Below are 57,671 nucleotides of genomic sequence, written 5' to 3' on the forward strand. Positions count from 1 at the left end.
CGCAGCTATGACTTAAGGTGGTTATAGCGACGGGGCTCACCTCTTACCATTCCGAACAGAGAAGTTAAGCCCGTTTGCGCCGATGGTACTGCATCTCGTGGGAGAGTAGGTCGTCGCCTTTTTTAGAGAGTCCCCAACAGAAATGTTGGGGACTTTTTTTGTTTATATAGGTCAAGGTTCCCTGGCTTAACTTCTTAGAAATAGCTTAATTTTACTCCGTTAGACATTCAAATATTGGGCAATTTTTGTATTTTCAATTGCTCTGACCAAATAGCTTAAAATGGAGACAAATAAAGATATTGAATTAGCTTGGAATTTTGTGAACACTACCAATCAAAGCGTTTTCCTAACGGGTAAGGCTGGTACTGGAAAGACTACATTTTTACATAATTTAAAGCATAACTCATTAAAGCGTATTGTTGTGGTCGCACCAACTGGTGTTGCTGCAATTAATGCCAAAGGCGTGACGATCCATTCTTTTTTTCAACTTCCGTTTGGGCCTATCTTGCCCGATTCTGATTTCCATAATTCCTCTGGTTTCAATAGAAAATTCAGTAAAACCAAAATTGATATTATTAAGTCCATGGATCTACTGATTATCGACGAGATAAGTATGGTTCGCGCTGATGTATTGGACGGTATTGATAAAACCTTAAAACGCTTTAGAGATAGAAATAAAGTCTTTGGAGGGGTTCAGGTTTTGATGATTGGAGATTTGCAGCAACTATCGCCAGTAATTAGAGAAAACGAATGGCAACTCTTAAAAACATATTACCAAACCGGCTATTTCTTTAGTAGTCATGCGTATCAAAATTGCCATGCCATAACCATTGAGCTTAGGCATATCTACAGACAGGAAAATCCTAAGTTTATTGAAATTCTAAATGAAATCAGAAACAACACCTTGTCACAAGCTTCAGCGGATGAGTTGAACAAACGCTATATTAAGGACTTTAAACCTGATCCTAAGGAAGGTTATATCGCACTGACCACTCATAACAATAGAGCAGAAATGGTCAATGCCACGGAATTGGAAGCTTTAACCACAAAAGAATATACGTATAAGGCGAAAGTGTCTGGGAAATTTCCGGATTATGCCTTCCCAAATAAAGAAGAACTCCAATTAAAAGTCGGTGCACAAGTAATGTTTATTAAGAATGACAGCTCACCTGAAAAACGCTATTTTAATGGTAAGATTGGTAAGGTCATTTTTTTGGATAAAGATGAAGTGGTTGTCAAATGCCCTGATGATGATTATAATATCAATACAACTCGGGAAGAATGGGAAAACATCAATTACTCAGTAAATGCTGAAACCAAAGCGATAACGGAAGATAAAATCGGGTCTTTTACTCAGATTCCGTTGCGCTTGGCTTGGGCCATTACTATACATAAAAGCCAAGGTCTGACCTTCGAAAAAGCCATTGTGGATGCGCAAGGTGCTTTTGCACATGGACAAACCTATGTGGCATTAAGCAGATGTAAATCTTTGGAAGGTCTTGTGTTAAAAAGTAAAATTGATTCAAGCCAAATTATTAATGACCATCAGGTCAGCTCATTTACCAAATCAACATCTGAGAATCAACCTGACGAGGAAGCTTTAGAATTGGCTAAAAATGCATTTCAACTTGAATCCATTCATGAGATATTTAATTTTTATGAATTCTTATATCCTATTAATCGGTTGTTAGATATATTTTATAAAAATAGGGGCAGTATCCAAGGAAATGTGGAATCACCATTAACCATGATGAAGGATGGAATTACCAATTTCTTAAAGCTGAGTAATAGTTTCAATAACCAATTGAAACAAATTTTGGATGATGAGAGTTTACCTGAAACCAATAGTTCGATTCAAGAGCGATTTAAAAAGGCAATTGACTATTTCAAAACCGAAACTGAAAAATGTATTGTAGATGCCTTAAAAGCCTTCAATTATTCTACAGATAATAAGGCAATTGAAAATGATTTAATTAAAAGTCTAGATGTCATTGAAGAACTTTTGGCCGCTAAACTCTCCTATTTCAATGGATTGGCCGAAGGATTTTCTACTCAGAAATTTCTGGAATTAAGAGCCAAATCGGTATTCCTAACCAAAGATAAACCTAAAAAGTCAAGAGCTTCAGTTATTGATGGGACGGTCAATATCGAATTATTTGAGCTGTTACGTGAATTGCGGAATGAAATTGCGAATGAAAATGACTTGATCCACTATCAGGTTTTTACTCAAAAAGCTCTTTATGAGATCTGTGAAGTGCTACCGGTAACTAAAAAACAGCTTTTGGAAATAGTTGATATGGGAAAAGTGCGGGTTGAGAAATATGGGGATCAAATTTTGGAGGTCATCAAAGCTTACTGTGACGAAAATGATATTGAAACCGATGATACCCCTCCTGTTAAAGTTAAGCCCGCAACAAGGGAAAAGGTCGGCGTGGGCGAATCGGCTGAAATATCATTCGCATTATTTCAAGCAGGAAAATCGATTTTTGAAATTGCCAAAGAACGGGAATTGACTACAGGCACCATCTTTGGTCATTTATCTAAATTTTTGGATTCAGGAGAAGTGAAATTGACCGATTTAATTTCAGAAGAACATTTTAAAGAGTTGACAGAACTCATCCCAAAGCATAAATTCGAGAATCTATCTGATTTGAAACGTCAGCTTAATGATAAATACAGTTATAATGATATTCGTTTAGTGCTAAATTTTATTTCTGAATAAAAACAAAAGTTTCGAAAATATTCGAAACTCTTGTTAGTTTATTATATGTCCATAAGAAGTATAGCAAAGCATTTTCTTGTTTTAAAAGTTTATTTGTGATAATATATTCTGGGCTACTTTATTGCCGGCAATCCTTGCTTTGTCACAAGATGCTTGATAATGAATACCTCCAAAAACTCGGCTATCTGCCATTTCCTTAGACATCTCTGCAAAGGAATTATAAGATCTTGCAGGCAAATCCAAATACTCGTAGGTGTTAAGTGTGAATTGAAAATTATCTCCAAATACGCTGGTGAGCGCCCCTGCAAACGCTGCACTTACATAAGCGTGCGCTGCGGGGAATTCGGGATGGCCAGGTGTATTAAATAAAGCGTTCCAAGAAGTGTGCCCCATCACATCACGAATATAGGTAATGGGTCGTACAACTTTGTAGGCATACTTATCCGTAAAACACATCTCACCTGCGTCATATTGAGTTATTCCACATTTAACATAAGCAATAGCAGCCTGATCCAGTTTAGGGTTTGCGGTACTTAATACCTGCGACAAAATCGCAATAAAATGGCCTCCCCCAGGATACCCGGGAACATCTCTATGATAAAGAGCCATGGCTTTTTGATCAGGTGTAAGTACTTGCGATATGTCGTATACCTCTTTTACCATATTATAAAAAGCCGATTCAGGTTCAGAAGAATATGGAGATGGTGGATCCAAAGCTACCCCGATGCTTACACCTGGCGTAAGCAACCTATGCTGGGAAGCGTAAGGATTTGCAGGCTTTGGAAAATTTGGGGGAGTGCTAACCCAAGTTCCGACCTCGCCAGTTGGGACGTATGGAGGGTTGGTATTAGCAAATCCATCTGTAGCTGCCCACTCATATACTTTTAATGCTATTTCTTTTCCGAAACCAATAGAACGTTCTAAAATATCGGCATCAACTTCTTGTGAATAGATTGAATTCATGGAATTTTCCAGACTATCAATTCTTGATTTATTAGCATCGGAAGTAAGCGAGAATAATTTTCTGTTCATTTCAGCTAAAGTGGCATTCGCTACTGCTGGCCAATAATATATTTTGTCTGGTTCTAGCTTAGGCATTGTAGGAAAATCGGTCAATTGACCCTGCATTGATACATGCGAGGGCATGGCTTGAACTAAAGATTCATATAAGGCTATTCCACAATAAGCCTGTGCTCTTCCAGAAGCTTGTGAGCCTGTACCTTCTGCCAATGGTATTCGCAACATGTTAAGTTGAATGTCAAGCCATTTAATGACCATATCGGATGAATGAGCATTAACATTGTTTGGAATGGCCTCTGGAATTTCAGATCCACTATCACATGAGCCAAATGTAAATAGATATACGAAGGACAGAAATAAAAAAGAGAGTTTACGAAGTATCATAGCTTTTAAGATTTAAATTGTTTATTAACAGTATGATACAAATGTATATGAAAGTCTACTTCAGCAATTATCTGTAAAGGCGTAAGATTTATCCTTGAAGTCAAATTTATTAATCAGGCCTATTTTTCAATTGTTTTCTATAATCTGAAGGTGTTTTTTTAAACTTAACTTTAAAGATGCGATTAAAATGAGTGACACTTTTAAAGCCACTTTCGAAGGCGATATCATTGATTGGTTTATTTAAATTGTGTAACATTTGGCAGGCTAACTCTAAGCGTTTTTGAATTAACCATTTCCCCGGACTTGTATTAAATAGTTTAAAGAAAGTGGTTTTGAAGGTTGTTAGACTGCGAGCAGTGAGTTTAGAAAAATCGGATAAGGAAAGATTAAACATATAATTAGATTCCATGATATCGATAAAAGCAGACTTGTCGTCATTGACTACATTATCGAGATACGATAATAACCTGGAATTTGCTTTATCGAAAAAGATACTAAATAATAGCTCACGAAGTTTCAGCTCCAAAACACTTTCTTGAGGCGGTGGATGCTTTATAAAATAGGGTAATAGGCCATTAAAATAAGCGTGAGTGATTTCATTTGTACCGATAGTAAAAAGTAACTCCTTTTTTGACTCTGCTACAATAGGTTGTGGCTTCAGTCTGTCACGGAATTCATTGATGAAACTACTGATATAGCGGTCATGAACGGCAAAAACGACTACCTGCCAATCTTCTTTATGGAACTTACCTTGCTGAAAAGCTCCCTTCCTTAAAAAAATCAATGAGCCTTTTTTAACATCTATACGTTTCTCAGGTCTAACTAATCTTCTTTCTCCTTCAACGGTATAGATTATATGATTCAAACTAGTCATTAAATTAGCCCAAGTCTCCATTTGAGGACAATTATAGTTAATCAGTAGGTTGTCGTTTACCCGTAAAGTTTTAAAATACTCGGGGTCTTCCTGAAAGGCTTCATAAACATTCAACATAACTGTGGTACTTTATTGATTTCCAAAACTATAGTAATTAAAGTTACTCATTATATTCAGTAATACGGCTATGAGACTTTTATTTCTGATGAAAATAACCAATGGAGCGGAAGTAAAAATATAATGCATGCCACTAAAAGTCTGAAAGCATTGACAACGCCCCACTAAACTTTTTATCCGAAAAAAAAGACCCAACCTAAGTTGAGTCTTTTAAAAGTATGGATGTATTTTTAATCTATTTCTTGACCATCAATTTTTTAGTCGTTGCGCCATATTGAGATTGAATTTTTATATAATAAATTCCATCAGATAGATTGCCTACATCAAATGTATTGTTTTTCAAGACGGGTGTGCTAATCTTTTGACCTGTAACGTAAAATAATTCGATAGCATATACGATGGTTCCAAATTGGGATGTGATATTAACCTGGTTATTGGCAGGGTTCGGAAATAGCCAAATGCTATGTTCTAAATCACTCGGATTGATGCTTAATGTGGAAGCATCCGCAAAGGCCCATATAGAAAAAGCATCTATATTGGTTACAGCATGGAGGAAGGTTTCTGGAGTGCCACCTTCATTAGTAAACGTTACACCATTGTCAGTACTTCTATAGGCCGCAAGTTTTGATCGTTCCAATCCGTTTAAATCAACATCCGAAATATAAAAATGTGTCTCGATATTTAAACCTGAGTTAACAGTTGGGTTAATTTCGTAATACCGTTTAACCGTAGCGTTTCCGTTAATGTCAAGAGCGCCGTAGCGTCTGTAAATCTCCGTACTTCCCATGGATGCACTTCCATTATAGGTCACCACTCCTATAAGTCCAAAATCATTGGTAATGCCGGCGGTATGGTTTCTTGTGGTTTTAATGTAAGTGCCGTCTGCTCCGGTTATTGGATTCGTATTTGATTCGCCAACAATCTCTGCGGTTGGCCCAAGGGTTACATGACTGGCCGTGGTTAGATTAAAACTTGAAGTGTCATTAAAAAAAAGTTCCCTGTTAAGGGTTACTTGACCTTTTAGCGCAACAGGGGATGTGCCATAAAGCTCTAAATAATCAATGGTATTTGGGTGGCTTAACTCAATATCGTGAGGGTTGCCATCCAAACCTTTCATTTGGAGCGTTCCGCCATTCAATACGGTAGCGCTTTCGTTTACAAAGTCGCCATCTACAACGGTAATGACACTATTTTCATTATGGAGAGCTCCTCCCGAGGAAATATATAGTCCATTTTGGCATAGTGAGATTTGGCATATTGCCAACGTTGCTAATAAGTATAAAGTTTTCATAATGCTTTGTTTTAATAGTTTAGATCATCTACCAGAAAACCGCGAATGTTCATATTAATAAAGTTAATTGATGAGGAGCTTTCGTGGATTACAGTTAAATATTGCCCGGGATTTAAAACAAATAAGGGAGCACTATCTCCCACAATGGGCATAGTTACATTGGTTTCAACAAAAATGACCATGGAAGTTGAAATTATGGGGCTACCATTTAAACTTGACGAAACTCCAATCGAGAACTGGAAATTAGCATCCTTTGAAAGTCCATTTGGGCGCGGATAAATACCTGTAACAACCAAAAGTTTGCCACTAGGGGGCGTTTTGTAGTTAACAACACTCGTCCATGAACTGAATGATAAAGATTCTCTTTCATTTTTTCCAATCCCAGAAGAATATCCATATACTGGAACTGGATTTGTAGGTAGTGATGCTGTAGGTTTTGCCGAAAAAGAATTCCATTGCGTACCGTTATGTCCTTCAAAAGAACCTTCTGAGTCATTATAACGCATGGTGCCTTTAGTTGGTGTTGTAGCATCATCGGTCAACTTGATTTTACCATTAACGTCAAGTGCCTGTTCTGGGCTGGAGTTGTTTACGCCAACTTGGGCGTTCATGGATATCATAATTATAAATCCGAAAAATGTTGTTAATAGTGTTTTCATAATATTATTTGTTTTAATTAGTTATTTTTTACAATCAATTTTTTGGTCACCACTCCTTTTTCTGATGCAATAGTAGAAGATACTGTAGAAGAGCCACTATAAAATTTACCAGCTTCATCACCATTAGCACCGCCTACGGAAAACGCCACTGACTTTAATGTTATTAGTATAGGAAGTGAAATAAAACAGGCTTGCAATAATTAGCTTAACCTTTGTTTTCATGTGTATTGGTTTTTAAGATTATTTTTTTTTTAAAATTACTTATTGTCTGTAAGTAGGGATTGCACTATTGTAACAAAGTGTGCAACAGATGTAACATGGAGATATTAGTTGCTATGTGTCAGACGATTGAGAATCTGTAAATTATATCTTAGTATGAGGAGTCTAAAGCTCAATAAATTGTAGGATAATGTGGCAATAGAAGTTATTATATTACAATCGGTAATTTTAAACGTGTATTTGATATGTTTAAAATTGTTTTTTAGACCATTAATAATTAAAGAAATTAATCAAAAAAAAAGACCCAACCTAAGTTGAGTCTTTCGTATCTAAATTTAAAAATATTATTCTTTAATAAGGTTTCTGGAAATCACAATTTTCTGAATCTCGGAAGTCCCTTCATAAATCTGAGTAATCTTCGCATCACGCATAAGAAACGAGTTTATGATTAGGGCTCCATTATTTTTTATAAAAGTATACTCATATGCTCAGTTATATAGGCAAATTAGCGAGTGATCGTTCAATTCTAAAGAGTATAAATAAAACTATAAAACCATACAGACCCCATGAATTAATTTATGGGGTCTATTTTTATTCTTCTGGATATGATAATAATCTTGCACATCGTTGATTGTGGAATACTTATTTGCCCTATGAAAAATTAGGAAACAATGCGTAATTTAAAGCAATCACACAAAATACAATACATGCTACAAATGCAATTTTTTGAATGACTAAAAATCGTTCTTTCTTTATTAGTTTTATAACCAGGATAACGCTTATTAATACTATTAACGGAACTAGCCATAAGATATAATTGGCGGACTTTATCAAACCCACAACTATCAAGACTGGCTTCTCTTCTATCGTTTGTAATATTATTAATGTTAATCCACTAAGGGTGGCTAAAATTAAAAATGAATTTACGGTCACCCAATTGCCGACGTTAGAGCTTCTCTTTCGAACTATTTTTATGAGTCCAATTACAAAGCTGACGAGGCTTATTAGAATGACCAATGAGAGTGCGATAATTAAAAACCAGTTTAACGTAAATAAATGCGTCAGTAATTTTTCAATTTTTAAGTTTTTGTAATATCCAGCCACAAAATCGATGGTGTTGTCCCCCAATTCCTCTTCGCAAGTGTTTTCGGGTTTTTGATTATTTAAAAATGCCAATCCGATATCTGCCCCACAGGGTTGCATAACAACGCCATGACCGATTTTCGGAATATTATAATAATAGTGGTTTTTAAAATTGGGTCGTATCTTTTCACTCCACGATGGAGGCGTTATCGGATCATAACTCCCAGCCAAAATAAGTGATGGGATGTCTGTTTGAATTGCTAAAATTGCGGAGCTATCTTGTACTATCCGCTGATCAGTATAATAGAAATCGCTATAGTTTTCTTCGAGTACAAACTCGGCATCTTCAGAGATAACAGTTTCTAAAAGCGTCTTGGATGTATCGCGGATCAATTTTGCATCGTAGGTATAAATAATGGGAGATACTAATGCACCTGAAGTATCTGCACTCATAGTTTTTGCAAATGCGTAATATTTTAGAATGGCACTTTGGTCTTTGTTAATCATACTCTCAATAACCAAAGGAATATAGGGATAGAGATCTCTTCTATATAACATCACAAATAATATTTCATTCGCTCGAAATTTTCCAAAATGAATGTTGTCACCCTTTGCCGTGGTCATTTCTAAAGGATGTTCATCTAAGCTTTGGAGAAAAGTTTTATAGCGTGACTTCAAATTGGGATATTTAGCGTTACAATCAGGGTCTTGGGCGCAGTCCGTCAGAATATGGTTGAGACTGTTACTGAAATTTGGAGATAACTCGGGGTGGAGTGGATAAGCGACTGGAACATTTGAATCTAAAATCGCCGAACGTATGTTGACACTTGAGTTTTCTGCAAGGCGGATAAAATTTTGAACGACTAAAGTTCCGTTTGAAATCCCTAAAAGATTATAACTTTCATAACTCAAATTTTCTGCCAATAGAAGACCGTCTTTAGCGTTGGTGTCTGTGCCAAACATATTGATATCAATATTATTTTCTTCCAGCGCATCTAAAGTTTTGTTGATTTTACGAGTCATATATTTTTCTGCCTCCTGTGAGTTGTATGGTATTTCCCCTTCCTCATAATCTGATGTAATTTTGCTCAAATCGGGTTCTGAATAGCCCAGGCCTCTATAATCATATAAGATCATGTCTCGGTCTTCAGTCAATTTATGATTTGTCCATGACCGCATTCTTTCGATGGAAGCAGCTCCCCAACCTCCAATGAATTGAAGGATTGGGTCTGGCTTATTGTTACCATTTCTTGCTTTAATAATGATGAAGGCAATTTGGTAGGTTTTATTAGTTGGATTAGAATAATTTTCCGGCACCGTGATATATCCAAATTCAATCTTGGGGCCGTTATCCAACAGGGTGCAATCCTTTAAAAAGCAATCTGATTTGGTTATTTTGCCGATGTCCTGTGCTGTTGCATAGTGTATTGAAATAATGCCAATTGTTAATAGAGTGATTAATTTTTTCATGATCTTTAATTTAAGACATTAGAAATTGTTGGTGGAAAATACCATCAATGGCCTATTTATAGATTTTTACTTTTATTGATTACTGAATATTTTTAGTGTATTACTTTTAATTCCATGTTGGTACTATAGCTCCCCACCATAAAAAATAGCAAGTAGCCAAAAAGTGCAAACAGATTAAAGTTGCAGAATACCAATAGGTTAGTTTTTTAATTTTCGCTTTGCGCACTTTAAAAAGGTAATACACCGACCATATTGATACCAAGGCAAAACCAATCAATGATATTAAAACCGTAATTGAAGGTAAGGTTACATTACCAAAAACCTCAGAAAAATTTGAATACTCTGAAAAGATTGTAATATAGGCTACCACCACAAATGCACTAGAAATAAGTGGCCATAATCGAATCCAAATATTTTCGCCTCCAGTCAACTTACCCATCCAGAGACGAATTGACCAAACTGTCCCAAAAAGAATGGCTGTTATAATTCCTAACAGCCACAAGACTAAAATAATGAGTTGACCAAAAACTATGAGTGCTGAAACAGGTTTTAAGACTTGGACACCCTCTTGATAAACTTCTCCCGCAAGTGGGTCTTGCGCCCTCACCATGGATATTTTACCTGTTTCTGGCGATACAAATTGATTTTCGTTGATCTGAATATAGGCTCTTAAGTCCTCTCCATCAAAAGCATTATTGATAATCAGTGTATCTTTTTTATAGGTCATTTTTTGTGCATTAGAAAGACGTTCCAAAAAATAAAATAGCTGGCTTCTTGGATTTATATTTATATAGTATCCTGTCACATCTGCTTCATTGTTTGCTGTTAGGTTTGGGCCTTTCGAACTTTCGTCTATAATGTCTTTCAATTGGAAAGCCCGTATGAGGTTGATGATACGTTGCATTGCTTGTCTATCACTTGAATTGGTCATGACTGCATAGCCAAGGTTATATTCCGGTAAGTAAGATAAATCGGCCAGAGCGCCCATAACGCTGCCCGCGTGTTTCCTGTAAACCACGTTTTTGTATGGTGAAGAAGAGTTAGACAATCCGTAGCCAACTTCTAATCCAGCTTGGGCGCCAATAGTTGTAGAGGGTGTTTCCATGCGTTGCAGTGAGGCTTCGCTAATAAGCTGCACACTGTCAATTTTTCCTCTATTTATAAAGAACGACACCATATTGGCCATGTCTGTTGGCTTAGTATTGATCGTACCCGAAGGTCTCATTAATACATTCCAGATATTTGCCTGTTTTCCATCTATATAAAGTTTTGCGCCATGTTGTTTGTATGCTTCCGAATCAGTAAAATAAGTCATACTCTCCATACCCATCGGGTCAAAAAAGGTCTCTCGAATATAATCTTCAAAAGTTTTACCAGTAATTTTCTCTACGATGTATGCCGCAACGCCTGGTCCTGAATTGGAATAGGCAAAGCGTGTGCCCGGTACCCAACGAGAAATGCGAGAATGGGGATGAAAATCGATGGCTTCTTTGAGGCTTAACTTCAAGCCATCTGTAGCTATTTCAACATCATGGTAGTCATCCCAACCTGTGGTGTGTTCCAGCAAGTGTTCTACCAAAATGGGGGAAGTCTCTTGCCATGCATTCTCAAACTCAACTTCTGGTACGAGGTCTCTAACTTTGTCTTTTAGGCTTAGCAAGCCTTCTTCCTGTAGCTTAAGTATAGCAAGCGAAACAAACATTTTAGAAACTGAACCGATGCGGAACATCGTCTTTTCATCTGCATCTATGTCATTCTCAATATCTGCTGTGCCCAAGGATTTTGTCCAAACTACCCCGTTTTCATTTACCAATGTCAGTCCTACAGCAGGTGTGTTTGTTTCTCTCAAAACTGCTTCTATGGCACTTTGTAATTCAGGTATTGAGGTCGGGATTATGGATTCTTTTTCTTGACTAAAAAAAGGACTTGCCTGTAAGAAAATAAAAAGAAGGAAGTAAACTCGAAATGTATAATGATTTAGTTTCATAAGATCAACTATTTATTCGGTTTATTGATGGCATACAATTTTGTAAGCTTAAAGTTTCAAACCAACTTGCATATACGGTTCTAATCAGATCGGCTTCTATTGCTCAATCCGTTGTACAGAACTATTACCCATTTAAAATTGTTGGTGGAAAACACCAACAATGGACAAATAACAAAATCACCAATTAAATCATTCCCTCACCCTAAACCCGTTCCCATTCAACACCTCAATCCTTTCAGTATTCGATTCAATGTCATCTTTCGTAAGCCAAGCGTCACGCATCTCTTTTTTAGAGAATAATTCTAACTGATCACCATTATGAGGAGAATCTTTTTGAGTGGCATTACCATAGGTTAGTAAAACTTTTGCTTTGACTTCATCGCCAAACTCAATGACCCCTATCCAAGAATCTCCGCCACCAACATACATGTTGTTGTCATCAGCGCCTCCTGGCCATGCCACATTAAATACTCCTAATGAACCATCAATGCCGTTTGCAGGTAGATTTTTGCCATTATATTTAATTCTATAGTAATCACCCCAAGGACTTTCTAAATTTCCAAATTTGGTTTCTATTTCCGTAGCCGCTTGTTCTAGTAATTGAACTGCTGCTTTAGGGTCAGCTAGACCGTCGGGAGTGGTATTTGGTGCTTCAATATTCCATTGTACGGCGTAATTGGAATCCTTCCAAACCTTAAATTTACTTGCCCAATTATAGAACAAAAGCATGCCTTTACTGTCTGCATTCGCTTCTCTGTCCCAGTTTTCCAATACTATTTTGGCTTGGTTTGCTTTTTCTGAATCTGAAGCATCAACCGCAGCAAACAAATCATCTAAAATCCTGTCTGCGAATTCCAGACGTGTAGAAAACGTGTAATCTACCAACTCGTCAAAGGTTATAGATTCATCTTCCATAAGCATTCTTGCGGAACGTTGGGGTCTGAACGACATACTTATAGGAGACATATATGCGGGATAATCTTTAGGATTTAAGACCATTGGTATGGTGCATGTCCAAGGTGGATCGTTGGCATTTTGAAGCCATCCGCTTTTTGGATTTTTAACTTTGGGCAAGTCGGTATAATCATGAACATCGGCCCATACATCGGCAGATTTTCCACCAGGAATTACTCGATCCCAATACGCCCAGTCACCTGAACTTCGCTTTGGTACCAATCCATTAAACAAATAGAAAATTTCACCTTGCTTATCGGCGTAAATGACATTAAAAAAAGGAATCTGTGCCATTTTTAAAGCATCCTCAAATTCATTGAACGTAGAGCTGTTGATCATTTGCCACCATTGCAATACCATATTAGGTCTATCCAAGCCCGCAATTCGCAAGGCTAGAACTTTATCTTCGGTTTTCTTAACGATTGGGCCATGAACCGATTTCATGACGGGAATTTCTTTGTCAATGATAGTGCCATCCTCCTGCTTCACTCTGATAGTGGTTGTTGAGGCTTCAAATTCCTTTCGCTCGCCATCCAGGAGATAGCCACCATCTTTCAGTTCTAATTCGTAAGTGTCTGCGTTGTCAATGGTATTAACGGTATGGCTCCAGCCAAGGTCTTCATTAAAACCAACAACAATTCCAGGGATTCCGACCAGTGTTGAACCGTACATATTTTTTCCATTTAAATTTAAATGGGATTCAAAAAACAAAAATTCATTAAACCATGGCAAATGAGGATTTTGAAGTAACAATGCGTTACCAGAAGCCGACCGCTTTGGTGAAATGGCCCAGGCGTTTGATCCTAAATCCGGCCATTGTTGCACACGTCCTAGATCACTCCCTGCAATAAAACGAGAGAAAATAACGTACATACTATGCATGTTTGCGTCTTTTGTAGTTAACGGTAACACGACCTTATTTTTATCATCTACGGCTTCGGGATGTGCTTCTACATAGGCATTCATTCCTTTTACAAAAGAGCTGTAGATACTTTTTGCTAAAGGGTCTTGATTTATTTCCCACTCGTCGGCCAATGCGTCAAATCCCAATGTATGGATGAGCATGTCATTATCGAATTTAGTATGTCCCCAATATTCGGCGCCTTTACCTCTGGAACTTCCATAAAGCTCTAAAATAAGGTTAGCATGATTATGCATTTGGGCCCAACCTTGAGCAAAAAATAAGTCTTCAACCGTATTTGACGTAATATGTGGAACACCCCAGGTATCCCATGCAATTTGGGTTTCTATTTTTTGTGTTTGTACGGAAGTGGTAGTTACGAAGGAAACTACCAGAGCGAAAAGAAGTTTAATTTTCATTTTTCTTTGGTTTAGACGTTAATAATAATGTAGGCTAACGATTTAGGTTTATGAGATTTGGAGGGTTTCGATTTATATTAAATGAATGTGATTAAGAGGCTTAGAAAATTCTAATCCTAATGCTTTAAGCCCATTTGAATACTTATTTTTATCGGAGCAAATTATACTTTCTTGCTTAATCAATTTTCACTCAGACAATTCAATAAACATGTACTGACCGGTCAACCTGCGTCATGTCCAACTGTTTTGATTGGTGGAAAATACCAACGATGTCAAAATCATTGTTTATAAACCACGAAAGAAAAATTCTGAAAACTTCTTCCATTCGGTTGACCATTGTCATTAAGTACAGAAGTTTTTACAGCCAACGCATATCCCCCAGCCACAAATTCTGAACCTGCACTAATAAATGCACGCTCCACAGATCCTTGCAATGTAACTATAGATGTGTGAGCAGAGGAAAAATTTACAAAATCAATAATTACGAGCGTGTATCCAATCGGCCCAGGTCTTTCCACTCTAAAATTGCCAGTCCCACTTTTAATTGTACCGTCAGCAGATATTGTACCATAAGCTACAGGTATCAAATCTGCATTTCCTGTACTTGGCCGTTTTAGTTTCTTTGTAATTTCCACTGCATCCTCTTTAATCCTTAATGTTTCAAGACCAGGTCCAGCGCCTAAGTATAACTCGTTTTTGCCACCAACCGCTCTAATACTTGCTCTTCCGAGATCTGGACCGTCAGTAAACACGCCCATTTTTAATCTGTGAGTGCTATTGCCTATGCGGAAATCGCCTTCATATGAAATTAGATTACCATCGCCACCTCTAACGTCAAGTTTTACTTCGGGAGACACAGTTCCAATGCCTACATTACCATTCCTAGCCACGGTTAATTTAGGAATAGAATTTGTTGCTAAATGAACTTTACCGGTAGTATTAAAGAGTGCAGTTCCAAGAACAATATCCTTATCGTCCCAATTAATTCCCATATATCCTTGAAATCCTTCATTATTGTGAAATCCAATCCAATTGTTTGGGCTTGTTGATTGAATTTTTATAGATTCACTGGTGCTTGAACTAATTTCTAATGGATGCATAGGTTGTATAGTACCAATTCCTACATTTCCACTATTATAAAAAATATTATTCCCAGTTCCTTTTTTCCATATTGAACTGCTACCTGAAATGTCACCTGGAATCCAGGAAGTACCATTCCATTTTAATACTTGATTGTTTATTGGTGTTCCTTCTATATCCGTCAGATCATTAAGTTGCATATTTACCGCTTTTCCACTGCTATTGGCGTAAGGAACAGATTGTAAGGCTACGGTGCCAACGTCGCTACCGTTCAGGGAAATGCTGGCATAAGGTGCAAGTTTGCCCCATTCTAAGTCTTTATAGATTCCTGCGGTAACGTCTCCTGTGCCAATCTGCAAACTAAAAACGCCACTGATATCAGAGGTGATGGTGTGATTTTCCGAGTATAAAACTGTTGCGGTTGGTAAACCAAATCTTAAGGAAATTCCTATTTGGATAGATTGATTAGCCAAAATTTCATTGCTGGCATCCCTTGCAACGCCTTGATAGTTGATATATTCCGTCTGAGCTTGACCAAAAGCAAAGCTTGATAGCAGTATGGCAGCTATTGCTAAAATATTTTGGAGTTTTTTATATGCTTTCATAAGTTTAGTTTTTAATGATTTTAATTGACTTATAGATTTTAAGTTCTGCAATAGAAAGCAACATGATATAGTTTCCGCTATCGAGTGTGCTTAAATTTATTTGAGCATTGGATGCGCCATTGGTCATATCCATTTTCATGATTTTTTGGCCCAGCATATTGAGTAAGGTTACTTTATATGGATAGGTGTGGTTCATTCTGATGTTAAGATAATTTGATACGGGATTGGGATACACCGTTATTTCCGAGCTTTTTAATGTTATGATATTAGTACCCAAGGTATGTTGCGCACTAAAAATGGCCCAAAATCCTTGATCCAGTGACGGGGTAGAACCAGTAAGTCCAATTATGGGTTCGCCAATGGTAAACTGCAAATTTGAACTATCCGTAGTCAAAGCGCCTCCCGCCGTAGCGAACGTGTGATTTTCAATGGTCTGTGCGTGGATGCCATGACCGACCATTAGGCATAGCAATAAGAGTAGTTTTTTCATCTTATTTAAATTTTAGTTTGTAATCTATCTTTTTACAATTAACTTTTTAGTCACCAATCCATGTTGAGAAATGATCTTTAAAATGTAAATCCCATCCGCTAAACTGCGGACGTCAAAAGTGTTGTCAGTATTTAAGTTTGTATCCATCTTCTGTCCCGATAGCGTAAACAATTCAATGGCGTTGATAACATTGCCAAGGTTAGAAGTGATGTTCACCGTATAATTTGCAGGATTTGGAGCGATGGTAATGCTGTTGTTCAGATCCCCAATGCTTTCGATTGCTAATGTTGACGCATCCGCAAAAGTCCACAGTGAAAAAGAATCTATATGTTCAACCAAATGAAAATAAGTTGACGGTGTGCCACCTTCATTGGTGAAAGTTGTGCCATTGTCCGTACTTCTAAAAGCCGCCAGACTGGTACGCTCCAAACCATTTAGGTCCACATCCGAAAGGTAGAAGCGTGCATTAATATCCAATGCCTCATTCACGGTGGGATTGATTTCGTAATACCGTTTCACGGTTGGATTGCCATTAATGTCAAAAATGCCATAGCGTCTATAGATTTCTGTACTTTCCATGGAGGTGGTGCCATTGGTAACATGGACACCAATAAGCCCAAAATCATTGCCTACACCTGCGGTATGGTTTCTGGTGGTTTTTATATAGGTACCATCTGCTCCGATTATAGTGTTATCGTCAAATTCTCCCACAATTTCTGCAGTTGGCCCGAGAGTAACATGACTGTCTGATGTCATTTCAAACTTTGACGTATCTAAAAAAAGGATTTCCTTGTTGAGGACCAATTGGCCATCAAGCTCCACCACAGAGGTGTCGTACAGCTGTAAATAGTCAAGGGTGTTTTCATCTTTCAATATTAGGCGATGCGGTTGGGTGTCCAAACCTTTCATTTGTAAAAAGCCACCATTTAAAGTGCTATTGCTCGCATTGACGAAGTCGCCATCGACAATAGTAATGACACTATTTTCAGTGTTGAGATAAGCTTCTGGTGCAATATAAAGTCCTTTCTGACCCAATGAAATTTGGCAGGATGCGAGTGTTATCAATAGATATATAAGTCTCATGGTTATTGATATTAATAGTTAAGATCATCTACAATGAAACCACGGACTGACATATATATAGGATATGAAGTAGAGTTAGCAACACTAAAACGTTGTTCAGGGCTCAATATAAATAAAGGAGATTGAGCACTACTCCTACTCATTGCGTTTAAATCACCTTTGGACGACAACCACATGCCTCCATCGCTATAGAAATTTGGAATACCAGTTGGATTAAGAGGTTGCACTTGGACAGAGTATATAGCATTATCTTCAGCATAACTACCTGCATGAAAATCGATAGATGTTATAATTAAATATTTGCCACTTGGAACGTCGGTAAAGACAGACAAAGGATTATCCCAACGACGAAATTCTATACTACTTCTACCACCATTAGCTGAAGATGTGTCTGAAAATCCATGAATAGGAACCGGATTAGAAGGCAACCCAGAAGACCTACTCTGCGTAAACGAATTCCACTGACTTCCATTGTACCCCTCAAAGTCACTTGATGTCGCATCATAGCGCATAGTACCTGCCGTTGGTGCAGTGTCATCATTGGTGATTTTCACTTTCCCGTTGACATCCAGTGCCTGTTCTGGTGTTGGGTTGTTGACGCCTACTTGAGCGCTCATTGAGATCATCATAAATAATCCGAAGATTGAAGAGAGTAGAGTTTTCATAATAGTATTTGTTTTTGGTTTATATGAAATTGGTGTATAACAGGTGCCGGTTAACAAACACGAGATGATAAAGGCACCACCAAGTACTCAACAACTAACATCGAGTATTCAGATTTTCGAATTAAAATAGTTAAACCCTTGTTTTTTACTTAATATTAAATCACAGCAATGGTTAACATGCCTAAAAACTTTTGTGGGGAAAAATGTGTGTCTTTCAGAAATTCAAGTTAAGATAGTGATACTAACTTGCTTGTGCTTGTATAAAACCGCCCTTTAGGAATTGAATATGAGGAGCTTATAGTGAGCTAGGAAGGGTTTTGCTGATTTCTATTCAGCAACGCTTTTGAAGCCATAACTTCTTGTAGAAAATCAAACCTATCCACCTGGAATTTTGAGGGACTTACCCCACAATATTTTTTGAAATCGTTGGAGAAATGTGGGAAATCGTAATAATTAAACAAGGCGCTCAATAATTGATAATCTGTGATCGTATCTGCCTTAATTTCGGCCAACATAAAATTGAACCGTACTATGCGCTTATACGTTGTAGGTGTGATACCCACCATGGTCTTAAATTTCTTTTCTAAATAACGCTCACTTATTCCCAGTTGTCCTATAAGAGACTTGATGGAGCAGCAGCCATAATTTTCTTTAATAAGTTGGAAAGCAGAGTCTATAACATTTTGCTGTGGTTGCGTGGATGAAAGCCGCTCAGTAAAAATATTCTCAATAAGTTGTATTCTTGATTTTGTGGATTGTTCTGCTTCAAAATTTTCTGTGAATTCATTAAGGTTGCATGAAAGAACGGAGTTCGTTGCAACAGCCTTATTTGTGATAAGGGGCATATTAGGTTTGAAAAGATGCCATAATCCCGTAGGTTGAAATGTGACCCCATAAAATTCGACATCATTGGAGTCCGAATTGATATAATAACGTTCGGTTTGTTGACCAACGGCATAGTATCTTGATAGTTTTTGTTTTTTATTATTTTGTACCACATAGAATAATCCTCTTAAGTGGAATCCCATGTGTGCATAGCCACTTGGCATGCAAAACTCACTAATACTGTTTTTATAATCCGAACGGTGACATTTTATGGTATAAAAAAATGCGATATAAGGTTGAAGAATTATGGAAGGAGAATAAGTTTCAAACATTCTAGGAGTGTTTAACTTGTTAGTATCCAGGTTTTGATTGCTATTAAGTTACGACAATTATCTTATGAAATAGACAGGATATATTAAAAACCTTCTCAAGATTGCTCGAAGAAATTATGGATTGGATTGGTCTATATATAGATGATCTCCAATTTATCGTTGAGATTTCGTCGCATTTGGAACCCTTTAATTGACATAAAAAAAAAGAGACTGTCTTTAAGACAGTCTCAAATATAAAAACACTTTTAAAATGTTTATTCCTTAATCAGATTCCTCGAAATCACAATCTTCTGAATCTCCGAAGTGCCTTCGTAAATCTGTGTGATTTTTGCATCACGCATCAATCTTTCTACGTGATATTCTTTAACGAAACCATTTCCACCGTGAATCTGTACTGCTTCCACCGTATGCTCCATCGCCACTTTAGAGGCGAATAACTTTGCCACAGCGCTCGATACATCGTAGTTATTGCCTTGGTCTTTATCCCAGGCTGCTTTCATCACCAAATGGCGGGCTGCTTCAATATCTACATACATATCTGCCAGTTTAAATGCAATAGCTTGGTGGTTGCAGATTTCTGTGCCAAATGCTTTACGTACTTTTGAATATTTCAAAGCTAATTCATAAGCACCACCGGCAATCCCCAAAGCTTGTGCTGCAATACCAATGCGTCCACCAGAAAGGGTTTTCATTGCAAAACGGAATCCTGAACCGTCATCACCAATTCTGTTTTCTTTTGGGACTTTGACGTCGTTAAATTGAAGGGTGTGCGTATCACTTCCTCTAATTCCTAATTTATCTTCTTTAGGGCCAATATCAAATCCTGGGGTTCCTTTTTCAACAATAAAGGCATTGATCCCGTGAGATCCTTTATGCTTATCCGTTTGGGCAATCACCAAATACACGTCTGCACGTCCTCCACTAGTAATCCAGTTTTTTGTGCCATTAAGCAGGTAATGGTCACCTTTATCAATAGCCGTTGTTCTTTGAGATGTCGCGTCACTTCCAGCTTCTGGCTCGCTTAAACAAAAAGCACCTACAAACTCGCCAGTAGCAAGCTTTGTCAAATACTTTTGTTTTTGCTCTTCGCTGGCAAACGCCTCCAAACCATAACAGACCAACGAGTTATTTACAGAGACTATTACGGAAGCTGAAGCATCTATCTTAGACAATTCCTCCATCACCAACACGTAAGAAATAGTATCCATGCCGCTTCCACCATATTTAGGGTCGACCATAAGGCCTAAAAAGCCAAGATCTCCCATTTTTTTAACCAATTCCTTTGGGAATTTTTGTTTGTTGTCACGTTCAATAACACCAGGAAGGAGTTCCGTATTGGCGAAATCGCGAGCAGCGTCACGTATTAATTTATGTTCTTCGGTTAGTGTAAAATCCATGTTGTAAGATAATTGTTGGTTTATTAGAAAGCGAACGCAAAGATAAGTTTTTACTGCTATTTTATCAATTTGAATAACTATTTTTACGTCTATGATTAAAAATCACTACAACGTTATAGGGGTGATGTCAGGTACATCCTTGGATGGGATTGACATAGCCCATTGTACTTTCACGCATCAAGACCGATGGAATTTTGAAATATTAGTGGCAGAGACCTACGAATATCCATCTGTTTGGGTCGAAAAATTAAAAAATCTGGTAACCTTGACCGCATCTGAATTATTGCAATTGGATGAAGATTATACAAGTTTTTTAGGCAATGCGATCCGACTATTTATTCAAAAGAATAAACTTTCCAGTTTGGATGCCGTTTGTTCTCATGGGCATACTGCATTACACCAACCACACAATGAATTGACCTATCAAATTGGTAATTTGCCGAAATTGGCTACGCAATTAAATGAAACGGTGGTGTGTGATTTTAGGGTTGCAGATGTAGCTTTGGGCGGTCAGGGTGCGCCATTGGTGCCTATTGGTGATAAGCTTTTATTTTCTCAATATGATTTTTGTTTGAATTTGGGTGGGTTTGCTAATATCTCCTCCGAGATTCATGGACAGCGGATTGCTTATGATATTTGTCCAGTTAACATTGTGCTTAATCTTTATGCCAATGTTTTGGGATTAGATTATGACGATGGTGGCAAGATTGCAGCTTCGGGTGCTATTAATGAAACATTGTTGCAACAATTGAACGCTTTAAGTTTTTATAAATCCCCTTATCCAAAGTCTTTGGGATTGGAATGGGTGAAAGAATCGATTTTTCCGATAATAGATTCGTATTCTTTAAGCGAGAAAGATGTTTTGAGAACCTTCGTTGAACATATTGCCGTACAAATCGCCAATGAAATTAATTTTAAAAGTAACGCATCAGTACTAACCACTGGCGGTGGTGCATTTAATGAGTTTTTGATGGCATGTTTATCTAGTAATACCCAGAATTACATTATTATCCCTGATAAATCAATAATAAACTACAAAGAAGCACTCATCTTTGCTTTTTTAGGCGTACTTAAACTCCGTAATGAAAACAACTGTTTGAGTAGCGTTACTGGCGCAAGAAATGATCATAGTTCCGGCAAAATTTATTATCCTTAAAAATAGTGTTAATATGATTCTAAGCGATGCTTATTTTTTATATTTGCGGTGAAAAATCAGACTGGAAAGCATTGGCTTCTTGAGCTCAAAACACAAGACAACTAAGGAGCTTTGATATTTATGATTTCAAGAACACGATTTTAAAATATACTTAAGTTTAGTTTTGTACGTTTACACACTAATTACATCAATTTTAATAAATTTTAATATGATATTACAGAGTACTATTCAAGATGGCGTGGAACTTGTTCCGGAAACAGAATCAGTTCAAAAGACATTATCAATTATTGAATTGATAGGAAGTGGGGGAACTGCTGGGATGGTCATCATTGCCATTTTGTTTGTGTTGTTGGTTTTTGCGATTTATATTTATTTCGAAAGATTATTTGCTGTAAAAGCAGCATCAAAAATAGATTCTAATTTCATGAATCAAATAAAGGATCATGTCACTAACGGAAAAATAGATTCGGCTCAAATTTTATGTGCCCAAGTAAATACGCCAGTTTCTCGCTTGATCAATAAAGGAATCAGTCGCATTGGTAAGCCGTTGGAAGATATTAGCACAGCTCTTGAAAGCGCAGGACGATTGGAAGTTTATGAATTGGAAAGAAATGTGAGTGTTCTTGCTACTATATCTGGGGTGGGACCAATGATTGGGTTTTTAGGAACTGTTATTGGGATGATTCTATCCATCTTTGAAATCGCAAATGCTGGTGGGCAAATTGACATTAAATTGCTGGCAGACGGACTTTATACCGCAATGACCACAACCGTTGGAGGTTTGATTGTTGGTATTGTTGCCTATATGGCTTATAATCACTTAGTGGTTAAAACCGATAAAGTGGTTCATCAAATGGAAGCCAATTCTTTAGAATTTTTAGATCACTTGAACGAACCGATTTAATTCAGTCTTCAGTAGGCAGTCTCAGTATTCGGTTTTGGAAGATGGGTGCTGACGTTTTAAACAGTGAAACCTGTCGGACGTGTTTCAAAATCGCAGAATAATGATAATTTTGAGTAATTCTTAACTATGAATATAAGAGGAAGAAATAAAGTAACACCAGAGTTCAATATGTCGTCGATGACGGATATTGTCTTTTTGTTATTGATATTTTTTATGTTGGCATCAACTTTGGTAACCACTAGTGCTATTGACATCCTGTTGCCTAAAGCAGATGGGAAAACGGAGAACAAGAAATCGGTTGCCGTTAGTATTACAAAAGATTTGAATTATTATATCGATGAGAAGTTGGTTGGAGAAAGTGTTTTGGAACTGGAATTAAAGAACATGCTCACAAACATGGACCAGCCCACCATCGTTCTTCGGGCAGAAAAATCAGTACCTGTAGATAATGTGGTCAAAGTAATGGATATTGCGAATAGAAATAAATTTAAAGTGATTTTGGCGGTAAAGCCTAATTAATATGAAATATCTTCAAACCAAACATGAACGCGATTCAGCAAAAATCACCACACTTATTGTGGTTATTCTGCTATTGTTGTTATTTGTGATTGGTCCTCCCTATATGGATCCTCCATTAGAATATGGGGTAGCTGTTAATTTTGGTGATTCAGATGTGGGTAGTGGCGATGTACAGCCACTAAAACCTGTTAAGTCTGAACCAAAAGAGGTAGTGAGTGAGCCTATTGTTAAGGAAACAAAAGTTGCAGAAGAGAAGACAGAACCCACTAAATCAGAGCAACCTGCTGAAAAAGTGTTGACAGAAGATAATTCCGAAGCCATTGCCATGAAAAAGCAAAAGGAAGCTGCAGACGCTAAAGCAAAAGCCGATGCTAAAGCTAAGGCAGATGTGGAACGTGCCCAAAAAGCAAAGGAGGCAGCCGAAGCCAAACAACGTCAAGAAGAAGCCGATAAGAAGGCGAAGTTAGACGCTTTGATAGGAGGAGTTAAGAAATCTGAGGGAACAACTACCGGAGGTCAAGGCGACGACGGTAAACCGGGAGATAAAGGCCAATTGGATGGTGATCCGTATGCGCCAAGCTATTTTGGGCAACCAGGCACAGGAAGTGGCGGTGGCGGAAGTGGCTATGGATTGAAAGGACGGGGAAGACCTTCCAATAGTAAAGTTGTTCCTGATTGTGATGAAGAAGGTAGGGTTGTAGTTGAAATCCATGTCAACAGAGAGGGGCGTGTGGTCAACGCCATTCCTGGTAAAAAAGGCACTACGGGTAATATATGTCTCTATGAAGCCGCACGAAAAACGGCGCTTACCTATAAATGGCCTGCCGATCCAAAAGCGCCATCTACACAAGTAGGGTTTGTGAAAATCGATTTTAGCGTTACTCAATAAATGACCTATCAAGATACTGTCAACTGGATGTTTCAGCAGTTACCAATGTATCAAAACCAAGGTAAGACTGCTTATAAAGCCGATTTGGACAATACGCTGCAATTCGCTAAGCAGCTCCAACATCCAGAAAATAAATTTAAAAGTATACATGTCGCTGGAACCAACGGAAAAGGTTCCACAAGCCACATGTTGGCATCCATTTTACAGGAAGCTGGCTACAAGGTTGGTCTTTATACATCCCCACATTTAAAAGATTTTCGAGAACGCATTAAAATCAACGGGAAGGAAATAAGTGAAGCCTTTGTAGTTGAATTTATTGAAAAGCATAAATCTTTTTTTGAAGCGCATTCGTTATCATTTTTTGAAATGACTGTAGGAATGGCATTTGATTATTTCTCCAGAGAAAAAGTAGACATTGCAATTATTGAAGTAGGTATGGGCGGGCGTTTGGATTCGACCAACATTATTACGCCAGAATTGTCAATAATCACCAATATAGGTTTAGACCATACCCAGTTTTTAGGAACCACTTTAGAAGCCATTGCTTTTGAAAAAGGAGGTATTATAAAGCCTAATGTACCTGTGGTGATCGGAGAAACCCAAGCTGAAACCAAAGAAGTCTTTAAGCAACTTGCAGATTCCCGTAATTCTGAGATTCATTTTGCAGATCAGCAAGTGGGTATAAAAGATTATGAAAGTGATCTAAAAGGCGATTATCAGAAAAAAAATAAAGCGACCGTACTTTGTGCCATAGAAATTGTCCGAAGCAAAGGGTTTGTGGTTTCAGAAAAGGCTGTCGAGAATGGTATTAGGAATGCAGTTAAGAATACAGGTTTAAATGGACGCTGGCAAATCCTTCAAGAGCATCCGAAGATTATTTGTGATACGGCCCACAACAAAGAAGGCTTACATTATGCCATGGCGCAATTATTAAGAGAGCCGTATAAAACGCTCCATATGGTCTTTGGTGTTGTCAATGATAAGGATGTGAAGTCCATATTGCCATTATTGCCTAAGAATGCCCTATATTATTTTTGCAGGCCCAATATTCCACGTGGTCTAGATGCTGAAGTCTTACGCGATGTTTTCATCACAAATGGCTTTGAGGGAAATGCTTATAACAGTGTCCAAGAGGCATTAAGTGCTGCAAAACAGGTAGCTACTGAATCTGATGTTATTTATGTCGGGGGCAGTACTTTTGTGGTCGCTGAAATAATTTAAATATTTTTCAAAAAAAGCTTTTGGGATATCAAAAACTAATCTATATTTGCAGACCCGTAACAGGGCGATTAGCTCAGCTGGTTCAGAGCACCTCGTTTACACCGAGGGGGTCGGGGGTTCGAACCCCTCATCGCCCACTAAAGTTCATACATCGTATGGACTTTTTTTATAAACAGCAGGTCCATTAACTCAGCTGGTTCAGAGTGTCACGTCGACAACGTGGAAGTCACTGGTTCGAATCCAGTATGGACCACATCAAGCAAAATCCCGATGCGAGAGCATCGGGATTTTTGTTTCCGGAAAACCCAAGTCGAAGACTTGAAGGTTTGGAGGAAACAAAAATCCAAAGTGCGCTGCCAAGCGCGCGGGATTATATTTGCAGTAGTTGTTTTGTTCTGGATCAACGCAGTTAATCCATTGAAACAAACGAAATCAAAGATTTAATGTTTGGCACATTACGTTGCTAAGTTTAAACGGGTCAAGTCAAAAACTTGTGGGATTTTAAGATTACGCATAAATCCAAAGTGCGCTGCTATGCGCGCGGGATTGTACTCGCCTGCTGCGGGCAGTTTTGCAGAAGTGGGCTTAATCTGGATCGACGCAGTTAATCCATTGAGACAAACCAAATCAAAAACTCAAAGTTTTGTACATTACGTTCCTAAGTTTAAAGTCTATGGATTTAATTCGAGAAGGAAATTGTTGGTGAAAAACACCAACAATGGCAATTTTTGATTTTACAATTACCGAATATAATTTATAAATCTTTTATATTATGTAGAATGGGCTAAGCACTTCGCATTCATATTCGGTAAAAAACCGTAATCTTGTTTCAATTGAAAAAGAACCCTTTAAAATAATTTCATAAATACCTTATTATGGCAAAACCTAAAGGTCAAAAAAACACTAAAAATAAGGCCAAACACACCAAACTGCTTAATAGAAAAATAAATAAGCAAAAAGCTGAAAAAGTACTTCGAAAGGAACGTCTTAAGGCTATTATTAAAAAATCGAAGTTGTAATGGTTTGGTACTGTTTAAAAACTTTATGACAGAAGGTGATCAGTCGTCAGTAGGCAGTAAGCAGTCGGAAGCTAGCAGCATCCAGATCAATTTACAAAAGCTCTAAAATGCGTTCCAACGCCATGCCTCGCGATCCTTTGATCAATAAAAAAGAATCTTTAATAGGATGGTCTTGAAGATGTAATTTCAAAGCATCAAAAGTTTGAAACTTTTTAATGCTGTTATGATTGACCTTCGTTTTAAAGAAATTCTCACCAATTAAATAGATTTCTCCCAGGTTGTTTGCTTCAAGATAATCCACAATGGATTGATGTTCGGTTTCTGCAGTGTTTCCCAATTCGAACATATCACCTAAAAAAACTAATTTTCTTTCTTGATGGAGTTGCTTAAAATTCTCTAAAGCGGCCATCATACTTGTTGGATTGGCATTATAGGCATCCATAATAATATTATTGCTGTCTTTTTTGAGAATTTGAGAGCGACTATTGGTTGGCGTGTATGCTTCAATGGCATTAAGGATGTCCTCAGGAGCAACTTTAAAGTAAGACCCAATAGCAATAGCTACAGCAATGTTGTTGAAATTGTAGGTGCCGGTAAGTTGGCTTTTAATTTCAGAGCCATTATAATTTAGGGTGACGTAAGGTTGCGTATTGATAATCTCCAACCTAGTATCTGTAGAGGAGTTCAATCCAAATTTATAGACCTGATCATAGTTTTGGGTCTGTTTAACTTGAATGGGATCATTTTCATTTACAAAAACTGTTTTCTTATGCGCCATGAGATAATCATATAACTCCGATTTTGCTTTGATCACGCCTTCAATACTTCCAAAACCTTCAAGATGTGCTTTGCCAAAATTGGTAATCAATCCGTAGTCTGGATGGGCAATCTCGCACAACAAGGCAATTTCTTTAGGGTGATTGGCACCCATTTCAACAATTCCTATCTCCGTAGTTTCATCCATCCGCAAAAGGGTCAAAGGGACGCCTATGTGGTTGTTCAAATTGCCCAGTGTTGCCGTAGTCTTATATTTCTTTAACAACACGGCATTGATCAATTCCTTGGTGGTAGTTTTTCCATTACTCCCAGTAAGTGCAATGATGAGAATGCCTAATGTGTCTCTGTGAAATGTCGCAAGATTCTGTAATGTTTCCAAAACGTTTTCTACCAATATATAGCGATCGTCAATGGCATAAGATTTTTCATCTACGACGCAGTATTTAGCACCAGATGCCAATGCTTGACTCGCAAATTTATTTCCGTCAAAATTGTCTCCTTTTAATGCGAAGAAAAGGTCGTTTTTTTCGATTTTTCGAGTATCGGTGCATACGCCTGTACACGTATCAAAACGCTGATAGAGTTGTTCTATTTTCATGAAATAAATGTAATAAAAAAGTCCTAACTCAAGGTTAGGACTTTTATGATTTTTAATGAATTAAAAACTAGTTTCTTGTTTTGTTGCTTCCTTTTGATTTTGAACCAACTCTTGACATTGCACATCTGAAACCGATATAGTCAGTTGCCATGTCTTGTGGGAAATAACGACGTTGTGCAGGATCAATCCAATACGCTCTGTCTTTCCATGAACCTCCTTTGTAAACTCTTACGTTGTCATTAATTAAAGACGTTCTGTTATTCGATTTGTCGATTGTCTTTACAATCGCACCTGTTGAATCCGTAGTAACTTCATGTCTTGGAGAGTTGTACATCTGTTTTGTTTCAGCTCCATTCTCACCATCACTAAAGTTATCTGTATAATAACGTGATGATCTTCTATCGCCATCTCTAAAGTTTCGGTTATCACTGGCGTCAAAGTTTGTTTTTAAGTAAGCGTCATCACCGCTGATAGGTACTTGTAATATGGTACCAGGTAGGTTTCTAGGTACAATTTGTCCATTACTTAAAGTGTCATAAACAATATCTTCAGAAGTAACAACTTTTACGGTCCCATCTTCATTTATGGCATTTTTGGTATAGACGTTACCACGGTAGTAGTTGAAATCATTAAACTCATCATCTACAATAGGTCTGTAAACATCAGCTACCCATTCGGCAACGTTGCCCGCCATATCATAAATTCCGAAATCGTTTGGCAAGTATGATTTTACTTTGTTAGTAATATCAGCACCATCATCAGACCATCCAGCAATTCCACCGTAATCACCTTTTCCTTGTTTAAAGTTAGCTAATTGGTCACCTCTAGTTTTTCTTTTTCCAGAACGTGTGTATTGACCACTCCAAGGATATTTTTTTCTACCACGAATGGCGTTGTAGTTTCTAAGTTCATTCAAACCTAGTGCTGCATATTCCCATTCTACTTCAGAAGGTAAGCGGTATTCTGGAGATATAATTCCTGATTCTCTTTTGGCATAGACATTAATAGGGTTGCCATCTGCATCAGTTTGTTGTCTTCTTTTTCCTCCTTCAAGAATCTCTGCGTTGCCACCATAGGTAGAACTTGGAGAATTGATATAAGTATCTGTGTTGAAATTGGCATCAGCATTCACATCGGTTACACGTGCATCTCTCTTTAAGAATCCAGCTTTTTCTAAATACAGTTCGTTGACTCTGTCTGTTCGCCAGTTGGCAAAATCGACGGCCTGAATCCAGCTTACACCAACCACAGGGTATTCACCATAACCTGGGTGACGTAAATAGTTCTCAGTCATCATTTCACTATAACCAAGTCGGTTTCTCCAAACTAAAGTGTCTGGTAAAGCGCTTTGATAAATCAATTTGAAATTAGGATCATCTGGCGGATATACGCGTTTGAGCCAATCTAGATATTCTAAATACATTTTGTTGGTCACCTCACTTTCATCCATATAAAAGGATTGAACGTGTTGTTGATTAGGTGTGTTGTTCCAATCGTGCATAGGGTCATCCTGCACTTTTCCCATGGTAAAGGTTCCACCTTCAACAAAAACTAAACCTGGGGAAGTTTCCTGTTCTTTAAAATTGGTGTTGTATTGAAAACCTCCATTCTTGTCGTTTATTTTCCATCCAGTAGCTCTGGATTGGTTTGACGATGAAGATCTTTTACATCCAACCATTGCTAAAGAGAGCATTAGGGCAAATGCAATCCTTATATTAATGATGTTTTTCATATCCATACTTTTTAAGTAAGCTGATTAAATTTAGTGACGCAATATAGTAATTAAAGAGAAAGTAACAAGCGTTTTTATCAAATAGATTGAAAAAAGTTGCATTTCATCCCTTTTTTCGAACACGACATCGGATTTTTGGCGATTTTATCGGTGTTTTCAGTATTTCAAGAACGCTATAAGAAAGTAATTATTGTTGTAAATTTGAATATAAATTGGAGACTTTATACTAACAAATTCCAGCAAACGTTATTCTTTCTATATAATTGGCTGTTTCAGTTGGTGAGAATAGTATTAGATTGCAGGTGTTTTTTGAAAAAGATTTATACAGACTAATGAGAATAAAGCTACTATTATTTTTTGTTTTAATATCATCTCTAGGTTTTTCGCAAGAAAAGCGTTTCGACATTATATGGAATGGCAATATTGTTCTTGAAACAGAATCTTCCGCCATAACAGTGCCCTATTTTAATAAAGACAATTTTAGTTTTGACACCAATACCGGGATCAAGTTCTTTGCAGAATGGATATCCGAGGGAAAAATCAATAAAAACTCAGTGACGCTTACCAACGTCTCTTATGCTATTATTTCTGCCGATGAATTGCGATCCATTCCTATTGAAACGATCCCGACAATTCCAAAATTGCATTTTGAAAATACAACGGCAAGAGATAAAACACATGCCTACCTCGAATTAACGCCTATTATAAAGGAGAATGGCGTTTATAAGAAAATTACTTCGTTTACAATATCTTATAATATTTCAGCCAGCAGATCTTCCAGTGCTTATCCCAATCAAACCCATATTCTAAGTAATTCTGTCCTCAGCTCAGGAAATTGGTACCGATTTTATGTGGAAAAATCCGGAGTTTTTAAATTGACCAGGAGCTTTTTAAATTCGCTAGGTGTGAATACAAACTCGGTAGATCCGCGAACGATTAAAATTTTTGGAAATGGTGGCGCCATGTTGCCATTGTCCAATTCAGAACCTTATCCACTCGACCTTACCGAAAACGCCATAAAGTTTGTTGGGGAAGAGGATGGGGAATTTAATGGCGACGACTATATTTTGTTCTATGCCGAAGGGGTTACGGGTTACAACGCAGAAAGTAATACCAATAACAATATTTTTACGGATAAGAGTTATTATTATGTCAATGTGAGTGGTGGTTTGGGGAAACGGATCCAAAATATGTCACAACCTGCAAGCGCTTCAACATATGTGGTGAATACCTTTCAGGATTATCAGTTTCATGAAGTTGATGAGATTAATATTGTACGCGTCGGAAGACGATGGTTTGGCGAGCGGTTTGATATTGAAAACGAAAAGCAGTTTGAGTTTAATTTTCCTAATCTTGTTACGTCAGAACCGGCACGGGTTAAAGTTTTTGCAGCCTCAACATCTCAAGTGTCAACGAGCATGGCGGTAAAGGTCAATGCTAATGTGGTGGCAAATTTTGCGTTTTCTCCAATTAGTTCACCAATCCTGGCAGATGGAAAGTTTTTTAATAATAATGTTATGCTAACTACGCCAAGCGTTGTGGTCAATCTCAATTATAACAATTCAGGAAACCCAACGTCTCATGGGTATTTAGATTATATATCTATTGAGGCTACACGCGGCCTGATTTTTGAAGGTGAGCAGTTTATATTTAAGAACAATCAGGTGGCAAATACACCTGGAATTGTAGAGTATAGCTTGTCTAATGCTGCTTCTGTTTCAGAAATTTGGGATATCAGTAATAAATATGAGGTCACCGCTGCTGCCAATACTGATGGGAATTCGGTGATGACTTTTAAATCGATTTCCGGAATTTCAAAAAAATACTTGGCGGTAACGCCTTCCGATTATTATGAGCCTAAAAGAGATAGCAAAACAAGTGTTAGCAATCAAAATATTAAAGGCAGCATTTTTAAAGATGAACAAGGACAATTTCAAGATGTCGACTATATCATCATCACCCCGATCAATTTAGTTTCACAAGCAGAGCGATTGGCACAAATCAACAGAACACAAAACGATCTTAATGTAAAAGTAGTGACCCTAAACGAAATCTACACCGAGTTCAGTTCGGGCAATCAGGATGTCTCTGCGATCCGGAATTTGGTGCGGTATGTCTACCATAATGCGAGTGCACCGGATAAGCGGTTAAAATACTTATGTCTTTTCGGAGATGCCTCCTTTGATTATAAAGATAGAATTCCAAACAATACCAATATTGTTCCGTCCTGGCATTCACTGGATAGTTTTAGTTTGACCAACGCGTTCGTCTCTGATGATTTCTTCGGGATGATGGATTTTAATGAAGGTGATATGGGCACTTCAAATAAATTGGATATTGCCGTTGGAAGAATTTTGGCAGAAACACCGCAACGCGCCAAAGAAATGGTGGATAAAATTGAATTGTATTATCAAGATGAATCTTATGGAAGTTGGCGGAATAACGTCGTAGTCGTGTCTGATGATGTAGATGTGGCTTGGGAAAGTGTGCTTCAGGAAACTACCGATGAAATAGGCAGGAACATTACAGCTGAAAAACCATTTTTAAACGTGGTGAAAATCCATTCCGATGCTTTCCAACAAGAAGCCTCAGCGAGTGGCGAACGTTATCCGGCAGTAAATAAAGCAATCAAGGATGCTGTTGAAGTTGGCGCCTTGGTGGTTAATTATTTTGGTCATGGCGGTGAGGACGGATTGGCCTCAGAACGTATTTTCGATAAAAACGATTCACAAGAAATAAGAAATACCTGCAAGTTTAATTGTTTTGTGACGGTTACTTGCGAATATACCCGTTTTGACAACCCTTTTCGTCCAACTGCGGGCGAATATACCTATTGGAATACACAAGGAGGTGCCATCGCATTGATTACCACCACACGCCAAATTTTTGTGAGTGTGGGTGTGACCTTTAATATTCAATTAGAGAAATATCTTTTTGGTTTTGGTTCAAACGACTATCCTACCATGGCCGAAGCTTTACGTCTGACAAAAATCGACCCTTCCATTTCTGGAATCCAACAAAGACGTTTGGTGTTTTTTATAGGGGATCCTGCCATGAAGTTGGCTTTCGCAAAACCAAGTATTCAGTTGACAAAAATAAACGATATCCCATTAGGACAAACTAATGATACTTTAAAAGCACTTAGTAAAATTAAAATGTCCGGAGAAGTTTTGGATCCTTCAGGGAATTTAATGGCAGGTTACAATGGTGTGCTCACTGCAACAATTTTTGATAAGGATATTCAACGTCAAACCTTGGCCAATAACAATATAAGCCAAAATGGACAATTGATTAAAATGGATTTCACAACCTTGGGTGAAAAAATATTTATAGGCCAAGCTACTGTAACGAATGGTCATTTTGATTTTGAATTTGTGGTTCCAAGAGATATTGGGGTTCCTGTTGGAAAAGGTAAAGTCAGTTTTTATGCAAAATCAGATACCCCATTGCAAGATCAAGCAGGTTCAAGTTTTGATATCTTAGTTGGAGGGATCAATGAAAATGCCGAAACAGATATTACCGGACCAATTGTAAAGCTCTATATGAACGACGAAAGTTTTGTTTCTGGAGGTATTACCAACGAAGCACCCACGCTTTTGGCAAAACTGGAAGACAGTAATGGTATCAATACCGCAAGTGGTATAGGTCATGATATCGTTGCCATTATTGATGGTGATGAAACCAATCCGTTTGTATTGAATGATTATTATAGAGCTCAGGTAGATGATTATACCAAAGGAGAGGTAACTTATCCGTTTCGTGATTTAGAGCCAGGACTACATACGTTGACCCTTAAAGCTTGGGATGTATATAATAACTCTGGCATTGCTGAGATTCAGTTTGTGGTGCACGATAAAGATGAAGAACTGAAGATTGAAAACGTTCTAAATTATCCCAATCCATTCATTAATTACACAGAATTTTGGTTCAATCACAATAGTTCGCAACCTTTAGACGTTTCTATACAAATATTCACCATCTCAGGTAAACTTGTTAAAACCATAAATAGTCAAACCAATGCCGGCGGATGTTGCAATGAAGGTGCTTCGGCACTATCAAGAGATATTGTTTGGGACGGTCGTGATGATTTTGGAGATAAAATCGGAAAAGGGGTTTATGTTTATAAACTAAAAGTTAGATCCAATCAACTTAACAAGCAGGTTGAGAAGATCCAGAAACTAGTAATATTGTAATAATTAATAATAATTTATCTTTGCTAAATACATGTGTGCCGAGGCACTGTGTATAATACCAACAACCTTATGAGAAAATACGCACTAGCCATTATCACGTTAACCATTTATAATCTTTCTTCTGCACAGGAAACGATCATATTTGATAATCAGTCGAAAGTTATTACTACCGGAGTTCCATTTTTATTAATTGCTGCCGACGCACGGGCCGCCGGGATGGGAGATATAGGCGTGGCCACTTCCGTAGATGCTTTTTCCCAACAATGGAACCAATCAAAATATGCGTTTTCTGAAACCAAATCAGGAATTGCGGTGAGTTACACACCTTATCTAAGTAAGTTGGTCAATGATATTTTCTTAGGAAATGTCAGCTATTTCAATAGAATCAATGAAGGAAGTGCCTTTGCGGTGAGTTTCAAATACTTCAGTTTGGGTGAAATTGAATTGGTGCAGGATGAAAACTCTAGTCCATTAATTGCCCAGCCTAATGAAATGACTATTGACGCTTCGTATGCCTTAAGATTGGGCACTCAGTTTTCTATGGCAGTTGGGTTGCGTTATTTGCGTTCTGATTTAAAAATTCAGGCTTTGGATAATTCTGCAGAGGCCGCAAGTTCAGTAGCCGCCGATATTTCTGGATTTTATCAAAGCGAAGAACAAGCCTATGACAGTTTTAATGGACGGACCCGTTTAGGTTTTGCCATTCAAAATATAGGACCAAAGATTAAGTATGACGATGCTGGAAGAGAAAGCTTTTTACCAACAACTTTAAGACTTGGAGGAGGCTTCGATTTTATTTTTGATGAGTACAATACCTTGGCGTTAACTGGAGAGGTGACTAAATTATTAGTGCCATCACCGCCAGTTTTGGGTTATGTTGATTTGGATGGTAATCAAAAACAAGCTACAGATGGAAGTGAGCCAACAATTATTGTAGAAGGCAAATCTCAAGATGTGAATTTTCTTAAAGGGATGTTTCAATCATTCAGTGATGCCCCAGGAGGTTTCAGGGAAGAGTTGAAAGAATTTACTTGGGCTTTGGGAGCAGAATACCAATACCAAGATTCTTTTGCTTTCAGAGCAGGTTACTTTAATGAAAGCGATGAGAAAGGCGCTCGTAAGTTTTTTGCTCTAGGGGCAGGCTTCAAATACACCACGATCAATATTGACATGTCTTATTTGTTCTCAGCTTCAAAAGTTCAAAGTCCGTTGGAAAACACCTTGCGTTTTTCCCTGACCTTCAATTTTGGAGATAAAACGTACAGAGAATACTAGAAGTCATTTCAAATAAATTATAGAAAAACTATTGCTATTATAAAGCAATAGTTTTTTTGTCTAAAAAAGTGTCGTATTTTTAAAAATAGATGAAAAACCTATGAAGGAAATTAAAATTGAAACCCTGCTTAACGTTTATGAAACTTTAGATGAGCTTCCCAAAGATGTTGTTGATTTGATGAAAAGGGCCATGGAAGCAAGGGATAAGTCCTATTCGCCATATTCCAAATTTAGCGTAGGTACAGCACTTCTGCTTGAAAATAATGAAATCATCACCGGTAGCAATCAAGAAAACGCGTCCTATCCATCAGGATTATGTGCCGAAAGAACAGCAATTTTTTATGCAGGAGCGCAATTCCCCGATGTGGTCATCAAAAGAATGGCAATTATTGCAGGTTCAAGATTGAAGATTACAGACAAACCAATTCCACCATGTGGCGCATGTCGTCAATCTATAGCTGAATATGAAATAAAGCAAGATTCGCCTATTGAAATCTACTTTATGGGGGAGAAGGGAAAGGTAGTTCGATCACATTCTTTAGCAAATCTTCTTCCATTGGTGTTTGATAAAACAGTTCTATAACGATTTCGTAGAAGTTTTACGATTTTCAGCTTTTTCATTAATGGTTAATGTGTTACTTTTGTTATCCGTTTAGTGAAGCACAACTTTTGGAGGTTTAAAAAACGAACCAAAAATTGATAGTTGAACTAGTCCCGATTCGATTGGGATCTTCAGCTCTCTAAACTCGAAACTATATTATGTATTTAATTTTTTAGAAATTATTTCGGATGCAAAAGATAACTAAGGAGGTTTACCTCAAATGGTATGAAGACATGTTGTTCTGGAGAAAGTTTGAAGACAAACTTGCTGCAGTTTATATTCAACAGAAAGTAAGAGGTTTTCTTCATTTATATAATGGGCAAGAAGCTATTTTAGCTGGAGCATTGCACGCTATGGACTTGACAAAGGATAAAATGATTACTGCTTATCGTAACCATGTCCAGCCAATTGGTATGGGCGAGGATCCAAAACGCGTGATGGCAGAGTTATATGGTAAAGCCACAGGAACTTCCCAAGGTCTTGGAGGATCCATGCATATCTTTTCAAAGGAACATCGTTTTTATGGCGGTCACGGTATTGTAGGAGGTCAAATTCCATTAGGTGCTGGGATTGCTTTTGGTGATAAATATCACGGTATTGACGCCGTTACTTTATGCTGTTTTGGTGATGGTGCAGCCCGTCAAGGGTCTTTGCATGAAGCCTTTAATATGGCTATGTTATGGAAACTTCCAGTGGTGTTTGTTTGTGAAAACAACGGCTATGCCATGGGAACGTCAGTAGCACGTTCTGCCAATCATACAGAAATATGGAAATTAGGTTTAGGCTATGAAATGCCTTGCGGACCTGTTGACGGAATGAACCCAGTAAAAGTGGCAGAAGCTTTTGATGAAGCTATCCAACGCGCACGACGTGGTGATGGACCAACATTTTTGGAGTTGAAAACATACCGATACAGAGGCCACTCCATGAGTGATGCCCAGAGTTATAGAACCAAAGATGAGGTTAAGGAATATCAAAAAATAGATCCAATCACACAAGTGAAAGAGGTTATTCTTGAGAAAAAATACGCCACGGAAGAGGATCTGAAAGTAATTGATCAGCGTGTGAAGGATCTCGTGACGGAATGTGAGAAATTCGCTGATGAATCTCCATATCCAGAAAAAAGCGTCATGTATGATGCCGTTTATGAGCAGGAAGATTATCCATTTATACAACACAAAATATAAGCTATGGCAGAAGTAATAAATATGCCGCGTTTGAGTGACACCATGGAAGAAGGAACCGTGGCAACGTGGTTAAAAAAAGTAGGAGATAAGATAGTGGAAGGCGATATTTTGGCTGAAATTGAAACCGATAAGGCGACGATGGAGTTTGAATCTTTTCATGAAGGCACATTACTTTATATTGGTATTCAAGAAGGAGAGACCACTAAGGTGGACGAGTTATTGGCAATTATTGGTGAAGAAGGTGAAGATATTTCTGATTTGATTGATGGCGGTTCTTCGGATAAAAAAGAAGAAAAGTCAGAGGATAAATCGTCTGAAAAAGAATCTAAAGAAAAAGAAGAGGATGATTCAGAAAGTGATTCTGATGAAGAAACTTCTGAAGAGAAAGATCCTTCTGGAGAATTACCGGAAGGCGTTACAGTTGTGACCATGCCGCGATTGAGTGATACGATGGAAGAAGGTACTGTAGCAACATGGCTTAAAAAAGTAGGTGATAAGGTTGAAGAAGGAGATATCCTTGCGGAAATCGAAACGGATAAGGCAACGATGGAATTTGAATCTTTCCAATCGGGTACCTTACTATTTATAGGATTAGATGAAGGTGAAACAGCAAAAGTAGATTCTTTATTGGCAATTATTGGTCCTGAAGGAACTGATGCCGCTGCGATTGCTAAAAATCACCAATCGAAAGGATCTGCTAAGAAAGAAGACGCTCCTAAAAAGAAAAGTGCCGATTCTGATAAAAAAGAAACCTCTAAAGCAACTGCTAAGGAAGAAAAAAAGGAAGTTTCAACTTCAAGTTCATCAACTTCAGATGGTAGTCGCGTGTTCGTATCGCCTTTGGCCCGGAAAATGGCTGAAGAAAAAGGGATCAACTTATCTCACGTAAAAGGTTCTGGAGAAAATGGACGCGTTATCAAACGTGATATTGAAAATTATACCCCAGAGGTAAGCGCCGCGCCAGCCGCAGTTGGACAAGTTGCCGCCTCCGGACAAGAAGATTTTATTGAGAAACCAAACTCGCAAATGCGTAAAATAATTGCGAAACGTTTGGCGGAATCTAAATTTACTGCGCCTCATTATTATCTAAACGTGGAGTTTGATATGGATAAGGCCATTGCTTTTAGAACACAGGTTAATGCTATTCCAGATACAAAAATATCGTTCAATGATATGATAGTTAAGGCTTGTGCCTTAGCATTGAAACAGTTTCCACAAGTCAACTCGCAATGGTTTGACGATAAGATCCGATTGAACAATCACGTACATATTGGCGTCGCGGTGGCAGTTGAAGACGGATTGGTGGTGCCAGTGGTTCGATTTGCAGATGCATTAAGTTTGTCGGAAATTGGTGCGAAGGTTAAAGACTATGCAGGACGTTCTAGAACAAAAAAATTGACTCCTCAAGAAATGGAAGGGAGTACGTTTACCATTTCTAATTTAGGAATGTTTGGTATTGAAAGTTTTACGTCCATTATCAATCAGCCTAATTCAGCGATATTATCTGTGGGCGCCATTCTTGAAAAGCCAGTTGTTAGAGACGGACAGATTGTTGTAGGCCATACCATGAAACTTTCTTTGGCATGTGATCATAGAACGGTTGATGGAGCTACTGGAGCGGAGTTTTTGCAAACTTTAAAAGGCTTTGTTGAAAATCCAATTTCGATGTTAGTTTAAGTACGAATTTTGTAATCTTGTGTGAATGAGTATTTAATTATACTCAAGACATGATCAGTTGAGACATATATACATGTATTAATATAAATAGAAAAAACCTGTTTCATTGTAAGAAGCAGGTTTTTCTATATGAGACGAACTATAGATTATTATGAAAAAGATTTATTTACTTGGTGTTATTTTAATTTTTGCCTCGTGTAAAACAAAAGTTCAGGAATCTCCTGAAAATGGCACAAACGATATGGATTTAGCTGAAAATGCTTCAGTAAGCAAGACCTTAGATTTCGTGACCAGTGCGGAACTTAAAGAAACCGTATTTTATTTGGCGTCAGACGAGCTTCGTGGCCGTGCGACAGGCTCAGAAGGCATTGAGAAAGCAGCCGTTTATATCGAGGACAAATTCAAATCATATCATGTTGCCCCGTATTTTGAAACCTATCGGGATCATTATAAGGCGCAAGGAATGGATGCGACCAATGTTGTGGGATATATAGAAGGTAACGATCCAGAATTGAAGAAGGAATTTATCATTCTAGGTGCGCACTATGACCATATTGGAGTTGTGAATGCTGTTGATGGCGATTCTATTGCCAACGGTGCCAATGACGATGCATCAGGCGTGGCAACTGTTTTGGCCATGGCGCGTTATTTTGCTACTAATAAAAACAATAAAAGAAGCATTTTATTTACGCTTTACTCTGGTGAAGAAATAGGCCTGATGGGGTCAAAACATTTAGCAGAACGCTTAAAAGAGGAGAACATTAATCTTTACACCATGATCAATTTTGAAATGATTGGTGTGCCCATGGTCGACAAGGATTATGAGGCTTACTTTACCGGCTTTGATCTGTCAAACATGGCTACAAAGATGAATGATTATGTGAATTATAAGCTTTTGGATGAATTGCCGAAAGCCAAGGAGTTTCAACTTTTTTACCGTTCGGATAATTATTCGTTTTTTAAAGTTTTCAATAAACCTGCCCATGCCATTTCCACTTTTGATTTTACTAATTTTGACCATTACCATCAAGTGGGAGATGAAGCGGAATTAATGGATTATGAATTTATGGCTGATTTGGTGAATAAATTAATTCCAGCATTTGAAGCCATGAGCAATACAACAACCCAAGAAATAAAAATGAATGAGTAAAAATATCGTTATCACAGGAACTAGTAGAGGAATTGGCTATGAATTGGTGAAATTATTCGCCAAACAAGGACATCAGGTTTTGGCATTGTCCAGAAATGATGGCCCTGTAAAAGCCTTGAAATTGAAGAATGTAAAGGCCTTTTGTTTTGATTTGGGAGATGCTGAAGCTTATTTGAAAGTGCAAGATTATATTACTGAACATTGGCAACATGTGGACGCATTGATCAACAACGCCGGACACGTGCTCAATAAGCCTTTTGAAAAGACAACGGTCAGCGATTTTGAAGAAGTCTACCGTACCAATGTTTTTGGGATGGCAGAGTTGACAAGAGTCCTTATTCCCTATATGGCAAAGAACAGTCATGTGGTTACCATGAGTTCCATGGGAGGTGTTCAGGGTAGTATGAAATTTCCAGGACTTGCCGCCTATAGTTCTAGTAAAGCTGCAGTAATTACCTTAACGGAATTGCTTGCAGAAGAATATAAGGATTCTGGTATTTCCTTCAATGTATTGGCGTTGGGTGCGGTTCAGACTGAAATGTTGGAAGAAGCTTTTCCAGGTTATAAAGCCCCGATAACACCTGAAGAAATAGCGGAATATATTGTTGATTTTTCATTAAAAGGGCAAAAATTTTATAACGGAAAATTACTTCAAGTTTCCAATTCGACCCCATAATTATGTCTAAGTATAAGTGTGTTATTTTTGATTGTGACGGTGTTTTGGTAGATAGTGAGCCGATCGCTAATCAAGTGTTGGTTGAAATGGCCAATGAATATGGCGCTAATATCGATTTGGATTATGCTTTGCGAAATTTTAAAGGCACGTCCATGCAGAACTGTTATGCCCAAGTTGCGGAGTTGGCCACACAAAGATTACCAGATGATTTTATGCCAAATTTCAGGGAACGTAGTTTTGAATCCTTTAGAAAAAATATTCAACCGGTAGAGGGTGTCACTGAGGTTATTGAAAGCCTGGACATGCCATTCTGCGTGGCCTCAAGCGGACCAGAAAATAAGATTCGGCTTAATTTAGAGTTAACAGGGTTATTGCCTCATTTTGAAGGCAATATTTTCAGTTGCTTTACCATAAGAAAATGGAAGCCAGATCCCGCTGTTTTTCTCTGGGCTGCAGAAACTATGGGTTTTCATCCCAGTGAATGCTTGGTCATTGAAGACAGTATGAGTGGGGTAAATGCAGCTTTAAATGGAGGTTTTGATGTCTTTGGGTTTACAGCACATGATTATAATAACGAACTCGAAGGAAACGCCACATTAACTTTTAATGAGATGTCACAACTCTTAAAGTTGATGAAGTAAAATATTCTCCTTGTGGGAAATAGAGCCTATTCCCAAGTGTGTTTTTTCAATCCAGAGCGTTTCTCAAACCTATTTGATCTTGGTTAGTGCTGAGCCCTTATGCGCCGCAATATGATCGGTTTTGTCACTTTTAATTTCATACTGTGGCTCATCTTTGCTGGCATGATGCGTGTAGCCCTTATAATCAAAATCGGAATGGTGCACTTTTATGATTTTTCCTGAGACATGTCCAGCCTCGGAATTCCATTTGACATGATCTCCAACTTTAAAATTTGTCATAATCCTTGTGAATTAGCGATTTTTAAATATGTGTTTTTATAAGTAGTCACGGTTTTTCACGACCTAAGTCTTGATTCTAACAGCGAAAAAGTCTTTTCTAAAAGCAGTCTTATTTCTTTTCTATATGTTTTTCATTACATTTTCCGTAATCCTATCACATCTGCTAAAACCGAATTCATAAATATTGTTATCATGAGAGAGTTCAAAAAGTTTATCTTTTAGCATTTCTTTTGAACGGTGCAAACGCACTTTAACATTGGACAGTGATAAATCTAAGGCTACCGCGATTTCATTTGAACTCATGCCTTCAACCTCCTTCATCATATAAACAATTTTATACTTGGCGTCTAGGTGGTCTATCGCGTTTTCCAACACTTGTCTTGCTTCCTTTTGTATCATTTTTTCCTGCGGATTCAATTGCTTGTGATCTGGTATTTCTAAAAGGCTATCTTGCTTAACATGCTCAGCATGCTGATTAATGTGAAATAACTTTCCTTTTTCTTTTAATCTCGCCAATGCTTCGTTAATGGCAATGCGAATGAGCCATGTTGAAAATGATGCCTCCAGTTTGAATTGATAGAGCTTGGTAAATCCTTTGATATAACTGTTTTGCATGATGTCCTCGATTTCGGCTTCATCATTGAGATAGCTTCTTATAATGCGATACAGTTTTTGGTTGTTTCGTCTTACTAAAATCTCATAGAGTTCTTTTTCTCCAGAAAGAATTCGTCTGATAATTTCTGGTTCTTCTAATTTTTGTCGGTTAAAATTGTTAATATTTATGGCTTCCATCTTGACATGATTTTTGTTTTAGATAGATAAAACGATAAAAAGTTACAAAATTTTGTATCCTTTTTTATGATTTTCCATCAAAAGATGGTAACAAACTTTAAAAAACATTAAATCATGGATTCAAATGTACAGTTAGTAAGAAACATTTTGAAATACACTTTTGGTCTTGTACCAATTGTGGCAGGATTAGATAAATTCACTAATATCTTGACCAATTGGACGCAGTACCTAGGGGATGGGATGGTAGAAATCCTTCCTTTTGAGCCTTCAGTTTTTATGATGATTATTGGTGTTATTGAAATTGTAGCGGGTTTTTTAGTCCTCACAAGAACCAAGTTTGGCGCTTATCTCGTTTCAATATGGTTGGTGCTGATTGCCTTGAGTTTAATATTTAGCGGGATCTATTTAGATGTAGCCGTTAGAGATATTGTAATGGCGATAGGTGCATTTTCATTGGCTAAATTGTCAGAAAATACGATCAAAGCTAGAGTTTAAAATTCCTGGTTCTATCCGATAGCTACAATCTTACTTTGGTGGATTGGCGTATTAATGTATGGGGAGAAAATATAAAGGAAATGATTGGTTAGAGGTAAAATGTCTCGTTTCCATCTGTTTGGATTATTTCTGAAAGAGGAGTATTTAACTCTCTTCAACGACCAGTTTGAAACTAATTTCAATTTCATCTGAAACTACGACCAAACCAAACATTTTTTTAGGTGCTTCCAATTTGAAGTCTTTAATGTTCAATTTAAGTTTTCCGGAAATCAACCAATTTTCTAAATTCTGATATGTTGTTTCCATGTGATAAGATCGTGTCAAACCAGCGATTTCAATATCAATTAAAGCATCCGCCATATTTTTTTTGTGCGATTTCAAATTAATTTGTTTTAAGGTCAGAGAAATTCTAGGGTAGATGTCTGATTGTAATAACCCGTGAAAATCTTTGTTAATTCCCTTTCCTCCGCAATCAAATCCATTGTTCTCTAAAATGAGCACCGACTTTTCAAATTTGATAATATCGTGTTCTTTTTCATAATGGATCTGAATAGGTTTATTTAGGTTCTGTATTTCGTATGCGCAAGTAAAATCCTTAACATTACTAGTGCCATTGATCTGTAATTCACTTTTGGGAGTAATGCGTATGGTTTTACTGTTTTTTACAGTATTTATTTTGGAAAAAGAAACCAAAATTAGAAACGGTAAAATAAAGAGAAATCTTTTCATGGTTCTATTTATTATGCGGCTACAATATATTTAAAAAAAAACTAACCCCATTCATTTAGTGGACGACTAAATAAATGAGGTTAGCTACTATAAACACTAATTTGTTAGTTAGAAACTAATTACAGCCTCAGCCATTAGTCCGTTAAATTTACCTTCATTAAAGATGCTTCCAGGGTTGAAACCATCATATTTCTGATTCACGTATTCCGCTTTAAGAAGAATGTTTCTGGTCATAAACCAACCTGCAGCAAGTTGGAATCTTGAAATATCTACATCACTTCCACTAATATCCTCAGAGTCAACTTTGTTATAACGACCACCTACATAAAAGTTTTCTGTGTTACCAAATCTGTAAATCAACTCACCAGCATACTGTTTTGCAACTCTTTTTTCTAGCTCAGCAGAACCTTTACCTTTGGATGTTTCAAATGTTCCAAAGAACTCCAAGCCTTGATACTTGATGAAAGGGTTGATCATGATAGCAGTAATTTGATTGCTCAATCTTGGATCATAACGTCCAGATCTAAAGTTGCCTGCAGTTGTAGCAGTTGTAGGCTCAAGAACTAAATAATATCTAGAACCTGCTCTATCTGCACTGTAAAGGTATGAGTTAGCAACTTTACCTGTGTTGTAAATAGATCCTGTCAATCTCAAACGTAAATCATCGTCAAGTTGCTTGTCATAACCTAGCTTAGCTAAAAATGAAGCTCCGCCAGTATCAGGTTTGTCAACAGATTGATTCAATTTTCCGTTTGTGAAACCTACCATTCCAAGGAATCCATCTCTTTGGTAGTATACTTCAGCACCAACTTCTGTAGTAAATGCGTCCATGATCAAGTTTCCTACGAATGGATTGTACATTGCCTGGGCATTATCACTTCTTCTGAAATGTGCATCACCGTAGTTGTTTTCCATATGTCCAACTTTAATAGTAGCATATTTCATAATATCTTCCATAAAACCTGGCTTTATAAACTCAAGTTTATCAATTTGGAAATAACCTCCTTTTACATAAGGTTCCGGATGGTGACGTGAAGATAAATAAGTGCGTAAGTGCATTCTAATACCGTCATAAAGGAAAACATCCAAATCAAGGTTTGCTGTTGCTAAGTTGAAGTTAGAACCGATTTTAATCAGCTCGATGGCTCCAGAGTTTTCATGGTCAACCGCTTGAAACTGAAGCGTAGATGACCCTCCAATTCTTACTTTAACATTTTCAAAAGTAGAGATGGTGTCTTTAGGAGCCTCAAAAACATTAATGCCTCCTTTGTCTGGCTCTCTATAATTATCAATACTTCTGTTGTTTTTTTGTGCATTCATATTCACTCCTACAAGAAGTAATAATGCAATTCCTGAATTTCTGATTAATTTTTTCATTAGTGTAAGTTTAATTTTATTTCTTTTTATTTATTTAGAACGGTACTGAATGTGATCGTTATTTCATCTCCAGTGGTAATAGTACCCAAAAGAGCTTTAGGAGGAGTGATGCCAAAATCGGTCATTTTAAAGGCTTTTTTACCATTTAAGGTCACCTTGCTGGAAGATACTGCCATATCTAAATTTAGGGTCATCTTTTTGGTGACACCAGCAATGGTTAAGTTTCCAACGACTTCGGTTTTATAATTGTCATTTCCTGATGACTTAATGTCTTTCACTTCAGTAAGCTGAAAGGTGATAGATTTATGTTTGCCTGTATTTAATGCTTTGTAGGTGTTTTTGTCCATTCCACCTTTTCCGCTTTTAAGGCTTTCTGAAGTCACATCGAGAGTCAGTTTTTCAATCTTCAACTCATTTGAAGTATTCAGCACAATTTGACCTTTTTGCTGTTCGGCATCAATATCCCAATCATGTAAACTTGAAGTACCAGATACAGTAAGTTTTGAAGCTTGATTGTTCAAGTTATAAGTTTGTGAAAAAACTTGTGGCGTTGATAAAATGAACACAAACAAGAGGCTCAAAAGAGTTTTGGTGATGTTTTTAGTAGTAATCATAATAGTATGTTTTAGTATTATGATGCAAAGTTGAGGAATATATTATCCTTAGATTATGATAAATATCATGACTGGAATTTTACGAAATTCTTGTCTCCAAATTGAAGAAATGTCAGAAGAGATGGAATGGAAAGAAGAGAATCGGAGAGCTCTGGTTTGCTAGTGGTTAGGAAAGAAACTGATTTTTATTCGATATAAACAGCAGTTGAAATTAAGAAATACAGACGGATTAAAACTTAAAAAAGCCTCATCACTTTGTTTTCATGGACAAATGTCTTATTTTTAGGAGTAAATGTCTAAATCATGATTACGGAAAAACATAAAGAGAATACTGTGGATTTGACCGCTGTAAATGAGGAGATTAGGGTTTACGTCCGAAAAGTAGATAAGTCTTTAGGAATGAAGATTAAAACGGAAGAGTTTACTTATTCTGATTTCTTCGAAAATAAAATGCTGATAATTCATGCAATAAAGTATGGATTGCCTTATAAGTTATTTCGTAAAATAAGGGATATTACCCCTTTTTCAGAAGATGATTGGGCAGCATACTTGAACTTATCTAAAAAAACTTTACAGAGATATAGCAATGATCCCAATTATCTGTTTAAACCTATACATACGGAGAAAATAATAGAATTGGCAGAAGTCACGAATTTTGGTAAAGTGGTGTTTGATTCTACAAAACAATTTTATTTATGGCTTAATACCCCATCATTTGCTTTGGGTAACTTGAAACCTGCTGAACTTTTAAATGACTCTTATGGCAAAGAGCTAGTAATGGATGAATTGAACCGTATTGACCAAGGTATTTTTGCATAATGAGAGTTTTTAGGTTATCAAAGAAAAAATACTCTAAAGAACTTAATGGAAAAGGAGCTTCTAAATCAGGCAATAGATGGAACTCAAAAGGAACAGAAGTTACTTATACGGCAGAAAGCAGAGCGTTAGCCATGGCAGAAGTAGCAGTGCATTTAACTATTGCTACTTTACCAAGTGATTATGTAATGATTGAAATAGATATACCTGATGATATTCAAATAAAAGAATTGGAATTAGAAGAACTTCCAGATAATTGGAATACGCATCCACCAAATATTAGCACTCAGAAAATTGGAGATGAATTTATTGCCTCTATTGATGTTTGTGTTTTAAAAGTTCCTTCTGCCGTAGTGCAAGGAGATTATAACTATTTGATAAATCCATATCATAAAGATTTCAAAAAAATAAAAATATTAGATATAGCGCATTTTCCATTGGACAAAAGAATATTTAAATAATTGATGTGAATGGTTATAAGTGACTCTCTGCGCTTACATAATTCTTCGGAAATTCGCAGGTTTTCAGTTTTGTGTTTAATTTGAAGGATGAGAGCTTGCCCACACATATATTACCAGAAAAAACGATAAACAGGATTCGGGTTTTTTTGGATACTCAGGAAAAAACAGCATAAATCTTCTCCATCCGCGTCACCCGCCTTAAAGAACGGGCAGGTCTGCGTTCCAATAGAATCTAATCCTCAAAAACCCGCAATCTGTTTTTTGCAGCTACCAATTCACTCTGTAGATCATGAATTTTTTCCAAAAGATTCAATACCGTGTCAATGCCTTCAAAGTTGATATGTAAATCTTGATGTAAACGAACTATCGATTCCAGGTTTTTGATCTGTTTATGATGTATGAAAGGCGACTTTTCAATGGTTGTTATTTCAATTAATCCATAGTCGTTCAAACCTTGAAAAAATGAAGTTTCCACTTTATAATAGGTGCATAAGGTTTCTATTGGGATGTAAGTTTCTGTACTCATGATTTTAAATTTTTAAGTTCATTGAACAGTTCTATCTCTTTATCAGAAAGTTTCGTTGGCATTTGAATGTCGTAGGTAATATAAAGATCACCAAAATGCCCTTCCTTCTTATAAACTGGGAAACCTTTTCCTGTCAACTTCACTTTAGTGCCGTTTTGGGTTTCAGGTTTTATATTTAACTTCACTTTGCCGTCAAACGTATCCACTGTAATTTCACCTCCTAAAATAGCCGTATACAGGTCAATAGTTTCGTTGACAAATAAATCTGATCCATCGCGTTTAAATTTTGTACTGTTGCTAATATTGAATTGAATCAACAAATCGCCGTGTGGACCTCCATTGGCGCCGGGTCCACCTTTGCCTGTAATCTTGATGACCTGACCGTTTTCAACCCCCGCAGGAATGGTCAATCTTATATTTTTACCATTAACGGTCAGGACTCTTTTATGGGTTACAAATACATCTCTAAGATCTAATTGTAATTCTGCATTAAAATCTTGTCCTCTAAATCCTGCTGATCTGCCGCGACCTCTTGAGGCACCTCCACCTCCAAACATCGATTCAAAAAAATCGGAGAAATCACCTTCTGAGAAATTGCCGCCACCAAAACCACCTGCTCCTTGTTGCTGATATTGTCTTTGAGATTGTTGTTGGCGTTGCGCTTGATCATAAGCTTCGCCATGTTGCCAATCTTTTCCATACTTATCATATTTTTTTCGCTTTTCAGGATCGCTCAATACTTCATTGGCTTCATTGATTTCCTTGAATTTATGTTCGGCAGTTTTATCATTCGGATTGACGTCTGGATGATGTTTTCGTGCCAATTTGCGATATGCTTTTTTGATCTCTGCGGTTGTGGCAGATTTATTAAGGCCCAATACTTTGTAATAGTCTATAAATGCCATGTGTTGCTATTCTATTTTAAGAGATTTGAGTTTTGCACTATTTAATTTGAATGGTTTTTTTGTTCCAACTTTTCGGTTAGTTCGTTTATTGTAATATAAGACCTAAACTCCTATTAACATCGGCTAAGTCATAATATTTTGTTTCCTAAATTTACGAAAATCTTTAAACAATCTCATCAAATCTCTTATTTTTGCGTCTATGCACAATACACTTCAAGAATACATTCCGCATCAGGCAATTCCTGATGTGATAGAACTTTTAAATCATGATAATTTAGTCGTTAAAATCAAGAACGAACGCAAAACTCGTCATGGAGATTATCGAAAATTACCAAATAACAAGCACCAAATTACCATCAATTCAAATTTGAACCACTATCGGTTTTTGGTGACATTAATTCATGAGATTGCTCATTTTGAAGCTTATAAAAGCTATGGGAGATATATAAAACCACATGGAAAAGAATGGAAACATACCTTTCAGAAATTGATGTTGCCCTTTCTGAATCCAAGCATATTTCCTAATGAATTATTGCCGCTTCTGGCAAAACATTTTAAGAATCCTAAGGCGAGTAGTGATACCGACGTAAAATTGGCATTGGCCTTAAAACAATTTGATCCACCAAACGATAAAACTTATATTTTTGAAGTGCCATTGGGAAGTGAATTTAGACTTTATAATGGCCGTGTTTTTAGAAAAGGCGTTAAAAGACGTACACGTCATGAAGGTGTAGAAGTTGCATCAGGAAAGTTGTATCTTTTCAATCCGAATGCTGAGGTGGAACTTATTCCTGCGAAGGCAGGAATCTTATGATTTAAATGTAATTTTGGAGGAAATTTCAATTTTTTTTTCATCTCGAGAATCGCTTTAGTTTAAGTAGAGTTTCAAATATGCGTTTACAATCCCGTGTTTTTGGGACTACAATCACAGGAGTAAATAATAAAAAATATAAATAATGAATAGTAATTACTACGCCATATTGATGGCAGGAGGAGTAGGATCACGATTTTGGCCAGTGAGCACCCAAGGTTTTCCAAAGCAATTCCATGATATGTTGGGAACTGGCGATACGCTCATTCAAAAAACCTTTAACCGACTTGCACAGTTGATTCCCAAAGAGAATATTTTCATTCTGACCAATGCTATTTATGAAGATTTGGTGTTTCAGCAATTACCTACAATTACCAAAAGACAAGTGTTGCTGGAGCCTGCCATGCGCAATACGGCACCATGTATTTTATATGCCTCATTAAAGATTCAAAAAGAAAACCCAGATGCTGTAATGATTGTGGCACCTAGTGATCATTGGATTGAGGACGAAGCTAAATTCGCCCAAAACGTACAACAAGCTTTTGATTTTTGTGAAACCAATGACGCACTAATGACCCTTGGCATTCAGCCCACCTTCCCAAATACCGGTTTTGGGTATATTGAATATGACCAATCTTCAAATGAAGCCATAAAACCTGTTCAGCAGTTTAGGGAAAAACCCGATTACGAAACCGCAAAATCCTTTATCAAGCAAGGGAATTTTTTATGGAATGCTGGGATTTTTATGTGGAGTGTCAAAAGTGTTGTGAAGGCATTTCAGTTTCATCAACCTCAATTGTTTGAGCTGTTTGAAAAAGGAATCGCGATTTATAATACAGATGATGAAGATCTTTTTATAGCAGAAAACTATGGAAAATCAGAAAACATTTCAGTCGATTATGCCATTATGGAGGCCTCCAAAAATGTCTATGTTCTGCCCGCCGAATTTGATTGGAACGACTTGGGAACCTGGGGAAGTTTATACGATAAACTTGAGAAAGACCAAGACCATAACGCAGTGGTCAATGCACGAACATTGACTGAGGACGCCTCGGGAAATATGATCATGACGAAAGACAATAAAATCGTGGTTGTGGACGGCCTCAAAGATTATATTATTGTAGACAAAGACGAAGTTTTGCTTATATTTCCGAAGTCAAAAGAACAAGACATCAAGCAGACTCTGCAAAAGGTCAAAGATAAGTTTGGAGAAAATTATGGATAACGAACAAGAAAACAAATTCAATTTTTCTGAAGAAGAAACAGCGAGTCGGCAAGATAAGGCTGTAGAAGCGTCAAAAGAGGCTGTAAAGAAAGAAGCCAAAGGCCTGTGGGAAAGTATTAAAACATTCTTTAGTGATCTGTTGGATTTCCGTGAAGATACCGATAGAGATGCGACTGTGGCAGCCATTCAAGGCGACATCCCGTTTAAAGGTGCGACGGCTTGGATTCTCATCTGTTCAATTTTTGTGGCGTCTATTGGATTGAATGCCAACTCTGCGGCGGTAGTGATTGGTGCCATGTTAATTTCTCCATTAATGGGCCCGATTTTAGGGGTTGGTCTTTCTATTGCCATTAATGATATTGATACCTTAAAACGATCTTTGATCAATTTGGTCATTATGATTGTATTGAGTTTGGCAACGGCCTTTCTATTCTTTAAATTCTTCCCGCTAAGTGAAGATACATCTGAATTGTTAGGGCGTGTAAAACCAGATATTCGTGACGTACTGATTGCCTTTTTTGGTGGTTTGGCCTTGATTATTGCCCGAACCAAAAAAGGTACCATCGCTTCAGTAATCTTTGGTGTGGCCATTGCCACTGCATTGATGCCGCCTTTGTGTACAGCAGGGTATGGCTTGGCAAAAGGTAACATGGAATACTTTTCAGGAGCCATGTACTTGTTCACTATCAATACTATTTTTATAGCCTTGGCAACGTTTATCGTGGTAAAAATCTTGGGTTTTCCAATGCTTAAATATGCCAATTCAGCAAAGAGAAAACGGATCTCCAGAATTGCAACGGCGGTTGCCGTGATTGTAATGATTCCGGCAATATTTACGTTTATTGACGTCTGGGGGCAGAGCAAATTTGAGAATGGCGCCCAAGCATTTATTAATAAGGAGCTTGATCAACTGCCACATCCTGATTTTATGAAAGCAAATGCGATAGCTACTTATTCTACTACAAAAGGAGAACCGTCTACTTTGGAATTGAATACTTTTGGATTGGATCAAATTCCTGAGAATACTATCTCCGTTCTTAGAGGTCGATTGAATGATTATCCTGCTCTTGCAAATACAAGACTGATCATTAATCAAAATCGTTCTAAAAATTTAGATAACATTAGATACATGTCGCAATTGCGTTTCCGTGATTCTTTAGATTTATTATCTCAAGCAGAAAAGATTACGTTTCTTGAGGACCGGGTGAGAAGATTGGGAAAATACGAAGCCCTACAAATTCCTTTTGTAGAATTGACCAAAGAGGTTAAAATTAACTATGAGGATATTGAACGATTATCATATTCGAGTGTGATATCATCCAATTTTGAAAAGTTGGACACCATTGCAGAATTTACTGTAAAATGGAATGATAAGGTAAAAGACGCTGTTATTGATAAAGAGCAGGAAAAGTTGAAACGTTGGCTCAAACAAAAATACAAATTGGATACTTTGGTTGTGAGACGTCAATAAGATTTACGATGGTTGTTGATTGAGGTTGGAAGACAGATGAAGAAACAGTTATGAGTTCAGAGTTATGAGTTTTGCGTTTGAGAGTGACGGATGACGGGTGACGGATGACTTAAAGCGGATGACTGGGTTCAGAGTTTAGGGTTTAGGATGGAATTCTATCTGAACCATATTGCTGAGCACTTCCAACTGAAGGCTGCCTACTGAGCACTGCTAACTGAAGACTGCCTACTGAAACCTACTGATCTTCATCCAAATACATCTTTTGTACCCGTTTGAATAAATCTGAGGAATAAACAAAATCCGTAACGGCTTCGTTATCAGTCTTAAATATGTTTTTATTTGACCCTTCCCATTCTTTAAGGCCGTCTTTTAAAAAGATGATTTTTTCGCCAATTTCCATAACGGAATTCATGTCGTGGGTGTTGATAATTGTGGTAATATCGTATTCGTGCGTAATTTCTTGAATCAAGTTATCGATAACCGTGGCCGTTCTAGGGTCCAATCCGGAATTGGGTTCATCACAAAATAAATATCTAGGTTGATTGACAATAGCTCTGGCAATAGCTACACGCTTTTGCATTCCGCCAGAAGCTTCACTTGGTAGTTTATTGTGAGCATCATCAAGGTTGACTCTTTTCAGGACGAGATCTACCCGATCATTCATTTCACTTTTGCTTTGTTTTGTAAACATTCGCAACGGGAATTTGACGTTCTCGGCAATGGTCATGGAGTCAAAAAGTGCACTTCCTTGAAATACCATCCCCATTTTTGATCTTAGGTCACTTTTTTCGTCGGGAGTTAAATCTGAATAATCTGTGCCATCATAAATAATGGAGCCTTGATCAGGAGTGAATAAACCTAATAATGTTTTAAGAAAAACGGTCTTTCCGGAGCCACTTTGTCCAATGACCAGGTTGGTTTTTCCTTTTTCAAACTTGGTACTGATGCCTTTTAGAATTTCGGAATCACCAAAAGATTTATGGATATTGTTGACTTCAATCATTAGCTTAACATCATTTGGGTTAATATATAGTTGAGTAGAATAATTGCCACACTCGTCCAGACGAAAGAGGTGGTACTTGCTTTACCAACTTCCAAAGCGCCACCTTTCATATAGTAGCCATAATAGGATGGAATAGTTGCCAATAAAAAAGCAAAAACGAAAGTCTTAATAAATGCATAGGTCATATGAAACGGAATAAAGTCCATTTGGATACCCGCGATATAATCATCTAAAGAAACAAATCCTCCAATAACAGAAGCGGCCAATCCCCCAAGAATTCCTAAAAACATAGCAATAGAAATTAAAAACGGATATAACATCAGTGCAACAAATTTAGGAAACACCAAGTAGTTTATGGCATTGATTCCCATCACTTCTAAGGCATCAATTTGCTCGGTAACGCGCATGGTTCCGATACTTGAGGTGATAAAAGACCCAACCTTTCCTGCCATAATAATGGAAATGAAGGTTGGTGCAAACTCTAAAATGACCGACTGTCGAGTGGCAAATCCTACCAAGGTTTTTGGAATGAGTGGACTGGTCATGTTCAACGCCGTTTGGATGGTTACAACACCTCCAACAAAAAATGCGATAAAAGCGACAATCCCGAGAGAATTAATGATTAAATCATCAATATCCTTAAAAATTAAATGCCGCATAACCGACCATTTGGTAGGTTTGCGGAACATTTCTTTTATCATCAAAAAATATTGACCAATATTATGTAGGTAGCTCATATGATATTTTGTTACTGCTAAAGTAAAGAAAACTGTGACTTATTTAACCTCATTTTAAATTTTTCATTCTTTAAAAAGCTGTATTTTTGATATTTATATCCAACTTTATTATTATGAAAAATTTAATTACCAGTATTCTTCTCGCGATGTTTTTTGTATCCACCTTTCAAGCACAACAAGCGAATTCCAAAAACAAGACCAACAAAGATAATACTATTCAAACGCAACCAAAATTAATTGTTGGCATTGTTGTAGACCAAATGCGTTATGATTATTTGACCCGTTTTTACGATAAATATGGCGATGGTGGTTTTAAACGTATGATGAATGAAGGATTCAATTGTAAAAATCATCATTTTGACTATGTGCCCACCTATACAGGTCCAGGTCATGCTTCTGTGTATACCGGAACTCCTCCAAAATATCATGGCATTATAGGCAATGATTGGTACGATAAAGAAATCAAATCATCTGTATACTGCGCTGGTGATGCTAGTGTACAATCTATTGGTACAACACATGCCGCTGGTAAGATGTCGCCACACCGAATGAAAACGACAACTTTTGCTGATGAAAATCGATTATTTACGCAAATGCGAGGAAAGACCATTGGAATCGCACTTAAAGATAGAGGCGCAATTCTTCCTGCCGGCCATACCGCAAATGCAGCCTATTGGTTCCATGGCGCAGATGAAGGACGCTGGATTTCAAGTACATTTTATATGACTGAATTACCAAAATGGGTTCAAGATTTCAATAATTCCAATCAAGCAAACTCCTATTTTAAAGAATGGAATACCTTATATGATATATCAACCTATACCGAAAGTGCTCCTGATGACAACACGTTTGAAGGCGGATTTAAAGGTAAGGAGACCGCAACCTTTCCTTACGACTTGATGGCATTGAAAGACAAGAACGGCGGATTTGAAATTCTTAAAGCAACGCCTTATGGTAATAATTTGACAACTGACTTTGCATTGGCTGCTATTGACGGTGAAGGCTTGGGGAAAGATGAATTTACAGATGTTTTGGCGATAAGTTACTCAAGTCCAGATTATGTAGGACATAATTTTGGGGTAAGTTCTAAAGAAGTCCAAGATACTTATTTGCGTCTTGATAAAGACCTGGAGCGATTGTTCAAGGGCTTGGATGCTAAGGTTGGAAAAGGAAATTACACGGTTTTCTTAACGGCAGATCATGCGGCTGTTGAAGTGCCATCTTACTTGAAAAGTTTAAAGATTCCTGCAGGTTATGTTGACAACAAAACATTCAGGGAAAAAGTCCGTGCCTTTTTAAATACAGCATATAAAGCCGATGACCTTGTAGAAAACATCAGTAATAATCAGATTTTCTTAAATAGGACGAAATTATATGAAATGGGTCTAAAGCTTGAAGACGTTCAGCAAGCCATCATCAATGAAATCATCACCTACGAACATATCGATAAGGCATATACGGGAGTGTCAATGACGCAAACCTCCTTTACTACAGGAATTGAAGGATTGATCCAAAACGGATACAACCAAAGACGATCAGGAGATGTTATTTATGTTTTTGACCCTGCCTTTCTATCTTATAGTTTAACGGGGTCCTCTCATGGGTCTTCATTCAACTATGATACACACGTGCCCCTTTTGCTTTTCGGAAACGGGATAAAACACGGTCAGACTTTGAAAAAAACGCATATCACCGATATTGCTCCAACCATGTCTGCAATTTTGGGGATTAGCTTCCCAAATGCTGCCACCGGTCAACCTTTAGAATTTGTTTTAGAGTAGTCCATTGAGTAAAAGAAATCTATATAGTCTAATTGCCATCCTGCTTGTTTTAGGAGTTTATGGCTATGAGTATTTTTTAAAGGAAGAAGAATCTTCCGGTTATATAAAGGAAGGCTCTCGTATCAAATCTGATACGAGAGCCTTCTTTTTGCCTATAAGTACAACCGGACAAGTGATACATCATCAAGGCTACTCACTTTCATATAGTGAGCCTCATGAACAGGCCGAATGGGTGGCGTATGAACTAAATAAGTCACATCTTGGAAGATCCAACTTCAAGCGGCCTTATTTTGAAATTGATCACGCTGTCAAAACTGGTGCCGCAAGTTGGCGGAATTATAAGAACTCGGGATATGATCGCGGGCATTTGATTCCCGCGGGAGATAGAACCTACGATAAGGAAGCCTATGATGAAACTTTTCTGACCAGTAATATCAGTCCGCAAGACCGCGATTTCAACGCTGGGATTTGGAATACATTAGAACAACAAGTTCGTTATTGGGCAAAGAAATATGATGGTGTTTTTGTGGTGACCGGTGGTGTCCTCAAAGGCAATCTGAAAACGATAGGAAACGAAAAAGTTGCAGTTCCAGAACTGTTTTATAAGATTATTTATGATCCCGATAATCAAAAGATGATCGCTTTTGTGATGCCGAATAAAGATTCGAAAGAACCTTTATATAATTTTGTGGTGTCTGTGGATTCGGTCGAAGTACTTACTGGAATTGATTTTTTCCCAGAACTTGAAGATGAACTCGAAGATAAATTGGAAGCTATGGACAGTTATAGGAACTGGGGTTTAAATTGATGAAATAGGTTCAAGATTCAAGATTCAAGATCCAAGAACCTAGATTCTAGACTCCAGGATATAAAAAGATTTCATCTCCAATGCCATCCCAAGTCTTGATTCCCGCCTTCAAAAAATTTACGGACGGGCAGGCTTGATTATAAAAGCGCAGCGGTCTTGATTCTTTTTTTTAATAATTTAGATTCAATCGAACGACACTTAGTCTTTCATGCCGTCCAAAGTCTTGATTCTAAAAGCGCAGCGGTCTTGATTCTTATTTAAAATCTCACTCCCGATAAATCTCCAAAAACTCTCGATCCGCTCGATTTTCATAAAGCTCTAGCAATTTTTTCTTGCCGTTTTCACCTAATTTCTGTCGTAAGTTTGGGTTGGCAATCAATCGTTTTAATTCGGTTTTAAACTCTTCTTTTGTTTCATAGAGTAACCCACATTCTGCGCTTTCAATAAGTTCTTGTTGTGCTTTACATTTTGTGGCCAAAATTGGAATTTCGCCATACATATACTGAAATAACTTATTGGCAACGCCAGAATCGTGTTGGGCATTGACTTGAAATGGTGCCAAGCCAATGGTTATTTTTTTAAGATAGGCGGGAAGGTATTTTACATCTGCCCAAGGAATATAGGTGAGATGGTCTTTTAAAATTGGGTGGTCAATATAACTCTGAAATAGGGTTTTATCTGCTTTATCTGTCGGACCGATAATGAGGGTGTGGAATTGATTTCCTTCTTCTAAAAGTTCAATCATCCATGGCAAAATGTCCATAATTCCCCGACGTTTGGCGACGACGCCAAAATAAAATAGGGTGGGTAGTTTAGAATCAAATTCAACGTCATAGTCATTTTTTTCAAAGGTCTGAAAACTTTCAAAATCGGGCATATTGGGATGCACATAAATGGATTCCGACTTTAGAAATGCAAATCTCTCAAGCAGATTTTGCTTAAAAGAAGTGCTCAATACGATAACACGGTCAGCATAATTTAAATACTCGCCCTCTTTTTTATACCATTTTTGTGGTTGAACCACATATTTTCGCCAGCCTTTAACGGCCCATTCATATGAGTTTATGGCTGCAGGATAGTTTTCGTGCAAATCTAAGGTGAGAGGGATATTTCGCGTTGATTTTTGAATGCCTTTCTTAGCAGCTTTGGCTAAATATAAATCATGGACATGAAGCGCATCTAAATTATTATTTGTGATGAATTGGGTGATGTTATTTTTCCATAGCCGTTCATAAAACTTGAAATTCGTACTTAATAACACAAATAAATCTCTAAGTTTCCTATGGATCCGGACTCTATTTACTGTTAAATCAGGATAGGTTTTATAAGTATTTTTGAAATCAAAACAGAGTACAAAAATGGTATGGCCTTCATCTTGAAGTAAACGGATTTCCTTTTGAACACGATGGTCATGATCAAACTCATTGTCTACAACAACGCCAATGTTCATTTTAATACTGATAAACTATCGCATTGATATGCATTCCACCGCCCACGCTGGCAAACATAATGATGTCGCCTTTGGAGAGGGAATGGTTTTCTAATTTGTTATTTCTGACCAAATCAAATAAGGTAGGAATGGTGGCTACAGAACTGTTTCCCAATTCCTGAATGCTCATCGGCATAATTCCCTCAGGGATTTCAGTGTTATAAAGTTTGTAGAAACGCTTTAATATAGCTTCATCCATTTTTTCGTTGGCCTGATGTATGAATATTTTTTTAACCTCTTTAATGTCCCTGCCGCTTTTATCCAAACAGGTCTTCATTGCCAAAGGCACATTATTTAATGCAAATTCATAGATTTTTCGGCCGTCCATTTTAAGGTAACGCGTATCAGCACACAAATCCTTATTATTTGAACTTCCAAAATACAAATAATAGGCTTCATCATAAGTGAAACTTCCAGTTTCGTGGGCTAAAATACCACCTTCTTCATCTGTCTCCTGGACGATTGTTGCACCAGCACCATCACTATAAATCATGGAGTCACGATCGTGCTTGTCCACCACTCTGGAAAGTGTTTCAGATCCAATAACCAAACATTTTTTG

General features: G+C 37.4%; 50 protein-coding genes, 2 tRNA genes, 1 rRNA gene and 1 pseudogene (1 of these 54 running past the window's edge). 26 read left to right on the forward strand and 28 right to left on the reverse strand.

All coding sequences use genetic code 11. The features are described 5' to 3' along the window. Positions 1-13: 13 nt before the first annotated feature. Together rrf and ESZ48_RS17410 are read left to right on the forward strand one after the other, a co-directional pair. Positions 14-122, forward strand: a 5S ribosomal RNA gene (rrf, locus tag ESZ48_RS17405). A gap of 158 nt (positions 123-280) precedes the next feature. Then, positions 281-2,722 carry a helix-turn-helix domain-containing protein gene (locus ESZ48_RS17410; protein ID WP_129018783.1) on the forward strand — a complete coding sequence of 814 codons (2,442 nt, stop codon included), beginning with the start codon at positions 281-283 and terminating at the stop codon, positions 2,720-2,722. 81 nt (positions 2,723-2,803) lie between these two features. Here the strand turns inward: ESZ48_RS17410 and ESZ48_RS17415 are convergent, their stop codons facing one another. The 15 genes and pseudogenes from ESZ48_RS17415 to ESZ48_RS17480 all read right to left on the reverse strand — a co-directional run bounded on the left by ESZ48_RS17415 (position 2,804) and on the right by ESZ48_RS17480 (position 20,577). Then, the gene (locus ESZ48_RS17415) at positions 2,804-4,126 is read right to left on the reverse strand and encodes a vanadium-dependent haloperoxidase (RefSeq protein WP_129018784.1); all 1,323 of its coding nucleotides are present in this window, start codon (positions 4,124-4,126) and stop codon (positions 2,804-2,806) included. Positions 4,127-4,235: 109 nt separating this feature from the next. After that, positions 4,236-5,117 carry a helix-turn-helix domain-containing protein gene (locus ESZ48_RS17420; RefSeq protein ID WP_129018785.1) on the reverse strand — a complete coding sequence of 294 codons (882 nt, stop codon included), beginning with the start codon at positions 5,115-5,117 and terminating at the stop codon, positions 4,236-4,238. Positions 5,118-5,352: 235 nt separating this feature from the next. Continuing rightward, entirely contained in the window at positions 5,353-6,408 is a 1,056-nt protein-coding gene (locus ESZ48_RS17425; protein ID WP_129018786.1) for a T9SS type A sorting domain-containing protein, read from the reverse strand. 11 nt (positions 6,409-6,419) lie between these two features. Then, the gene (locus ESZ48_RS17430) at positions 6,420-7,067 is read right to left on the reverse strand and encodes a hypothetical protein (RefSeq protein ID WP_129018787.1); all 648 of its coding nucleotides are present in this window, start codon (positions 7,065-7,067) and stop codon (positions 6,420-6,422) included. A gap of 17 nt (positions 7,068-7,084) precedes the next feature. Further along, positions 7,085-7,216: a hypothetical protein gene (locus ESZ48_RS19695; RefSeq protein WP_262707999.1), complete on the reverse strand. Its 132-nt coding sequence runs from the start codon at positions 7,214-7,216 to the stop codon at positions 7,085-7,087. 414 nt (positions 7,217-7,630) lie between these two features. Further along, positions 7,631-7,720, reverse strand: a pseudogene (locus ESZ48_RS17435) (acyl-CoA dehydrogenase family protein); the annotation flags it as partial. A gap of 217 nt (positions 7,721-7,937) precedes the next feature. Beyond that, a complete protein-coding gene (locus ESZ48_RS17440; RefSeq protein WP_129018788.1) occupies positions 7,938-9,839 on the reverse strand; it encodes an alpha/beta hydrolase in 1,902 nt (633 codons plus the stop codon). A 106-nt stretch (positions 9,840-9,945) separates the two neighbouring features. Beyond that, on the reverse strand, positions 9,946-11,826 hold the full coding sequence (locus tag ESZ48_RS17445) for a serine hydrolase domain-containing protein (protein ID WP_129018789.1): 1,881 nt from the start codon (positions 11,824-11,826) through the stop codon (positions 9,946-9,948). A 189-nt stretch (positions 11,827-12,015) separates the two neighbouring features. Next, the gene (locus ESZ48_RS17450; RefSeq protein WP_129018790.1) at positions 12,016-14,100 is read right to left on the reverse strand and encodes an acylase; all 2,085 of its coding nucleotides are present in this window, start codon (positions 14,098-14,100) and stop codon (positions 12,016-12,018) included. 278 nt (positions 14,101-14,378) lie between these two features. Further along, the gene (locus ESZ48_RS17455; RefSeq protein ID WP_129018791.1) at positions 14,379-15,785 is read right to left on the reverse strand and encodes a hypothetical protein; all 1,407 of its coding nucleotides are present in this window, start codon (positions 15,783-15,785) and stop codon (positions 14,379-14,381) included. Positions 15,786-15,789: 4 nt separating this feature from the next. Next, positions 15,790-16,275, reverse strand: coding sequence for a T9SS type A sorting domain-containing protein (locus tag ESZ48_RS17460; RefSeq protein WP_129018792.1), 486 nt, complete (start codon positions 16,273-16,275; stop codon positions 15,790-15,792). A gap of 24 nt (positions 16,276-16,299) precedes the next feature. After that, complete coding sequence (locus ESZ48_RS17465) at positions 16,300-17,358, reverse strand: T9SS type A sorting domain-containing protein (RefSeq protein ID WP_129018793.1); 1,059 nt, start codon at positions 17,356-17,358, stop codon at positions 16,300-16,302. 11 nt (positions 17,359-17,369) lie between these two features. Then, positions 17,370-18,023 (reverse strand): hypothetical protein, encoded by a 654-nt coding sequence (locus ESZ48_RS17470; RefSeq protein WP_223266497.1) that lies wholly within the window; start codon positions 18,021-18,023, stop codon positions 17,370-17,372. A 305-nt stretch (positions 18,024-18,328) separates the two neighbouring features. Further along, positions 18,329-19,180 (reverse strand): helix-turn-helix domain-containing protein, encoded by an 852-nt coding sequence (locus ESZ48_RS17475; protein ID WP_129018795.1) that lies wholly within the window; start codon positions 19,178-19,180, stop codon positions 18,329-18,331. Between the two features lie 254 nt (positions 19,181-19,434). After that, the gene (locus ESZ48_RS17480) at positions 19,435-20,577 is read right to left on the reverse strand and encodes an acyl-CoA dehydrogenase (protein WP_129018796.1); all 1,143 of its coding nucleotides are present in this window, start codon (positions 20,575-20,577) and stop codon (positions 19,435-19,437) included. Positions 20,578-20,668: 91 nt separating this feature from the next. Between ESZ48_RS17480 and ESZ48_RS17485 the strand changes: the two genes are divergently transcribed. The 8 genes from ESZ48_RS17485 (at position 20,669) to ESZ48_RS19390 (ending at position 26,285) form a co-directional block, all read left to right on the forward strand. Continuing rightward, positions 20,669-21,733, forward strand: a complete 1,065-nt coding sequence (locus tag ESZ48_RS17485) for an anhydro-N-acetylmuramic acid kinase (RefSeq protein ID WP_129018797.1) — start codon at positions 20,669-20,671, stop codon at positions 21,731-21,733. Positions 21,734-21,941: 208 nt separating this feature from the next. Continuing rightward, a complete protein-coding gene (locus ESZ48_RS17490; RefSeq protein WP_129018798.1) occupies positions 21,942-22,637 on the forward strand; it encodes a MotA/TolQ/ExbB proton channel family protein in 696 nt (231 codons plus the stop codon). Positions 22,638-22,763: 126 nt separating this feature from the next. Beyond that, positions 22,764-23,156, forward strand: a complete 393-nt coding sequence (locus tag ESZ48_RS17495; protein ID WP_129018799.1) for an ExbD/TolR family protein — start codon at positions 22,764-22,766, stop codon at positions 23,154-23,156. Position 23,157: 1 nt separating this feature from the next. Further along, positions 23,158-24,045, forward strand: a complete 888-nt coding sequence (locus ESZ48_RS17500) for an energy transducer TonB (RefSeq protein ID WP_129018800.1) — start codon at positions 23,158-23,160, stop codon at positions 24,043-24,045. After that, positions 24,046-25,266, forward strand: coding sequence for a bifunctional folylpolyglutamate synthase/dihydrofolate synthase (locus ESZ48_RS17505; RefSeq protein WP_129018801.1), 1,221 nt, complete (start codon positions 24,046-24,048; stop codon positions 25,264-25,266). Positions 25,267-25,328: 62 nt separating this feature from the next. Continuing rightward, positions 25,329-25,403, forward strand: a tRNA-Val gene (locus tag ESZ48_RS17510). Between the two features lie 41 nt (positions 25,404-25,444). Beyond that, positions 25,445-25,519: transfer RNA gene (locus ESZ48_RS17515), tRNA-Val, on the forward strand. Between the two features lie 622 nt (positions 25,520-26,141). Continuing rightward, entirely contained in the window at positions 26,142-26,285 is a 144-nt protein-coding gene (locus tag ESZ48_RS19390) for a hypothetical protein (protein ID WP_190246295.1), read from the forward strand. Positions 26,286-26,376: 91 nt separating this feature from the next. On the opposite strand, the gene ESZ48_RS17520 is transcribed toward ESZ48_RS19390, so the two are convergent. Then, a complete protein-coding gene (locus tag ESZ48_RS17520) occupies positions 26,377-27,660 on the reverse strand; it encodes a UDP-N-acetylmuramoyl-tripeptide--D-alanyl-D-alanine ligase (protein ID WP_129018802.1) in 1,284 nt (427 codons plus the stop codon). 67 nt (positions 27,661-27,727) lie between these two features. Then, entirely contained in the window at positions 27,728-29,398 is a 1,671-nt protein-coding gene (gene gldJ, locus ESZ48_RS17525; RefSeq protein ID WP_129018803.1) for a gliding motility lipoprotein GldJ, read from the reverse strand. A 326-nt stretch (positions 29,399-29,724) separates the two neighbouring features. On the opposite strand from gldJ, the gene porU reads away from it, so the two are divergent. From porU to ESZ48_RS17565, 8 genes are all read left to right on the forward strand, one after another. Then, positions 29,725-33,585 carry a type IX secretion system sortase PorU gene (gene porU / locus ESZ48_RS17530; protein ID WP_129018804.1) on the forward strand — a complete coding sequence of 1,287 codons (3,861 nt, stop codon included), beginning with the start codon at positions 29,725-29,727 and terminating at the stop codon, positions 33,583-33,585. Between the two features lie 69 nt (positions 33,586-33,654). After that, positions 33,655-34,860: a type IX secretion system outer membrane channel protein PorV gene (gene porV / locus ESZ48_RS17535; RefSeq protein WP_129018805.1), complete on the forward strand. Its 1,206-nt coding sequence runs from the start codon at positions 33,655-33,657 to the stop codon at positions 34,858-34,860. A gap of 100 nt (positions 34,861-34,960) precedes the next feature. After that, a complete protein-coding gene (cdd, locus tag ESZ48_RS17540; protein ID WP_129018806.1) occupies positions 34,961-35,443 on the forward strand; it encodes a cytidine deaminase in 483 nt (160 codons plus the stop codon). 206 nt (positions 35,444-35,649) lie between these two features. Continuing rightward, positions 35,650-36,648, forward strand: a complete 999-nt coding sequence (gene pdhA, locus ESZ48_RS17545) for a pyruvate dehydrogenase (acetyl-transferring) E1 component subunit alpha (RefSeq protein WP_129018807.1) — start codon at positions 35,650-35,652, stop codon at positions 36,646-36,648. A gap of 3 nt (positions 36,649-36,651) precedes the next feature. Further along, positions 36,652-38,325, forward strand: a complete 1,674-nt coding sequence (locus tag ESZ48_RS17550) for a pyruvate dehydrogenase complex dihydrolipoamide acetyltransferase (RefSeq protein ID WP_129018808.1) — start codon at positions 36,652-36,654, stop codon at positions 38,323-38,325. A gap of 151 nt (positions 38,326-38,476) precedes the next feature. Further along, on the forward strand, positions 38,477-39,475 hold the full coding sequence (locus tag ESZ48_RS17555) for a M28 family metallopeptidase (protein WP_129018809.1): 999 nt from the start codon (positions 38,477-38,479) through the stop codon (positions 39,473-39,475). Continuing rightward, positions 39,468-40,151: an SDR family NAD(P)-dependent oxidoreductase gene (locus tag ESZ48_RS17560; RefSeq protein WP_129018810.1), complete on the forward strand. Its 684-nt coding sequence runs from the start codon at positions 39,468-39,470 to the stop codon at positions 40,149-40,151. Before ESZ48_RS17555 ends, ESZ48_RS17560 begins: the two co-directional genes overlap by 8 nt. Before the next feature lie 2 nt (positions 40,152-40,153). Further along, positions 40,154-40,792, forward strand: a complete 639-nt coding sequence (locus tag ESZ48_RS17565; protein WP_129018811.1) for an HAD family hydrolase — start codon at positions 40,154-40,156, stop codon at positions 40,790-40,792. 69 nt (positions 40,793-40,861) lie between these two features. Here ESZ48_RS17565 and ESZ48_RS17570 read toward each other — a convergent pair whose 3' ends face one another. After that, on the reverse strand, positions 40,862-41,071 hold the full coding sequence (locus ESZ48_RS17570) for a hypervirulence associated TUDOR domain-containing protein (RefSeq protein ID WP_129018812.1): 210 nt from the start codon (positions 41,069-41,071) through the stop codon (positions 40,862-40,864). A 120-nt stretch (positions 41,072-41,191) separates the two neighbouring features. Then, the gene (locus tag ESZ48_RS17575; RefSeq protein WP_129018813.1) at positions 41,192-41,863 is read right to left on the reverse strand and encodes an RNA polymerase sigma factor; all 672 of its coding nucleotides are present in this window, start codon (positions 41,861-41,863) and stop codon (positions 41,192-41,194) included. 114 nt (positions 41,864-41,977) lie between these two features. Between ESZ48_RS17575 and ESZ48_RS17580 the strand changes: the two genes are divergently transcribed. Then, entirely contained in the window at positions 41,978-42,358 is a 381-nt protein-coding gene (locus ESZ48_RS17580) for a hypothetical protein (protein WP_129018814.1), read from the forward strand. 144 nt (positions 42,359-42,502) lie between these two features. On the opposite strand, the gene ESZ48_RS17585 is transcribed toward ESZ48_RS17580, so the two are convergent. From ESZ48_RS17585 to ESZ48_RS17595, 3 genes are all read right to left on the reverse strand, one after another. Further along, complete coding sequence (locus ESZ48_RS17585; protein ID WP_129018815.1) at positions 42,503-43,087, reverse strand: YceI family protein; 585 nt, start codon at positions 43,085-43,087, stop codon at positions 42,503-42,505. Positions 43,088-43,195: 108 nt separating this feature from the next. After that, positions 43,196-44,464 (reverse strand): hypothetical protein, encoded by a 1,269-nt coding sequence (locus ESZ48_RS17590; RefSeq protein WP_129018816.1) that lies wholly within the window; start codon positions 44,462-44,464, stop codon positions 43,196-43,198. Between the two features lie 26 nt (positions 44,465-44,490). Then, on the reverse strand, positions 44,491-45,078 hold the full coding sequence (locus ESZ48_RS17595; RefSeq protein WP_129018817.1) for a YceI family protein: 588 nt from the start codon (positions 45,076-45,078) through the stop codon (positions 44,491-44,493). Between the two features lie 303 nt (positions 45,079-45,381). On the opposite strand from ESZ48_RS17595, the gene parS reads away from it, so the two are divergent. After that, positions 45,382-45,897, forward strand: coding sequence for a type II RES/Xre toxin-antitoxin system antitoxin (gene parS / locus ESZ48_RS17600; protein WP_129018818.1), 516 nt, complete (start codon positions 45,382-45,384; stop codon positions 45,895-45,897). Beyond that, positions 45,897-46,355, forward strand: a complete 459-nt coding sequence (locus ESZ48_RS17605) for an RES family NAD+ phosphorylase (RefSeq protein WP_129018819.1) — start codon at positions 45,897-45,899, stop codon at positions 46,353-46,355. Before parS ends, ESZ48_RS17605 begins: the two co-directional genes overlap by 1 nt. A 232-nt stretch (positions 46,356-46,587) precedes the next feature. On the opposite strand, the gene ESZ48_RS17610 is transcribed toward ESZ48_RS17605, so the two are convergent. Together ESZ48_RS17610 and ESZ48_RS17615 are read right to left on the reverse strand one after the other, a co-directional pair. After that, entirely contained in the window at positions 46,588-46,881 is a 294-nt protein-coding gene (locus tag ESZ48_RS17610) for a chaperone modulator CbpM (RefSeq protein WP_129018820.1), read from the reverse strand. Continuing rightward, the gene (locus ESZ48_RS17615) at positions 46,878-47,786 is read right to left on the reverse strand and encodes a DnaJ C-terminal domain-containing protein (protein ID WP_129018821.1); all 909 of its coding nucleotides are present in this window, start codon (positions 47,784-47,786) and stop codon (positions 46,878-46,880) included. The genes ESZ48_RS17610 and ESZ48_RS17615 overlap by 4 nt, the downstream gene beginning before the upstream one ends. A 199-nt stretch (positions 47,787-47,985) precedes the next feature. On the opposite strand from ESZ48_RS17615, the gene ESZ48_RS17620 reads away from it, so the two are divergent. The 3 genes from ESZ48_RS17620 (at position 47,986) to ESZ48_RS17630 (ending at position 51,293) form a co-directional block, all read left to right on the forward strand. Then, positions 47,986-48,600, forward strand: a complete 615-nt coding sequence (locus ESZ48_RS17620) for a SprT-like domain-containing protein (RefSeq protein WP_129018822.1) — start codon at positions 47,986-47,988, stop codon at positions 48,598-48,600. A gap of 142 nt (positions 48,601-48,742) precedes the next feature. Further along, on the forward strand, positions 48,743-49,822 hold the full coding sequence (locus ESZ48_RS17625) for a mannose-1-phosphate guanylyltransferase (protein ID WP_129018823.1): 1,080 nt from the start codon (positions 48,743-48,745) through the stop codon (positions 49,820-49,822). Further along, positions 49,815-51,293, forward strand: coding sequence for a DUF389 domain-containing protein (locus tag ESZ48_RS17630; RefSeq protein ID WP_129018824.1), 1,479 nt, complete (start codon positions 49,815-49,817; stop codon positions 51,291-51,293). The genes ESZ48_RS17625 and ESZ48_RS17630 overlap by 8 nt, the downstream gene beginning before the upstream one ends. Positions 51,294-51,528: 235 nt before the next feature. Here ESZ48_RS17630 and ESZ48_RS17635 read toward each other — a convergent pair whose 3' ends face one another. Then, positions 51,529-52,296, reverse strand: a complete 768-nt coding sequence (locus ESZ48_RS17635; protein WP_129018825.1) for an ABC transporter ATP-binding protein — start codon at positions 52,294-52,296, stop codon at positions 51,529-51,531. After that, the gene (locus tag ESZ48_RS17640) at positions 52,296-53,033 is read right to left on the reverse strand and encodes an MlaE family ABC transporter permease (protein WP_129018826.1); all 738 of its coding nucleotides are present in this window, start codon (positions 53,031-53,033) and stop codon (positions 52,296-52,298) included. The genes ESZ48_RS17635 and ESZ48_RS17640 overlap by 1 nt, the downstream gene beginning before the upstream one ends. A 113-nt stretch (positions 53,034-53,146) precedes the next feature. Here ESZ48_RS17640 and pafA point away from each other — a divergent pair, with 113 nt between their 5' ends. Then, positions 53,147-54,814, forward strand: coding sequence for an alkaline phosphatase PafA (pafA, locus tag ESZ48_RS17645; protein WP_129018827.1), 1,668 nt, complete (start codon positions 53,147-53,149; stop codon positions 54,812-54,814). A 4-nt stretch (positions 54,815-54,818) separates the two neighbouring features. After that, entirely contained in the window at positions 54,819-55,622 is an 804-nt protein-coding gene (locus ESZ48_RS17650) for a DNA/RNA non-specific endonuclease (protein ID WP_129018828.1), read from the forward strand. Between the two features lie 265 nt (positions 55,623-55,887). Here the strand turns inward: ESZ48_RS17650 and ESZ48_RS17655 are convergent, their stop codons facing one another. Further along, positions 55,888-57,072, reverse strand: a complete 1,185-nt coding sequence (locus ESZ48_RS17655; protein WP_129018829.1) for a glycosyltransferase family 4 protein — start codon at positions 57,070-57,072, stop codon at positions 55,888-55,890. A 1-nt stretch (position 57,073) separates the two neighbouring features. Further along, positions 57,074-57,671 carry the 3' portion of a 3-oxoacyl-ACP synthase III family protein gene (locus tag ESZ48_RS17660; protein ID WP_129018830.1) on the reverse strand. Its footprint extends 461 nt past the window's final position, so the window shows 598 of its 1,059 coding nt (coding positions 462-1,059); its start codon lies off the right edge, out of view — the gene reads right to left on this strand; the stop codon is at positions 57,074-57,076.

The sequence above is a fragment of the Gelidibacter gilvus genome, assembly GCF_004115975.1.
GTDB lineage: Bacteria > Bacteroidota > Bacteroidia > Flavobacteriales > Flavobacteriaceae > Gelidibacter > Gelidibacter gilvus.

What these genes read in the sequence shown, in the direction of transcription:
- ESZ48_RS17410 (WP_129018783.1), top strand. Translation starts at nt 281, where the DNA reads ATGGAGACAAATAAAGATATTGAATTAGCTTGGAATTTTGTGAACACT.
- ESZ48_RS17415 (WP_129018784.1), bottom strand. Translation starts at nt 4,126, where the DNA reads ATGATACTTCGTAAACTCTCTTTTTTATTTCTGTCCTTCGTATATCTA.
- ESZ48_RS17420 (WP_129018785.1), bottom strand. Translation starts at nt 5,117, where the DNA reads ATGTTGAATGTTTATGAAGCCTTTCAGGAAGACCCCGAGTATTTTAAA.
- ESZ48_RS17425 (WP_129018786.1), bottom strand. Translation starts at nt 6,408, where the DNA reads ATGAAAACTTTATACTTATTAGCAACGTTGGCAATATGCCAAATCTCA.
- ESZ48_RS17430 (WP_129018787.1), bottom strand. Translation starts at nt 7,067, where the DNA reads ATGAAAACACTATTAACAACATTTTTCGGATTTATAATTATGATATCC.
- ESZ48_RS17440 (WP_129018788.1), bottom strand. Translation starts at nt 9,839, where the DNA reads ATGAAAAAATTAATCACTCTATTAACAATTGGCATTATTTCAATACAC.
- ESZ48_RS17445 (WP_129018789.1), bottom strand. Translation starts at nt 11,826, where the DNA reads ATGAAACTAAATCATTATACATTTCGAGTTTACTTCCTTCTTTTTATT.
- ESZ48_RS17450 (WP_129018790.1), bottom strand. Translation starts at nt 14,100, where the DNA reads ATGAAAATTAAACTTCTTTTCGCTCTGGTAGTTTCCTTCGTAACTACC.
- ESZ48_RS17455 (WP_129018791.1), bottom strand. Translation starts at nt 15,785, where the DNA reads ATGAAAGCATATAAAAAACTCCAAAATATTTTAGCAATAGCTGCCATA.
- ESZ48_RS17460 (WP_129018792.1), bottom strand. Translation starts at nt 16,275, where the DNA reads ATGAAAAAACTACTCTTATTGCTATGCCTAATGGTCGGTCATGGCATC.
- ESZ48_RS17465 (WP_129018793.1), bottom strand. Translation starts at nt 17,358, where the DNA reads ATGAGACTTATATATCTATTGATAACACTCGCATCCTGCCAAATTTCA.
- ESZ48_RS17470 (WP_223266497.1), bottom strand. Translation starts at nt 18,023, where the DNA reads ATGAAAACTCTACTCTCTTCAATCTTCGGATTATTTATGATGATCTCA.
- ESZ48_RS17475 (WP_129018795.1), bottom strand. Translation starts at nt 19,180, where the DNA reads ATGTTTGAAACTTATTCTCCTTCCATAATTCTTCAACCTTATATCGCA.
- ESZ48_RS17480 (WP_129018796.1), bottom strand. Translation starts at nt 20,577, where the DNA reads ATGGATTTTACACTAACCGAAGAACATAAATTAATACGTGACGCTGCT.
- ESZ48_RS17485 (WP_129018797.1), top strand. Translation starts at nt 20,669, where the DNA reads ATGATTAAAAATCACTACAACGTTATAGGGGTGATGTCAGGTACATCC.
- ESZ48_RS17490 (WP_129018798.1), top strand. Translation starts at nt 21,942, where the DNA reads ATGATATTACAGAGTACTATTCAAGATGGCGTGGAACTTGTTCCGGAA.
- ESZ48_RS17495 (WP_129018799.1), top strand. Translation starts at nt 22,764, where the DNA reads ATGAATATAAGAGGAAGAAATAAAGTAACACCAGAGTTCAATATGTCG.
- ESZ48_RS17500 (WP_129018800.1), top strand. Translation starts at nt 23,158, where the DNA reads ATGAAATATCTTCAAACCAAACATGAACGCGATTCAGCAAAAATCACC.
- ESZ48_RS17505 (WP_129018801.1), top strand. Translation starts at nt 24,046, where the DNA reads ATGACCTATCAAGATACTGTCAACTGGATGTTTCAGCAGTTACCAATG.
- ESZ48_RS19390 (WP_190246295.1), top strand. Translation starts at nt 26,142, where the DNA reads ATGGCAAAACCTAAAGGTCAAAAAAACACTAAAAATAAGGCCAAACAC.
- ESZ48_RS17520 (WP_129018802.1), bottom strand. Translation starts at nt 27,660, where the DNA reads ATGAAAATAGAACAACTCTATCAGCGTTTTGATACGTGTACAGGCGTA.
- gldJ (WP_129018803.1), bottom strand. Translation starts at nt 29,398, where the DNA reads ATGGATATGAAAAACATCATTAATATAAGGATTGCATTTGCCCTAATG.
- porU (WP_129018804.1), top strand. Translation starts at nt 29,725, where the DNA reads ATGAGAATAAAGCTACTATTATTTTTTGTTTTAATATCATCTCTAGGT.
- porV (WP_129018805.1), top strand. Translation starts at nt 33,655, where the DNA reads ATGAGAAAATACGCACTAGCCATTATCACGTTAACCATTTATAATCTT.
- cdd (WP_129018806.1), top strand. Translation starts at nt 34,961, where the DNA reads ATGAAGGAAATTAAAATTGAAACCCTGCTTAACGTTTATGAAACTTTA.
- pdhA (WP_129018807.1), top strand. Translation starts at nt 35,650, where the DNA reads ATGCAAAAGATAACTAAGGAGGTTTACCTCAAATGGTATGAAGACATG.
- ESZ48_RS17550 (WP_129018808.1), top strand. Translation starts at nt 36,652, where the DNA reads ATGGCAGAAGTAATAAATATGCCGCGTTTGAGTGACACCATGGAAGAA.
- ESZ48_RS17555 (WP_129018809.1), top strand. Translation starts at nt 38,477, where the DNA reads ATGAAAAAGATTTATTTACTTGGTGTTATTTTAATTTTTGCCTCGTGT.
- ESZ48_RS17560 (WP_129018810.1), top strand. Translation starts at nt 39,468, where the DNA reads ATGAGTAAAAATATCGTTATCACAGGAACTAGTAGAGGAATTGGCTAT.
- ESZ48_RS17565 (WP_129018811.1), top strand. Translation starts at nt 40,154, where the DNA reads ATGTCTAAGTATAAGTGTGTTATTTTTGATTGTGACGGTGTTTTGGTA.
- ESZ48_RS17570 (WP_129018812.1), bottom strand. Translation starts at nt 41,071, where the DNA reads ATGACAAATTTTAAAGTTGGAGATCATGTCAAATGGAATTCCGAGGCT.
- ESZ48_RS17575 (WP_129018813.1), bottom strand. Translation starts at nt 41,863, where the DNA reads ATGGAAGCCATAAATATTAACAATTTTAACCGACAAAAATTAGAAGAA.
- ESZ48_RS17580 (WP_129018814.1), top strand. Translation starts at nt 41,978, where the DNA reads ATGGATTCAAATGTACAGTTAGTAAGAAACATTTTGAAATACACTTTT.
- ESZ48_RS17585 (WP_129018815.1), bottom strand. Translation starts at nt 43,087, where the DNA reads ATGAAAAGATTTCTCTTTATTTTACCGTTTCTAATTTTGGTTTCTTTT.
- ESZ48_RS17590 (WP_129018816.1), bottom strand. Translation starts at nt 44,464, where the DNA reads ATGAAAAAATTAATCAGAAATTCAGGAATTGCATTATTACTTCTTGTA.
- ESZ48_RS17595 (WP_129018817.1), bottom strand. Translation starts at nt 45,078, where the DNA reads ATGATTACTACTAAAAACATCACCAAAACTCTTTTGAGCCTCTTGTTT.
- parS (WP_129018818.1), top strand. Translation starts at nt 45,382, where the DNA reads ATGATTACGGAAAAACATAAAGAGAATACTGTGGATTTGACCGCTGTA.
- ESZ48_RS17605 (WP_129018819.1), top strand. Translation starts at nt 45,897, where the DNA reads ATGAGAGTTTTTAGGTTATCAAAGAAAAAATACTCTAAAGAACTTAAT.
- ESZ48_RS17610 (WP_129018820.1), bottom strand. Translation starts at nt 46,881, where the DNA reads ATGAGTACAGAAACTTACATCCCAATAGAAACCTTATGCACCTATTAT.
- ESZ48_RS17615 (WP_129018821.1), bottom strand. Translation starts at nt 47,786, where the DNA reads ATGGCATTTATAGACTATTACAAAGTATTGGGCCTTAATAAATCTGCC.
- ESZ48_RS17620 (WP_129018822.1), top strand. Translation starts at nt 47,986, where the DNA reads ATGCACAATACACTTCAAGAATACATTCCGCATCAGGCAATTCCTGAT.
- ESZ48_RS17625 (WP_129018823.1), top strand. Translation starts at nt 48,743, where the DNA reads ATGAATAGTAATTACTACGCCATATTGATGGCAGGAGGAGTAGGATCA.
- ESZ48_RS17630 (WP_129018824.1), top strand. Translation starts at nt 49,815, where the DNA reads ATGGATAACGAACAAGAAAACAAATTCAATTTTTCTGAAGAAGAAACA.
- ESZ48_RS17635 (WP_129018825.1), bottom strand. Translation starts at nt 52,296, where the DNA reads ATGATTGAAGTCAACAATATCCATAAATCTTTTGGTGATTCCGAAATT.
- ESZ48_RS17640 (WP_129018826.1), bottom strand. Translation starts at nt 53,033, where the DNA reads ATGAGCTACCTACATAATATTGGTCAATATTTTTTGATGATAAAAGAA.
- pafA (WP_129018827.1), top strand. Translation starts at nt 53,147, where the DNA reads ATGAAAAATTTAATTACCAGTATTCTTCTCGCGATGTTTTTTGTATCC.
- ESZ48_RS17655 (WP_129018829.1), bottom strand. Translation starts at nt 57,072, where the DNA reads ATGAACATTGGCGTTGTTGTAGACAATGAGTTTGATCATGACCATCGT.